Consider the following 57,671-nt stretch of genomic DNA (forward strand, 5'->3'; position numbering starts at 1 on the left):
CTAGGCATATCCTGACGCGAGAGGCCCGAAGGTCCCCCTCTTTGGCCCGAAGGCATTATGCGGTATTAGCCATCGTTTCCAATGGTTATCCCCCACATCAGGGCAATTTCCTAGGCATTACTCACCCGTCCGCCGCTCGACGCCGAAGTAGCAAGCTACTTCTCGTTTCCGCTCGACTTGCATGTGTTAGGCCTGCCGCCAGCGTTCAATCTGAGCCATGATCAAACTCTTCAATTAAAGTTTTTTGCATCCTAAGATGCGGCTCAATGAATACTGACTTCAAAACTAATATTCATTCGTCTATTCAAAATAAACAAAGAACATGTAATTCTAAAGCTATTACCATTCCAACAGAATGGTAATGAATTGACTGTGCCAAGTTCTAAGAACTTGTATTGGTCACTCAGTTCATTGATATCTTTTGTTTCGACTTAATTTACTTTCGCTTTAAAAAGCGAAACCAAACAGTACGAAACTAGTGATTATCATCAACGAGTGCCCACACAGATTGATAGGTCTAAATTGTTAAAGAGCTTCTCTTCTTAAGTTGCTAAGCTTCCCTTGAAGAGGCGGCTATTCTAGCGGGATAAACGAGAGTGTCAAACACTTTCTCAAATTTATCTTTTTAAGCTAGAAGCCTAACTGACATTGCGCTTGAACCCTTGTGGGCTCTGCCGTGTCAGTGAGGACGCATTATAGGGATCGGAATCACATTAGCAAGCGTAAATAAGCATTTTTCTTGTAAAAAAGGTCTGATTGGACAAAAAAAAACCGACCTAGATATCCCCCACAACCCGGACACATCTTGAGCACAACTTACACACAAAAAGCTGTGGATAACTAATCATCACTATCAAAAAAGTAGGAAATACGTGAGCGAGGGTTCAAATACTCACGGACTTTATCTGGCAGCTTATTTGGTGAAATAGCATTTACTATTTTCAGGTCTTTCCCTGCGAGCTCAATAATAGGAGCTTGAGTTCTTGGCACATTTGCATCATACATTAGAACATTAGGATAAAGGATGTTCTTTGAATTCACAGATATCACCAACCCAATCATGTCATTAGAAAGCTGAACCACAGTTCCTGGCGGAAAAACGCCCATGAACTTGATTAAAATGTTCAGATTTTCATTACTATAAAGGTGCTTACAGTTTTTATATAAATGAGATAAAGCTATATATGGGATTTTTTGCTCTGACGGTATATTAGGATGACAAAGATTATCAAATGCATTCGCGACAGCTACGATTTGCGCAAGCTCATCAATGCTATCCTCTTTTAATCCATTAGGATAACCAGAGCCATCATTCATTTCATGATGTTGATCGATGACCAATCTTGCACTTTCAGGGAAGTCATCTATATGGCTAGCTAAATCTAACCCATATTTGGTATGTAACTTTAAATAGTTCTTTTCAGGCTCAGTAAGCTGAGTTTGCTTTCTAAGAATTGCTGTTGGGATTTTAATTTTCCCCATGTCATGAAATAAAGCAGCAAAAGAAAGCTCTTTTATTTTTGCAGAATCATAACCTTTAGCTCTGCCAACCATCATAGAAATAACGGCAACGTTTAATGCATGAAAATAGATATCTTCAAATTCACTCTTTCCGTTCATCAAATGTAGAGTCACGCTATCATCAGAAAGCAACTTATCAACAATGTCTTCTATTAATAAGCTCGCTTCTCCCACTGCATCAGCTGGTCGATTACGAATTTTGACCATCACGGAACGCATTCTTGCCAAAGAGCGCTCGAACTCTTTTTCACAATTGATCACTCTTCGTCGGTAAGAGCTCAACTTTTCAATTCTTTTCTCTTTTTCCTTCCACATTTTTTGAGCTTCAAGATCGATCTCTTTATCAGAAGAGGATGAATTCTCAATCTTTTGATTTGGTGGAAGAGGCTTTGTATCGCTTTGGCTAGGATTTATATAGACATGCTGTATACCGAGGTGGCGTATAAGTTGGATTTGCTCTTGGTTTTTAACCTTAAAACTATTAAACAAAAACGGGTGTTCATTCCATTTAACTGGAAGGCGAATATGTAACCCCGGTTGAATACGATCCACTGTGATTTTTATACTTGCCACTATCTATACAACATCATTGAAAAATTCATTATCGACAATATTAGATGATCTAATTTTCAAAATCATCATTGTCTCACTTTTTAGCGGCATTCTTCCAAATAGGATCGAATCAATAAAAGTGATGTAAATAGTACTATGTATGGGAATTTATTCAGTGTGTTTAAGATGTGTGAAAAAGTTCGAAGATCCTAGATACAACAAAGCCCCGACTTTCGTCGAGGCTTTGTCATTTAAATATGGTACCGGTAGGCGGACTTGAACCGCCACGCCCGAAGGCAACGGATTTTGAATCCGTCGTGTATACCAATTTCACCATACCGGCATTATCTTGGGGCATTGCCCTTTCGATGTTTGGCATTATACGTAAGATGATTACCTGTGCAAGTGCAAAAGATTGAATTACAAATCGTTTGACGATATTTTCGCCATAAATGACGAAGCTGTGCGTAATCTCTCTTCCCTCTGAGCCTTCAAGACTATATTCTGACGCCAATATTTCAAAATAAGAAACGAGCAATGAGTACACAACATAATTTACCACCAGCCAGTTTAATGCGTCGATTAGGCGCTCTTCTTTATGATGCTTTAATTGTTATTGCTATCGAGATGATGGCTGCGGGCATCGTAATTGCAATCCTTGAAGCATTAGTTGCTGCTGGTCTATTGCATTACGGTACTTACACCGATGCAAGTGACCTACTCTCCACGCATCCTGTATGGAGCTATGTTTATACTATTTACCTAGTCAGTGTTTGGGTCTACTTTTTTGTGTTCTTTTGGACTCGTGCAGGTCAAACATTGGGGATGAGAGCATGGAAATTACGTTTACAAAATTCGGATAATAGCCCGATAACGACCACTCAAGCTTTAATAAGATTAGGAACTTCCGGCTTCGGTTTAGCAAATCTGGCGGTTCCATTTGATCCCCAGAAGCGAGGTTTCCAAGATATCTGGGCAAAAACTGAAGTTGTCGTGCTACCGAAAGCAAACTAAAGTTCAAAAAAATGGAAGACACGATGTCTTCCATTTTTATATCTATAGCTTTCTTCTGAGCAGTATTATCGAGATGGTCAAAAATACGATACTTGGAGCTATCGCACCAAACATTGGGGGGATGTTATAAACCAGACTTAACGGTCCGAAAAATTCACTTGATATATAGAAAGTAAAACCGGCGATAACACCCGATAGAATTCTGGCCCCCATGGTCACACTACGTAATGGACCAAAAATAAATGACAGAGCCATAAGCATCATAACCGCGATTGAAAATGGTTGCGTTATTTTCCGCCATAGCGCTAATTCATAACGAGATGAATCTTGCTCTGATTCTTTAAGGTAATTAACGTAATCATAAAGGCCACTCAACGACAACTCACCCGGTTTAACTGTCACCACAGCAAGCTTGTCTGGTGCTAATGATGTTTTCCAGCGATATTCAGGTAATTGTTGTTTGGAAATTTCGACTTCATTCATCATATTGGTAATCTGAACGTCTTTCATCAACCACGTATTATCTTTTAAATAGCTTACCGTTTCCGCTGAAATGATGGACTCTAACTGCTTGTCAGCATTAAATCGCCACATGTTTAAAGCCCATAACTTGTCATCATCGACTTTGCCTATAAAGATAAAATCATTGGCATCACGAGCCCAAACACCACTTCTAATAGAGACAATGCTTCCTCCAGAAACAGCAAAAGCACGCATTTCCCTAGCAATTTTTTGTGCTTGTGGTGCGCCCCACTGACCTAGTAGCATTACCGCCAACATCAAAGGAATCGCCGTTTTCAAAACAGAAGATCCAATGTTCAATTTTGAAAACCCAGCAGCTTGCATCACCACGAGTTCAGAGCTCGAAGCCATCATTCCAAGCCCAATTAAGGCCCCAAGCAGAGCCGCCATTGGGAAAAACATTTCAATGTCGCGTGGAATACTCAATATAACGAAGAACAACGCATCCAGTAGATCATAACTTCCTCTGCCGACTTTTCGCAGTTGATCTACATATTTGATAATTCCAGACAAACCAACGAAGGTCACTAACACCAAAGAAGTGGTTGCAATGATTGTTCTGCCTATATACAAATCAAGAATTTTAAACACAGTCTAGGCAAGCCTCTTCTTTCTTAAGATATCTTTAAATCGACGAACGGGAATGCTATCCATCAAATTGGCTCCCACAGCAACAATTAACAACCCGGCATTAATGGGCCACAATCCAATTGAAGCGGGAATACTTCCATCTTCTAAAGCAGATTTAGTCGCACTAATCGACAAGAAATACGCTAAATAGATCAAGATAGCAGGCCCCATTTTAGCAAATCGACCTTGACGAGGATTAACCGCAGAAAGTGGTACAACTAGCATGGTCAATAATGGTATACAAATAAATAAGGAAATACGCCATTGAAGCTCAGCTTTGGCACTCGGGTCTGGATGAGTAAGAAGCTCAAATGTTGGCAATGCTTCCCAATCTCGACCTTTGCGTTTCACTTCTCGCTGCCCTATTAGCCCATCATATTCTTCAAATTTCGTCACCATATAATCAAGCCTTGTCGGTACGCCTTCATATCGGACACCATCACTCATCGAGATGATCTGCCTTCCATCTGTCAGCTCTTTTACAACACCTGACGACGAAAACATAACGCTTGGTAAAATGGAATCTCTAGGCAATAACTGAGCAACAAAGACATTCGATAATGTACTATTTTTTATATCGTCAATAAACACGACCGACGAACCATCCGGAGTGCGCTGAAAATGTCCTTTCTTTAATAAATCGACACTGTTTTCCGCAGCGATTTGTTCCATTAACTGCGCTTCTTTATCCTGACTCCAAGGTGAAAGCCATAGCGAGTTAAATGCAGCGATACTGCCTGTAATCAATGCCAAATACAGTGCAGCTTGAATTAAAAACTTATTACCAATTCCTGTCGCGTTCATGACCACAATTTCACTTTCGGCGTACAAACGACCAAATGTCAGCAAGATCCCAATAAACAGACTAAGTGGGAGCATCAACAGCCCCATTGCTGGCATATTCAAACCAACAACCGAAAGAATAAGGCTCGCAGGAATATCGCCATCGGTAGCGTCGGCCAAAACGCTAATAAATTTTTGGCTTAGAAACACTAAAAACAGGACGAAAAAAATCGCAAACTGGCTCTTAAGTGTCTCGCGGATCAAATATCTAACAATAATCACGCTCAAATTACCTATACAAAACTTGTTTTTTTAATTGAATCACTATAATTTCCCGTTGAACCTTTTATTTTTTTAATTTTAGCTAAGTGTTAATTGGTTTATTTAGGGCCCTTTCGAATACAGGATCCAGCAAGTAAACTATCATTATCTAACATTTAGTTCGATTTGTCTTCAGGATGTAGGAGTACGCATGGAGTTCAGTGTAAAAAGTGGCAGCCCAGAGAAACAGCGCAGCGCATGTATCGTTGTTGGTGTGTTTGAACCACGTCGCCTTTCTCCAGTCGCTGAGCAGCTAGATAAAATCAGCGATGGCTATATTAGTTCACTACTTCGCCGTGGTGATCTCGAAGGAAAACCAGGTCAAATGCTGTTGTTGCATCAAGTACCAGGAGTTCTGTCTGAACGTGTACTTCTTGTCGGTTGCGGTAAAGAACGCGAGCTTGGTGAACGTCAATACAAAGAAATAATTCAAAAGACGATCAGCACGCTTAATGAGACAGGTTCTATGGAAGCTGTTTGTTTCCTTACAGAGTTGCACGTTAAAGGCCGTGATACCTACTGGAAAGTACGTCAAGCGGTTGAAGCAACTAAAGATGGTCTTTACACCTTCGATCAATTCAAAAGCAATAAGCCAGAAACTCGTCGCCCACTTCGCAAGTTAGTATTCAATGTACCGACTCGTCGTGAGTTAAATCTTGGTGAAAGAGCGATCACTCATGGCCTTGCTATTTCTTCAGGCGTAAAAGCGTCGAAAGATCTTGGCAACATGCCACCAAATATTGCGAATCCTGCTTACCTCGCTTCTCAAGCAAGACGCCTTGCAGATGATTTTGAAACGGTAACGACAAAAATCATCGGTGAAGAAGAGATGGAAAAACTGGGTATGACCTCATACCTAGCAGTTGGTCGAGGTTCTCGTAATGAATCTCTGATGTCAGTGATGGAATATAAAGGCGCAGCCGATCCAGATGCCAAACCAATTGTACTGATCGGAAAAGGCTTAACATTTGATTCAGGTGGTATTTCACTTAAACCAGGTGAAGCTATGGATGAAATGAAATACGACATGTGTGGCGCAGCGTCGGTATTCGGCACCATGAAAGCTCTCGCTAAATTGAACCTGCCAATCAACGTAGTTGGCGTTCTAGCGGGCTGTGAAAATATGCCAGGTAGCAATGCTTACCGTCCTGGTGACATCCTTACCACTATGTCAGGCCAAACCGTTGAAGTATTGAATACCGATGCTGAAGGACGTTTGGTTCTTTGTGATGCACTGACTTACGTTGAACGTTTCGAACCAGATTGTGTTGTCGATGTCGCGACACTAACAGGCGCATGTGTGATGGCGCTTGGTCACCATATTAGTGCTGTGCTTTCTAATCACAATCCACTGTCTCATGAGCTAGTGAATGCATCAGAGCAAGCAAGCGACCGAGCATGGCGTCTACCGATGACCGATGAGTACCATGAGCAACTATCAAGCCCATTTGCAGACATGGCAAACATTGGTGGTCGTCCTGGTGGCACCATTACTGCGGGTTGTTTCTTATCGAAATTTGCTAAGAAATACAACTGGGCACACATTGATAGCGCAGGTACTGCGTGGAAGTCAGGTGCTGCGAAAGGCTCAACGGGCCGTCCGGTCTCAATGCTTGTCCAATTCTTATTGAACCGAAGTGGCCAAGAAACTGAAGAGCAATCTTCAAAATAGTAAAAGGGCCTCAGGGCCCTTTTTTGTTGCTCGCATTATTGTGAGTTCAATCAGCTATACACTTATATAGATAAACGAGATAAAGAAAAAGTGAGTAAACACTATGCAAACAGCAACATTTTACATCGTAAGTGCTGATGGCCCCCAAGCTAATCAGGATGGTTTTGCACAATATTTGCTTTTTCTTACTCGTCATTTTGTTCAGCAAAATGCAAAAGTCTATTTGCACTGCAATGACAAAGAACATGCCGAACAAATAGCTGAACATTTTTGGCAAGTGCTACCCGAAAACTTCATGGCGCATAACCTAGTGGGTGAAGGCCCTAAATATGCAACCAATATTGAAATCGGTTATACCGGTGTAAAACACACTTGGAACCGTCAATTGGTAATAAATTTGGCTGATAATCAGACAACCTTTGCTCGAACCTTTGCTCAAGTGATAGACTTCGTTCCCTGTGATGAAAAAGCTAAGCAACTCGCTCGTGAAAGGTATAAAGTTTACCGTCAGGCAGGGTATCAATTGCAAACCATCGACATCGAATATCCATAGTCAAACATCATACCTAAATCGCTCTCAGTTATTTTTGAGGAGCTAAAGCGCTAAGAAGCATAAGCTCTGAGATTCAGTACATTCTGAGAAGCGTTAGTTATGAAGTTTGACCTGTTTTAAATAATCAAAGTATCCGTTAAGAGCACTATGGAAAAGACATATAACCCAACATCAATCGAACAAGCTCTGTATAAGACTTGGGAAGAGAAAGGCTACTTTAAGCCACACGGTGACACATCAAAAGAAGCTTACAGCATCATGATCCCGCCACCGAACGTCACTGGTAGCCTACATATGGGTCACGCGTTCCAAGATACGATCATGGATACTCTAATCCGTGCAGAGCGTATGAAAGGTAAAAATACGCTTTGGCAAGTGGGTACTGACCACGCAGGTATCGCAACTCAAATGGTTGTAGAGCGTAAGATCGCAGCTGAAGAAGGCAAAACAAAACACGACTACGGCCGTGAAGCTTTCATCGACAAGATCTGGGAATGGAAAGGCGAATCTGGTGGCACGATCACTAAGCAACTTCGTCGCCTAGGTGCATCTGTAGACTGGGACCGTGAACGTTTCACTATGGATGACGGCTTATCTGCTGCGACTCAAGAAGTCTTCGTTCGTCTATACGAAGAAGACCTAATCTACCGTGGTAAGCGTCTAGTAAACTGGGATCCTAAACTGCACACTGCGATTTCTGATCTTGAAGTTGAAAACAAAGACAAAAAAGGTTTCATGTGGCACTTCCGCTACCCTCTAGCGAACGGTGTTAAAACCGCGGATGGTAAAGACTACATCGTTGTCGCGACTACTCGTCCAGAAACCATGCTTGGTGACACTGGCGTAGCGGTAAACCCAGAAGATCCTCGCTACAAAGATCTTATCGGTAAAGAGATCCTACTTCCTGTTGTTAACCGTCTTATCCCTATCGTAGGCGATGAGCACGCTGACATGGAAAAGGGTACAGGTTGTGTGAAAATCACCCCTGCTCACGATTTTAACGATTACGAAGTTGGTAAGCGCAACAACCTACCAATGATCAACATCCTAACGTTCAACGCTGATATCCGTGATGCTGCTGAAGTATTCACAACCAACGGCGAAGAAAGCGATGTTTACTCAACAGACATCCCTGCTAAATACCAAGGCATGGAGCGCTTTGCTGCTCGTAAAGCTATCGTTGCTGAATTCGAAGAACTTGGTCTTCTTGAAGAGATCAAAGATCACGACCTAACCGTACCTTACGGCGACCGTGGTGGTGTAGTTATCGAACCAATGCTGACTGACCAATGGTACGTGCGTACAGCGCCGCTTGCAGAACCTGCAGTTAAAGCCGTTGAAGATGGTCAAATCCAATTCGTTCCTAAGCAATACGAAAACATGTACTTTGCGTGGATGCGTGACGTGCAAGACTGGTGTATCTCTCGTCAACTTTGGTGGGGTCACCGCATCCCAGCATGGTACGACAATGAAGGTAAAGTTTACGTAGGTCGCACTGAAGAAGAAGTTCGTGAAAAGAACAATCTAGCGCCTGTTGTTGTGCTTAAGCAAGACGACGACGTTCTCGATACTTGGTTCTCTTCTGCTCTTTGGACGTTCGGCACACAAGGCTGGCCTGAAAACACAGATGCACTGAAAACATTCCACCCATCAGAAGTACTAGTATCTGGTTTCGATATTATCTTCTTCTGGGTTGCTCGTATGATCATGATGACCATGCACTTCGTGAAAGACGAAGATGGCAAAGCACAAGTACCTTTCAAAACAGTTTACATGACCGGTCTTATCCGTGATGAAAACGGCGACAAGATGTCTAAGTCGAAGGGTAACGTACTTGACCCTATCGATATGATCGATGGCATCGACCTTGAATCGCTAGTTGAGAAGCGTTGTGGCAACATGATGCAACCTAAACTGGCTGCTAAGATCGAAAAAGCGACACGTAAAACCTTCGAAAACGGTATCGAACCGTACGGTACAGATGCGCTACGTTTCACTCTTGCGGCTATGGCTTCAACGGGCCGTGACATCAACTGGGACATGAAGCGTCTTGAAGGTTACCGTAACTTCTGTAACAAGCTATGGAACGCAAGCCGTTACGTACTGATGAATACAGAAGAGCACGATTGTGGCATGTCACTGTCTGTTGAAGACCGTGCAAACATGGAGTTCTCTCTAGCAGACAAATGGATTGAATCTCAGTTTGAAGTTGCAGCGAAAGAGTTTAACGCGCACCTAGAAAACTACCGTCTAGATATGGCAGCGAATACGCTTTACGAATTCATCTGGAACCAATTCTGTGACTGGTACTTAGAGCTAACGAAACCTGTTCTTTGGAAAGGCACTGAAGCTCAACAACAAGCGACTCGTTACACGCTTATCACGGTTCTTGAGAAGACTCTGCGTCTTGCACACCCTGTTCTACCTTACATCACTGAATCTATCTGGCAGAGCGTTAAGCCACTAGTAGATGGCGTTGAAGGTGAGACAATCATGACTCAAGCGCTTCCTCAGTTTAACGAAGATAACTTCAATGCTGAGATCGTAGAAGACATCGAATGGGTTAAGACTTTCATCACTGCTATCCGTAACTTACGTGCGGAATACGACATTGCACCTAGCAAAGGCTTGGAAGTAATGATCAAAGTAGCAGACGAGAAAGATGCTGCTCGTATCGAAGCAAACATGATCGTTCTGAACTCTCTTGCTAAGCTAGATGATATTAAAGTACTAGCAGACGGCGAAGCTACTCCGGCTTGTGCGACTAAACTGGTTGGCAAATCTGAGTTGATGATCCCAATGGCGGGTCTTATCAACAAAGATGCAGAGCTTGCTCGTCTGGATAAAGAAGTAGCGAAAACTCAAGGCGAAATCAAACGTATCGAAGGTAAACTAGGTAACGAAGGTTTCGTTGCTAAAGCACCAGAAGTCGTTATCGCTAAAGAGCGTGAAAAGCTAGAAGGTTACAAAGAGACTTTAGTGAAGTTAGAAGCACAAAAGCAAACTATTGCTGCGCTATAATTCACTATCTGATTAATCAATGAAGTATAAAGGGCAGATTTTTCTGCCCTTTTTATTTATCACAATAATTCAGCCCTACTCTTTTCTGAGCAGATTTCGCACCAAATCATTAATGTGCCCTTTTTAATGACTCAATTCGTTCATTCAACTCAGGATGGGAACTTAACCACGTAGGTAGCTCCATGTGTCCTTCTTTCCCTAGCAACTCAAACATATCTACCATCGCTTGATTTGAGCCGTACAGCCCAACCATTGCATCAGAGGCAAAAGCATCAGCTTCACGCTCCGCTTCTTGAGACAGCCCATTATTCGCGACAAACACTCCTAACCCCGTAAAATTATCGATCACACCTGAGCTTTCACCCGTCAATAGCGCCACCGCAGATGAGATCAAGCTAGAACGTACTAATGCTTTCATCACATGCTGATGCTTAATATGACCTAATTCATGCAATAGAATACTGTCTAGCTGCTTCTCCGTTTTCGTTAACCGCACTAAGTCATCCAAAACAACAATGGTTCCCCCACTGAGAGCAAAAGCATTTGCACCAAGATCTGAAGAACGAAAAACTAATTGTACTTCGTCATGAATATCCATCTGCTCAAGGTGAGAATGAAAACGTTGGCGAATATGAACCTGTTGCTGTTGTGAAAGAGTAGAGTGTTCAAACAATTGCTCATCCAAAGATTCCAGTACCTGTCTCTCAATCAATTGAGGAACTGAATCAGGCAAGTTAGCCACAATCTGATGGGTAAGCCAAGGGATGCCATGAGTAAAGATTGAGACAGTGAGGAGCACTAAAGCTAAACTACTCAGTAAAATAGCGGTGATGTTTTTCTCAAGCTTACCAATGAGGTTATTTCGTCCCTTACTTTGCAAATAATGATTCAACTCCTCATTACTACTCGCGATAAATTGCGAGCCATCAGGGAATCGAATCTTCGTCGGGGACGCTCCAACTCCATGCACAATATCTACACGGTTTAAATATGCGGAGATGCTCCTTTCCGGAAAGTTGAGAGTAACTTTATCGGGTTGAGAAACATCTAATGTCGCCTCGCAGCGTTCGGAGCTACGAGGCGGGTGTGCAACGCCTGATATCATTTAACCAATACCAAGGTCGATATTAAAGGCTTGGGAGATCTCATCTGAAATAGCGGAACTCACATCTGAAGCTTGATCATTGACCAGTAATAGGTCCAAATTCCCTTGAACATAAGTGTTCTCTGATAAGTAACTCATCGTTCGAACCATAACCCACGGCCTAGCTAAGCCAAGAGTAAATACTTGGAGTAAGAAGTTCGTTACCACCAATGAGATATAACTTGTAACGGTTAACGTCGACGAAAAGCTTAGTGCTGAATCCGCTTCACCTTCTTTACTATCAAGCACTAACTCTGAAAACGTATAATTTCTTATTGTCACTCGAATATAGGCAGCAATCGCCATGCTCATCACAATGAAACCAAAGTAGAAAATCACAGTCATTGAAACCAAGCTTCCACGATTAGCCACTTCGACAAACAAGTTGGGGTCATTAATAAGGTTAAAGCCGACAACACTAAAGAATGCCAAAGCGGCAACAACCGATATTAAAGTCCAAGCAATCATACCCTTTAAATACACTTTAAAATAAAAACTGTTTTGGTAGTCTGCTTTAAACTGACGATCACCATAGCAGTAACCATTCGAGAAATAATTAGCAATACCGACCAATGACCAAGATTGAAGATAAACATAAGCAGGTATCAATAATAGAATCGCAATACCACCAGCAATCATACTCGCTTTCATAGCAAATACGGTTACAGCAATCGCTGCGATGAAGCCAACCATAACAATGAGGCCGCGTCCAAGTATTGCCCAGTAAGCTCCTGAAGTCGTGCCTTGAAAGGAAAAATGAACATTGCGAAAGCTTGTCATTGCAGCATCGAAGCGAGCATTACTACGAGCTAATAATGGCAGAAGTGCAAAAAAACCAACCAATAGTACCAATGAAATTTGAGGCGCTAATTGATTGCTGACACCCCAAGCCACAACGCAGATCATTGCGATAATACGACCTTTCAATATTTGTATCGGTTTGCCGTGGTATTCAAAACTATCTCCACCAATCGCTGTATGTCCATAAAAGTATCGTTTATTACGAACCTTCGCCCATGCAGAATAAATACCCAGCGTAATGATTGATAATAAGATATTAACAATCCAAATCCCGAAATACTCTTTACCCTGACCACTAAAAGCAACCTGGGTTTCTAACTCATTCTTGTCCATTTTCTATAATTCCATCTGACAGTAGTAAAATTCATATACGTCTTTGCGCACATCTACCAAAGAAAATACAGAAACAGATAGTTTAAATCAATTTATAAATGACGACATATACGCACTTTTTATATATTTAAGTTATTGATTTATTAATCATTAATGATAAAAAGTGATACTCATTGACATGGTTGCGTACCGCAACTAAATTAAATTACAGTGCGCAACTACTTTAAGGTGATAATTATGAACCCAGCATCATTAAGAGATCTATCTCGCCAACTCGTCAGGCAATTAGGTATGCTAGAAACCCAGTGCGGAGAGGTATCGCTTACCCCCGTTCAAGCTCATGCTCTCATTGAATTAGAAAGATCACCTTGCAGCGTGAACCAAATGGCGAAGCTTTTAAATGTCGATAAATCCAATGCGAGTCGAACTCTTAACCGACTAAGCAAGTTAGGCTTCATCAAAAGTATCACCAACCCAAAAGATAAGCGTAGCCAAGTGACCACCCTAACTGAACAGGGGTTACATACATTGCAGCAATTACACCAGCAACAAGATCACCATTACCAGCAAGTGATTGACCAACTTCCAATCGAGCAATTAACTCAACTTGAAAGCGCCTTAACCATCTATAACCAAGCACTGCTTAATACAGAACGACAAAAAGGTTTAAAGGTGCGTCCTTTAATTCACACAGACAACTCGGCAATAGCTTCCGTTATCCGTAACGTTTCCGCTGAGTTCGGTTTAACTGAAGAGCAAGGCTATGCCGTTGGCGATCCGACTTTAGATTGCATGAGTGAAGTATACTGCGCGAGCAATGCACAATATTGGATAGTAGAAGCTGGAGAGACCGTCGTTGGTGGCGGCGGTGTTGCTCCTTTAATTGGAGAGGAAGGGGTTTGCGAACTACAAAAGATGTATTTCTTACCTCAAATCCGAGGCAAAGGTTTAGCGAAAACGCTTGTCACCAAAGCGCTAAACTTCGCTCAGAAACAAGGTTACAAGCACTGTTACCTAGAGACCACCGCAGAATTAAGTGCCGCAGTGGCACTTTATGAATCATTAGGTTTTGAGCATATTAAGCAAGCGATGGGGAATACTGGTCATGAGGTTTGTGAAATTCGAATGCTGAAAGTGTTATGAGCTAAGCAGATCCTTTGCTTTGACAAACGCTTCTATCAACCCCAAAAAACAAAGTCATTAGTACTAGAAGATGGAATCATCAGCACCTGAAAAAAGAGCCATCACGCAGATAACACAGGAAAATGAGTCACGCATAAATCTTGGCTCAATCCCACCTGAAGCTTCAACTCTTGCCCATCTAGTTTGATTTCAAGTTGATACATATCGTCAGAATTAGGGTTATTTAAATCGATGTATTTAGGGGCTTCAATCTGGAATAGAGCGCCCGCATGGTCGGCTCTGACATCAAGTGGAACATGGTAAGTCATACCATTAAATTTGATCGAAGCAGAAATGAGGCCCGAGGCGAATGTTTGATAGTAGACATCCACTTTAAATTCACAGCCGCCACCGTAATGCCAAATCTGCTCAGTGGTAATATGATCTAGGCGAACGTGTTTAATAAATTGTAAGTACGGCGCTTTCCAGATCCCGATACGACGATCAGAAGGCGTCACTTTCTGTTCACCTAAAGTGCATATATCCAATTTATCTTCTTCAAACAATAAATCTTCTTCTTGCTCTAAAAAGAGAACTTCAAAGCGATTTCTCCCTAACTGTAAGTAAGGTCGAATGTCTTTCTTATATACGTTTTGAGTGGCATCGCAATCAAACAGCGCCACGCCATTCAACCTAACCTCCGCAAAATAATCGACACCAGCCATTACAAGCTCAACCGCAGGAAACGAGAGCATAGTTTCGTCTACATCAATATCATGCATTAAGTGCCACTCTTGATCCGCGATCATCTCTTCTGTTAAATCACTAGGCAGTACCGCACTTAATGCGGATGGGAAAGTAATATCATTTTGAGGTACAGAGAGATCGGTCAATGGTGAGATTTGCCACCAGCCAGCCAGAGGTAATTGCATAATATAAATTGAGCTAGATCAAGTTTGTCTGCATTATAGAGAATGGGTAGATAGAATGACATCTCTTTTTGAGGAATAAAAAATGCCGACTCATAAGCCGGCATTTTAGTAAACAAAAGGATAATTAACGATTACTCTTCGTCATCTTCTTCGTCTTCATGGATAGCGTCCTCACCTTCATAGTAAGTACCCCAGCCATCATAAATAATGTCGAACTTCTCAGCTAAGTTAACCAACTTAACCACTTGCTCATCAATCACATCTGCTTTTAATACAGATTGCATCGTCGCATCACAACAAAGAAGCTTGTTGCCATCTTCATCTTCTGTCTCTTCTGCTTCAAGAACTTCGAAACCCATCTTGAATGCTTCAACAACTGCTTTTTCAAGTACTTCAAAGTTTTCAGCAAAAAGGTGATGCTCGATGTCATACAGCGCATCCGGATCACTACCGTCTTCAATTAAGGCTTCAATGATGTCGCGTGTATCTTCTTTTTGAATCTCAATTAAATCTTCAACTGATAGATATTCATCTTCGTGAGACATGTTTGTGCTCCAGAATGTGTGCTTATAAGGATCAAATATTATAGCGATGAAATATGTCATGGATCGAGCTTAAAAGCCACTATCAAACTCTCCTAGAACCGATCTTTTCTGGATCAGATTTAAATATTTAATGGCGAGTAAAAAAACGAACAAGGTACATACAGGAAATTAACATTTTTTATGCATAACGAAATTCAGAACAATATTTTTATGGCTTAAAATGAGAAGTGCTCAGTAAACCGCCTGTTTATTGTCCTTGATTGCATATAGTCAAAACCAGAAGAGTGCATAATAACGTAATACAATGATAAAAATGGCATCCGTAATGAATATAAATTCACAATCAAGCTACTGAGACCGCCACTTTTCTATATCTCTCATTGCATATTCACTCACAACATATTGTTAAGATCGAATGTTAGCTTTCAGTATCAAAATTCACCAACCCCCTATATATCAGAGCTAAGCATTACAATAAGCCCACTTCATCAGAATGTTTCACTTATGTTCAATTTGCATATTGCCGATAACCTTGCCATAACTACATACTGGACTAATAGTAAGGATACAAAATGAGTAAGTTGTACGTTGGCTCTGAAGTCGGTCAGTTAAGACGAGTATTACTAAATCGCCCGGAACGCGCCCTCACCCACTTAACCCCATCCAACTGTCATGAACTTCTTTTCGATGACGTATTAGCAGTTGAAGCTGCCGGGAAAGAGCATGATGTTTTCGCCAATACACTTCGAAATCAAGGAGTCGACGTTCTCCTATTGCATGATCTTTTAGTCGAAACTCTCGATGTATCTGAAGCAAGAGAGTGGCTTCTGAAGACCCAAATCTCTAATTTCCGTTATGGGCCAACGTTTGCTCGTGAGCTGCGTATCTACCTCGCAAGTATGGACAATGAACACTTAGCGACGATACTTCTTGGTGGACTAGCCTACTCTGAGTTGCCTATTCAATCCTCTTCAATGCTACCTAAAATGCATCGCCCACTCGACTTTGTGATTGAACCTTTGCCTAACCATCTCTTCACTCGCGATACATCTTGTTGGGTATATGGTGGCGTCTCCCTTAACCCTATGATGAAAGCAGCAAGACAACGTGAAACGAATCACTTGCGTGCTATCTATCGCTGGCACCCCACATTTGCAGGGCAGGACTTCATTAAGTATTTCGATGATGAACATTTGAACTACGATAATGCCAATATTGAAGGAGGCGATGTTCTGGTGATCGGTAATGGTGCCGTTCTGATCGGTATTTCAGAGCGAACCACTCCACAAGGCGTTGAAAATATGGCGCAGAACCTTTTCAAAACAGGCCAAGCGAGTGAAGTGATCGCTATTGATTTACCTAAACATCGCTCATGCATGCACTTAGATACCGTAATGACTCACATGGATATTGATACTTTTTCCGTTTACCCAGAAATCGTTCGTAAAGATCTGAATACGTGGCGTTTAACTCCTAAACAGAATGGAGAAATGAAAGCGGAAGAGTCGCATAGCTATATGAGCGCCATTGAGTCGGCTTTAGGGATTGATCAACTTAAGATCATCACGACTGGTGGGGACAGTTATGAAGCGGAGCGTGAGCAATGGAATGATGCCAATAATGTTCTCACAGTGAAACCAGGGGTCGTCATCGGTTATGAGCGTAATGTCTATACCAATGAAAAGTATGATAAAGCAGGAATCGAAGTGCTTACCATCCCTGGTAATGAATTAGGACGTGGTCGTGGTGGCGCTCGCTGTATGAGTTGCCCTATTGAGCGTGATGGCATTTAGTTTATCTACCTATGAAAACTAATCTCTAAACCTTAATCTCTAAAACCTCTATCGATACTTCTAAGGGCTGATTTTTTCAGCCCTTTTCTATTTTTGCGATAAATAATTATTCACAATTATGGCATTTATATGTATAAGTGTTTTCTACCCTATTCATTATCTTAAGGAATGAGACATGGCTTTCAATTTGCGCAACCGTAATTTCTTGAAACTGCTCGATTACACTCCTAAGGAGATCCAATTTCTACTGGATCTCTCGATGGATCTTAAAAAAGCGAAATATGCTGGCACTGAGCAGAAGCGTTTAAGCGGTAAAAATATCGCTCTGATTTTTGAGAAAGCTTCCACGCGAACTCGTTGTGCTTTTGAAGTTGCCGCATTTGATCAAGGCGCTCAAGTTTCTTACCTAGGTCCATCGGGTTCTCAGATCGGTCATAAAGAGTCAATGAAAGACACCGCTCGTGTATTGGGGCGCATGTATGATGGAATTGAGTACCGCGGGTTTGGGCAAGATATTGTTGAAGAGCTTGGTGAGTATGCTGGCGTTCCAGTTTGGAATGGCCTCACCAATGAGTTTCACCCGACTCAGATTCTAGCCGACTTCCTCACCATGCTTGAACATGGCCGCGGCAAGTTGCTCCATCAAACAACTTTTGCCTACCTTGGCGATGCTCGCAATAACATGGGCAACTCACTGTTGGTTGGCGCTGCAAAAATGGGGATGGACATCCGTTTAATCGCACCAAGATCATTTTGGCCTGACGAATCATTAGTTAAAGAGTGTCAGCAAATCGCCGAACTTACTGGAGCGACGATTACTCTGACAGAAGATGTAAAACAAGGCGTGGAAGGTTGTGACTTTCTCTATACCGATGTTTGGGTCTCAATGGGAGAATCAGAACAAGCATGGGATGAACGTGTTGCATTAATGACGCCCTATCAAATCAACATGGATGTCATTAAAGCGACTGGCAACCCTCAAGTGAAATTCATGCACTGTCTACCTGCATTTCATAATGATGAAACAACTGTCGGTAAAGAAGTCTCCGACAAGTACGCCATGAATGGTTTAGAAGTGACTGATGAAGTATTTGAATCAGACTACTCGATTGTTTTTGATCAGGCTGAAAACCGTATGCACACCATCAAGGCTGTCATGGTTGCAACCTTAGGGAACTAAGTCTCACGAATTTATAGTTTTCAAAAATTTAAAGCTCTCACGAATTGAAAGCTTTCTCGAATTTAAAGTTTTCACAAGCGTAATAGGTGGCGACTTTTGCGCTTTACCTCTTCGGGGTTTGAAGGCAAACTAACCACCTAGTTTCCCCTAACAATCGATGGAATATTATAATGACTAAAGTTCTTCATACAGAATCAGCTCCTGCAGCAATCGGTCCATACATTCAAGGTGTTGACCTAGGCAGTATGGTTCTGACTTCAGGCCAAATCCCTGTAGATCCAGCAACAGGCGAGGTTTCTGATGATATCGCAGTTCAAGCTCGTCAATCTTTAGACAATGTAAAAGCTGTCGTTGCAGCATCTGGCTTAACCGTATCAGACATCGTTAAGATGACGGTATTCGTAAAAGACTTAAATGATTTCAGTGCTGTAAATGAAGTTTACGGTAAGTTCTTTGACGAACACAACGTTGAACATTACCCAGCGCGCTCTTGCGTTGAAGTAGCTCGTTTGCCAAAAGATGTGGGTATCGAAATCGAAGCGATTGCCGTTCGTAAATAATTCCCTTCCGGGAGTTATACCAATCACAGTAAGTAGATAGTCATAAATAGCGCAGGAAAAATGCTTGAGAACAAGGCAGAAATTTTCGATAAATAGTTATTCTACAATCAAAATTTTTAACGCCGTTATCGAGTATTTTAACAGGCTAGGATGACCAGTTATTTACTACGATTGGTATTACAATACGATAGAAACAAGAAAGGGTTGAACTCACCAGTTCAACCCTTTTTTTCTGCTTAAGGTTATTCTTAATCTGTAACGGTTTGCTTTTTATTAAGCAGAGCAACTTCTTGATCTAAAGCCTCGAGTTTCTCTTTCATTTGCTCACGGCATGTATTCGCAAGCTCTCGAATATTACTCTTGTTATAACCTTCAACACTCACTGGAGGAAGCATTTCAACGATAACGTGACCGTTATTCCAACGGTTCAGTTTTACACCACCCGTGCTGCTGCATACAATCGGTACGATTGGCACTTCAGCGCCAACGGCAGCATGAAATGCACCGGTTTTAAATGGCAACAAACCACGTCCACGCGAACGAGTTCCTTCAGGGAACATCCAAATAGAAACGTCACTATTTTTAATGCTGTTAACTACTTGATCAATCGTACCTACCGCTTTGCTGCGGTTCGCACGGTCAATCAAAATGTTACCTGTTAACCAGTAAAGCTGACCAAATAGCGGCATCCAAACTAAGCTCTTTTTTCCTACCGTAACTACTTTTGGTGTCACCGCAGCAGAAACTGTAAACAGATCCCACGTATTTTGGTGGTTAGCGACGTAAACGTGCTGGCCACGAGTGTAGGCATCATCAGGAAGGCGCAGCTCCAATTTAATACCAAACACTTTAGACATATAGCCAAAGTAACGGCCAAATCTAAATACATGCTTTGGGTTGCGTGGGCTAAACAAGCAGTAACCACAACCAAACACAAACATGACGATAGCAAAAACAACAACCGCCAACAGGCGTAAAAGTGCAATCATTTTAGTTCTCCAAACAACGCCCATGTTCCATTCGTATAAAATGGAACAGGAAGAAATTAATTCAATAAAAAAGCCGAAACCCTAGGATTCCGGCTTTCTAAGCAAGCGATCAGTTAGCTTGACTCTCGAAAACGCTCAATATTGGCGCCAAGAGCCGAAAGCTTATCTTCGATCTTATCGTATCCACGATCAATATGATAAATACGATCAACAATCGTCTCACCATTGGCGATACAACCAGCAATCACTAAACTTGCAGAAGCTCGTAAATCGGTCGCCATCACTTGAGCACCACTGAGCGATTCAGTGTCACCACAAATAACCGTATTACCTTCGATTTCCGCTTTTGCTCCCATACGTTGCAGCTCAGGAACGTGCATAAAGCGATTTTCAAAGATCGTTTCCGTGATCATGCCATTGCCTTTCGCCATCATATTCAACAACGTAAATTGAGCTTGCATATCGGTAGGGAAACCAGGGTGAGGTGCAGTAACAATTTTGACAGACTTTAACTCACGATCGGTCATATCAAGGCTGATCCAGTCATCACCAGATTCAACGACCGCTCCCGCTTCTTCTAATTTTGCTAATACGGCTTCAAGTAAATGTGGGTGAGTATTTTTACATACTACCTTACCACCAGATACCGCAGCAGCAACAAGGAAGGTCCCTGTTTCAATACGGTCAGCAACAACTGAGTGCTTACCACCACCAAGGCGTTCAACCCCTTCAATGGTAATGGTATCAGTACCTGCACCAGACACTTTCGCGCCAATGGCATTTAAGAAATCAGCAGTATCTACAATTTCAGGTTCACGCGCTGCGTTGTCTAAAATTGTCGTACCTTCTGCTAAGGTCGCCGCGCACATAATAGTGATCGTTGCGCCAACACTGACTTTGTCCATGACAATGTGAGCGCCTTTTAAACGACCATCAACTTCAGCTTTAACGTAACCATCTTCAAGCGTAATCGTTGCACCTAATTGCTCTAAACCATGAATATGGAGATCCACAGGGCGAGCACCAATCGCACAACCACCAGGCAAAGAAACCTGACCTTGACCAAAACGAGCGACCAAAGGACCTAAAGCCCAAATAGAAGCACGCATCGTTTTCACTAAATCATATGGCGCACAATATTCATTGATTTGACTACCATCGACATGCACGCTGCCATTACGGCTCACTTTTGCACCTAAACGCTTAAGCAGTTCCATCGATGTATCGATATCACGAAGATGCGGCACGTTCGCCACTTCAACTGGCTCTTCCGCTAAGATAGATGCAAATAAAATAGGAAGTGCTGCGTTTTTAGCACCAGAGATAGTCACTTCACCTGTTAACGGTGAATCAGACCCAATAACTCGAAACTTTTCCATCAATAAACCTTACAGCGACATCAATTTCTTATCGCGATCCCACTCTTCTGGAGTAAACGCTTTGATTGAAAGTGCGTGAATGTCATTACGTTGAATATAATCCGTTAGCGGACCATAAATTAATTGCTGCTTCTTTACTCGGCTCATGCCATCGAAACAAGCATCAACTGCGATTACTTCAAAGTGACTGCCTTCGCCTTTCACTTTGATCTCTTGAAGGCCTAGTGCTTCTTCTAATAATTGTTGTACTTTTGTGCTGTCCACAAATCACCCCTGCCTAGTTTTGGATATGTTCAGCCATCAATGGCTGTATATTGCTCAATTGGAACAATGTGCGTAATTGTTCTGGCACGAAACCGAGCATTATATGACAATTTTGTTTTTTTGCATGCTCTATTAAGTGGATTAACATCACCATTCCAGACGAATCAATACGCTGAACTGACGATAAATCAACATTTACTTGAGTTTGAGCTATTTTCCAAGCTCGTAAATATTCCCATAACGCGGGGACTGTATCTCTATCTAAGTCACCACTTAGCGCAAATTTATCGTCGCTCAGTTGCTGCCATTGTGAGTGGGTCATTATTTAGCACTCTCAAAACGAATCGGTTGTTTCGCTAATCTTTCTAGCTCTTGAGCGACAGCGACAATCCCATCTTGACGAATTTTACCGTTCCACTCTGATTGCTTACTCGATAACAGGCTAATTCCTTCCGCGATCATATCAAATGCTTTCCACTCACCTGTTTTCTTATCTTTTCTTAGCTTGAATTCAAGTTTGATGTTCGGTCGAGGAGCATCGACAATATCAACTCTTACGCTTGCAATTCGTTGAGTCGGTTTGATTTTAGATTCGGGTGCAAACTCAATAACTTGATCCGTATATTGAGTCAGAACTTGCGCGTAAGACGCGACTAAATAACCACGAAACGCATCAATAAAGACTCTTACATCTTTCTTGTACCCTTTTGGATTCTCTTTTTTCGCCGCTTTTAAGTTAGGTCCAAGTAGTTTCAAAGCAGCATACTGCTCATTGACATACGGCATTAACTCTTCTTCTACAACCACTTTCAAATGTTCTGGGTCGTTTTGAATGATCGCCTGATCCGCTTTCAAACGAGAAAATGCTTGCTCAGCTACCTGCTTCATCATTGCGTATGGCTGAGTTTGATCAACCTCTTGGGCAAATATCGGTAATGAATACAAAAATGCGGAGGCAATTAATAAAATTCGTTTAAACATAGGCACCTACTATTTATCGTCAGAGTTACTTTCAGAATCAGAGCCGCCAACGCTATACAAAACTTGGCCGATTAAATCTTCTAAGACTAATGCTGATTTAGTGTCTTCAATAAAGTTACCTTCAACCAACATCTCTTCATCGTCAAAAACGAAGCCAGGAACAAGGCCAATATACTGCTCACCAATAAGACCTGACGTTAAAATTTGTGCACTAGAGGTATCCGGAAACGGGCCGTATTGGCTATCAATAGATAACGAAACTACGGGTAAGTAACTTTCCGTGTCTAAAGTAATGTCACTCACGCGCCCAATCACTACACCACCAACCTTCACTGGTGAACGAACTTTTAAGCTACCGATGTTATCAAATGCCGCTTTAAGGGTATAAGTATCACTTGAACCTAGACCTTTAACGTCAGCGACTTGAAAAATCATCACCAAGATTGCGCAAATTCCTGTAATGACAAAACTGCCAACCCATAATTCTAATTTTCGAGTTTGTTGCATGATTAATTCCCAAACATCAATGCTGTAAGTATAAAGTCTAGCCCCAATACTGCTAGAGATGAATGCACAACTGTGCGTGTTGTCGCTCGGCTGATCCCTTCCGATGTCGGAATCGCATCGTAGCCATTAAACAGTGCAATCCATGTAACCGTAATGGCGAATACCATACACTTAATCATGCTATTGCCGATATCTTGTCCTAACTCCACTGAAGATTGCATCGCAGACCAGAAACTACCGTGATCGATGCCTTTCCAATCAACACCAACCAGTTGACCGCCCCAAATACCAACGGCCATAAAAATCATCGCCAATAATGGCATTGAAATTAACCCTGCCCATAGACGAGGCGCGATCACTCGCTTAAGCGGGTCCACAGCCATCATTTCTAAGCTTGAAAGCTGTTCTGTTGCTTTCATGAGACCAATCTCCGCAGTTAATGCTGAGCCTGCTCGACCAGCAAACAGTAAAGCGGTAACCACTGGCCCAAGTTCACGTAGCAAAGAGAGAGCCACCATTTGGCCTAAGCTACCCTCCGCACCATAGTCAATTAAGATCACGTAGCCTTGTAAGCTAAGAACCATGCCGATAAATAGACCAGAAACCACAATAATCGCGAGTGACTGAACGCCAACATGATAGAGTTGCTTGATCAATAGAGGGAGATTTTGCATCGGTCGAGGTCGCCCTACCAATGCGCCAAATAACATAAGGCTCGCACGCCCCCAAGCTTCGCATATCGCTAAGGTTCGACGCCCTACTTTGGCAATGTAATTTGCAAACATTTAGAACAGATCCTTTTCTAAACTTTGTGCAGGGAAGCGGAATGGAACAGGACCATCGGCTTCACCTTGGAGAAATTGTTGGACCATAGGATCAGGGTTATTGCGTAACTCTTCAGGTGAACCACACGCTATAATCCGCCCATCAGCCAAGAGATAAACCCAATCCGCAATGCTCATTACTTCTGGAACATCATGAGAAACAACAATAGAGGTAAGCCCTAACGCATCGTTTAGGTTACGGATTAATTTGACGAGAACACCCATTGTAATCGGGTCTTGCCCGACAAAAGGTTCGTCATACATGATTAAATCAGGATCTAATGCAATCGAACGAGCTAAAGCCGCCCTTCTTGCCATCCCCCCTGATAGCTCACTTGGCATCAGTTCGGCTGCACCGCGTAAGCCAACGGCCTCAAGTTTGAGTAACACGATGGTTCGTAGTAACTCTTCACTTAATTCCGTATGTTCACGCAACGGAAACGCCACGTTATCAAACACATTTAAGTCCGTGAACAGCGCTCCAGATTGAAACAGCATGCTCATTTTTTTTCGTGCTTGATACAGTTTTCGACGGCTTAACTGAGGAATGTCATCACCATCAAACAATATTTGACCTTGTTCTGGTAACAACTGTCCGCCGATCAAACGCAAAAGCGTCGTTTTTCCGATCCCAGACGGCCCCATGATCGCCGTTATTTTACCTTCGGGAACATGTAAACTGATGTCATCGAAGATAAGACGATTTCCACGAGAAAAAGTTAAATTATGAATCGTTACAAGATCGGAACTAGGCATAGTATCTCTATATTGTTCGCTATCAAAAGTGGGTAGCTATCAAAAATCACCGATATTAATTAGTAATCATAAGCATTAAAAAATAGAATTAAAAGCACTGTTCGATTAAATTACGTAATAATGACAACTCACGTCATTTAGAGCCAAGATAATAAGTCTGACAATAAAACTCATTATTTTACAGATTAATAGCAATTTATCTTATCTTCATCTTCCCTTTTAGCAGCCAACAGGTCAAAATTAGCGGTTATCTAACTTTAATATTTGGGAATCATCATGCTTGAAGCCGTTGCGTTTCTTATTGTAGGTCTAATCTTTTTAGTTTGGAGTGCCGACAAATTAGTCTTTGGTGCAGCTGCACTTGCAAGAAACGTCGGGATCTCACCACTAGTGATTGGCATGACAATTCTAGCGATGGGCTCTTCCGCTCCAGAAATGATGGTTTCAGCAACCGCCGCTCTTGATGGAAAAACCGATACGGCGGTGGGTAATGTGCTTGGTTCTAATATAGCCAACATTGCCTTAATTCTCGGCATTACCGCACTGATAAAACCCATGTCGATCAGTTCAGGCGTCATTCGTCGTGAACTGCCGCTCATGATTGCAGTGACACTTTTGGCTGGTGCTCTTCTATGGGATAGCCACTTAGGTTTTCACGAAGGCATCTTACTGTTTGTTCTTTTCGCGACATTTTTAATTGCCATGCTACAGATCAGTCGCAATGAGAAAAAAAATGGCGACGCCTTCATCGAAGATCAAGAGTCAGAGATTCCAGAAGGTGTCAGTAACAAAAAAGCGGCGATGTGGGTCGTTATTGGTCTTATCGTTCTCCCATTATCTGCGGATATTTTGGTCGACAACGCTGTCGTTATTGCTAAATTTTTCGGTATGAGTGATTTGGTTATCGGCCTAACCATTATTGCGATTGGAACAAGCCTTCCAGAACTTGCTGCATCATTAGCAGGTGTCATGAAAGGCGAAGATGATATGGCCGTCGGTAATATTATTGGTTCCAACGTATTTAACATCCTTGCCGTGATGGGGATCCCTGGCGTGTTGAACCCGTCAATCCTCAGCGAGTACGCCATGGGCCGAGATTTTTGGGTCATGCTAGGCCTATCACTTCTTCTTGTTGTGATGGCGTTAGGAAAATCTCGCAGCATTAACCGTATTGAAGGTGGCATTCTGCTAGTCTGCTTCCTTACTTACCAAGGTTATTTATTTATGAACATGGCCGCTTAACCGTGTTTGCCATCGTTCCACGACGATAAAGTCTTTTAATTCGCTCAAGTTCCGGAGTTATTAATGCCTACTACATTTGACTATCGCAGTGTTGCAGAACAAGTGTTACAAACGGAAATTGCTGGTCTACAGCAGTTATCGCAATACTTTGATGACCAATTTTGCCAAGCGTGTGAGCAGATCTTACAAAACCAAGGCAAAGTCGTGGTTATGGGGATGGGTAAGTCTGGTCATGTCGGAAAGAAAATAGCCGCGACCCTGGCGAGCACAGGAACATCCTCTTTCTTTGTTCACCCGGGGGAAGCTGCACACGGTGATTTAGGTATGATATCACCAGGCGATATCGTCATTGCTATCTCAAATTCTGGCGAGTCATCTGAAATTCTGAGTCTTTTTCCTGTGTTAAAGCGCCTCAATATCCGCATCATTAGCATGACAGGCAAAGCCGAATCTAATATGGCGAAACTGGCGGATCTGCACTTACGAATTACAGTGCCGGAAGAAGCATGTCCATTAGGGTTAGCACCCACAACGAGCACCACAGCAACACTCGTGATGGGTGATGCGCTTGCTGTCGCCCTGCTTCAAGCAAGAGGGTTTACCGCTGAAGACTTCGCTCTTTCCCACCCTGGCGGTGCTCTAGGTCGTAAACTGCTGCTAAAATTAGAAGACATTATGCACACTGGTGATGAACTGCCAGTCGTAACACCTAACGCGTTAATCCGAGATGCCTTACTTGAAATTTCGCAAAAAGGATTAGGTATGACCGCCATTGTGGATGATAACGACCAAATGGTTGGAGTGTTCACTGATGGTGATTTACGCCGAACGTTGGACAAACGCATTGATATCCACAGCGCCACCATTGGCGAAGTGATGACACAGAACCCAACGGTTGCAGAACCCAATATGCTCGCGGTTGAAGGCCTGAACTTAATGCAAGATAAAAGCATTAGTGGCTTAATGCTATGCGACAATGGCAAACTTGTTGGTGCACTAAATATGCATGATCTATTGAAAGCTGGAGTGATGTAATGACTCAAATGACCGAAACATTATACGGCCCAGTCGCCACTGACATCATCAATATTGCAAAAGAGATCAAACTGCTTATCTGTGATGTCGATGGCGTATTTTCTGATGGTTTAGTCTACATGGGGAATAATGGCGAAGAGCTAAAAACCTTTCATACTCGTGATGGGTATGGCGTGAAATCATTAATGAATGCAGGCATTGAAATAGCCATCATTACAGGACGCCAATCTCAAATTGTCGAAAATAGAATGAAAGCGTTAGGTATCTCGCTGATTTACCAAGGGCAAGACGATAAAGTAAAAGCGTATCGTGATATTTGCGAAAAATTAAACATTGCGCCTGAACATACAGGCTATATTGGTGACGATCTTATCGATTGGCCAGTGATGGAACAGGTTGCGCTTAAAGTTTGTGTGGCAGACGGTCACCCTCTTCTTGTCCAACGCGCTAACTACGTCACTACCATTCATGGTGGGCGTGGTGCAGTTCGAGAAGTCTGTGATTTGATTTTGCACGCACGCGATGAGCTGGATACCCATAAAGGTTTAAGTATATGAGTTTGTCTCGTATTCTTTATATCTTACTGCTATTTATTGCCTCTTGGTCTACTTATTACCTTTTCGATAAGAGCCAAGGCACAACCGTTCAAGTTGCTCCTAACTTAGAACTTCCAATGTTCAGCGGTAAGAACTTAGAGAATATATCCTTCAATTCAGAAGGCGTTCGTAGCCACAGCATTACATCGACAAATTTAGACCACTACGCAAAAAGTGGTGAGACTATTTTTGAGAACCCAAAACTGTCTGTTTTCCGAGATGGAAAAACAGTGGAGTGGAAAATTACGGCTCGCCGAGCTGTTCTCGATGAAGAGCAAGTACTGACACTTTATGATAATGTGTCTGTAGAAAATTTATTGCCTGGCGCCAGCTTTAAAAGCATGTCGACAGATGAATTGCGTATTGAACTCGTGAGCCGAAATTTTCAAGCCAACAACAGTGTCTTGTTGATTGGTCCTCAGTTTAAAACTGAAGGACAAGCGATGAAAGGCAGTTTCGAACACAATAACGCCACCCTCTTTAACCATGTTCAAGGTAGATATGAAACTCTTACACCTTAGCTTATTAGCGTTTGCTTTCGCGGCACCAAATGCACTTGCGCTATCGTCAGATACCGACCAGCCAGTATACATTGACTCTGATAGCCAGCAGCTTGATATGAAAAGCAACCAAGTTACTTTTATTGGTGATGTGAAATTGAAACAAGGTAGCATCAGTATCAATGCCGATACCATCACCGTCACTCGAAATCCAGATGATGGTTCAATTAAGCAGATCAAAGCATTGGGTGCGCCAGCCTCTTTTTCTCAGTTAACCGATGATGGTAAAACCCTCTCAGGTGAAGCCGAGAAACTTAATTATCAATTATCATCTGATGAACTTCTGATGACCGGTGAAGCAACGCTCTCCCAAGATGGAAATGTCATCAAAGGCTCTTCCATTCAATACCAAATTAAGTCTCAAAAACTGGTTGCTGACAGTAACCAAGATGAACGCGTAACCACGGTATTACAGCCTTCAACTCAACAGCCGAATAAGTAACTATGTCTGTACTCAAAGCGGAAAATTTAGCCAAGAGCTATAAGAAACGAAAAGTGGTCACCGATGTTAGTCTTGAAGTCAATTCAGGGCAGATTGTTGGTTTATTGGGGCCAAATGGTGCAGGTAAAACCACCTCTTTTTATATGATTGTAGGTTTAGTTGCTCGTGATGAGGGCACCATCAGTATCGATGGTGAAGATATCAGTATTCTGCCAATGCACAGTCGATCTCGCTTAGGTATTGGTTACTTGCCTCAAGAAGCGTCGATTTTCCGTAAGTTGTCTGTAGAAGATAACATTATGGCCGTCCTACAAACTCGTAATGAACTGACGAGAGAAGAGCGACAAGATAAGCTTGAAGATCTTTTAGAAGAGTTTCACATTCAACATATCCGTCTTAGTAACGGTATGGCACTTTCTGGTGGTGAGCGCCGCCGAGTTGAAATCGCACGCGCCCTTGCTGCTAACCCACAGTTTATTTTACTTGATGAACCCTTTGCAGGTGTCGATCCCATCTCGGTGATTGATATTAAGAAAATCATTGTTCACTTGCGAGACCGTGGCTTAGGCGTACTCATAACCGATCATAACGTGAGAGAAACGCTTGATGTCTGTGAAAAGGCTTACATCGTTAGTCAAGGCCACTTAATTGCGGAAGGCACTCCTGAAGACGTCCTCAATAATGAGCAAGTAAAACAAGTTTATCTCGGTGAACAATTCCGTCTATGATTAAATAGAGAACGGAAAAAACTAGAATAATAAGGTAAACCATACTGAATGAAACCTTCACTACAACTTAAGCTAGGTCAACAGTTAGCAATGACACCTCAGTTACAACAAGCGATCCGTTTGTTGCAACTGTCGACATTGGATTTACAACAAGAGATCCAAGAAGCGCTAGAATCCAATCCACTTCTCGACATAGAAGAAGGAAATGATGAAAGTGCCGCTACTGATGACAAAAGCAGTAGTGAGGCGAACAACGCTTCAGAATCCTTAAACGCTGAGACCACCAACGCTGAACCCACAAGCGAACCTGAACTACCTGACAGTTCAGATCTCATAGAGAAGTCAGAAATCAGCAATGAACTCGAAATAGACACCACTTGGGAAGATGTTTACAGCGCGAATACGGGCAGCACAGGCATCGCTTTTGATGATGACATGCCCGTATATCAAGGTGAAACCACCCAAAGCCTACAAGATTACTTACTGTGGCAACTCGACTTAACCCCATTTAGTGACACAGATAGAACCATTGCTCTCGCGATTATTGATGCGATTGATGATTATGGCTACCTCACCACCTCTAGTGAAGATATTTTAGAGAGCTTTGATAATGAAGAGATAGAACTCGACGAAATTGAAGCGGTAAGGAAAAGAGTTCAGCAGTTTGACCCACTAGGCGTTGGCTCACTTAACCTTCAAGACTGTTTACTGTTACAACTTGCCACCTACCCTGAAGATACCCCTTGGCTCAATGAAGCCAAACTCGTATTGGCCAATCATATTGATCAACTCGGTAATCGTGACTATAAGTTGGTGATCAAAGAGACCAAGTTAAAAGAGGCGGAACTACGTGAAGTTCTGCACCTTATCCAGCAGTTAGATCCAAGGCCGGGAAGTAAAATCACCCCCGACGAAACCGAATATGTCGTGCCTGATGTCTCTGTCTTTAAAGATCACGGCAAATGGGTGGTAACCATTAACCCAGATAGCGTTCCTAAGCTAAAAGTTAATCAACAGTATGCGCAATTAGGCAAAGGCAATAGCCCAGATAGCCAATACATCCGAAGCAACTTACAAGAAGCGAAATGGTTAATTAAAAGCCTAGAAAGCAGAAACGAGACGCTGCTCAAAGTTGCAAGGTGCATAGTTGAACATCAACACGATTTCTTTGAATATGGTGAAGAAGCGATGAAACCTATGGTACTCAATGATGTAGCACTATCAGTAGAGATGCATGAATCCACCATATCTCGTGTCACCACACAAAAATTCATGCATACACCCAAAGGAATATTTGAGCTCAAATATTTCTTCTCTAGCCATGTGAGTACCGACAATGGTGGAGAATGTTCATCAACAGCAATACGTGCACTAATTAAAAAATTAGTTGCCGCAGAAAACACAGCAAAACCTCTGAGCGACAGCAAAATTGCGGCTCTACTGGCTGACCAAGGGATTCAGGTTGCTAGAAGGACGATAGCGAAGTACCGAGAATCATTAGGCATTGCCCCTTCAAGTCAGCGTAAACGCCTGCTTTAAGGCCAATAACTGAAAAGGAAAGTCTATGCAAATCACCATTAAAGGCCATCACGTTGATCTTACCGATTCAATGCAAGACTATGTTCAAACCAAGTTTCAAAAACTTGAGCGATTTTTTGATCACATCAATAATGTTCACGTAGTATTACGCGTAGAAAAAGTGACTCAAATTGCTGAAGCGACTCTCCATGTTAACCTTGGGGATATTCATGCTACCGCTGAAGATGAAAACATGTACGCCGCGATCGACTCACTTATTGATAAGCTCGTTCGCCAACTTAATAAACACAAAGAAAAGCTAAGTAGTCACTAACCATGCAATTAAGCGAAGTACTTTCATTGAACTGCACAAAAAGTGCAGTTCAATGTACTAGTAAAAAAAGAGCCCTAGAACTGATCAGTCAGATTGCGGCTGAATACACGGGCCAAAACTCCCACGAACTCTTTGAATGCATGCTCAGCCGTGAAAAAATGGGCAGTACTGGCATCGGAAATGGGATAGCCATTCCCCATGCTCGTATGTTTTCAAGTGACAAAGCCATCGCTGTCTTACTTCAGTGCCAAGAACCGATTGAGTTCGATGCCATTGATAACCGTCCTGTCGACCTTCTTTTTGCTCTTCTTGTTCCTGACGAACAGTGTAAAGAGCACCTAAAAACCCTCTCGTGTATGGCAGAACGTTTAAACGATAAACAGACATTAAAGCAGTTACGTAAAGCTCAAAGTGACGAAGAGCTATACAACATCATGACTCAAGCGTCTTCAACAAATAACGAACAGGATTCACCGTGCGTTTAATTGTAGTAAGTGGACAATCTGGAGCGGGAAAAAGCGTTGCATTACGAGTATTAGAAGACCTTGGTTATTACTGCGTTGATAACCTTCCAGTCAATTTACTCGATGCGTTTGTAACTTCAGTGCAGAGTGGCAAACAGAACGTTGCCGTAAGTATCGACATTCGAAACTTACCAAAAGAGCCCACTCTTGTTTCCGAAACGCTAGAAAGGTTGAAGCCTCACAATGACGTCAGCGTATTGTTTCTGGATGCCAATGAAGAGACATTATTAAAACGTTATAGTGAAACCCGTCGGATACACCCTCTGTCGCTCAATGATGATAAGCCATCCCTGATCCAAGCAATTCAGCGTGAGAAGGCGATACTCTCTCCCTTAAAAGAGCAAGCTGACTTAGTTTTAGATAGCACCAACCAGTCACTTTATGATTTAAGTGAAACGATACGAATGCGTATTGAAGGACGAGAACGCCAAGATTTAGTCATGGTATTTCAATCTTTTGGTTTTAAATATGGCTTACCTAGCGATGCAGACTATGTGTTTGATGTTCGCTTTTTACCGAACCCACACTGGGAACCTGATTTACGCCAATTTACCGGTTTAGATGCCCCCATAAAGTCGTTTTTAGAAAGCCATTCCGAAGTGATTGAACTCAAGCAACAGATCCAAAAGTTTATTGAGAACTGGTTACCTATGCTTGAGAAAAACAACCGCAGCTACCTCACGGTTGCGATTGGTTGTACCGGAGGAAAGCATCGCTCAGTCTATATCACCCAACAAATTGGGGAATATTTTTCAGAGTTAGGTCATCAAGTTCAAATTCGTCATGCCTCATTAGAAAAAAATAAATAGGGAATAGCATGAAACTCAGCAAGACGGTTCTTATTCAAAATAGACTAGGTTTACACGCTCGAGCTGCAGTAAAACTGGTTGAAGTAGCGCAAAGTTTTGATGCCATCATTACCGTTCATAATCACGAAGATAAAACCGCAACCGCTGACAGCGTAATGGGTTTATTGATGTTGGAGTCCGCCCAAGGACAAGACATAACCGTTCATAGTGAAGGCGGACAAGCTCAGCAAGCTCTTGATGCGGTATGTGAGTTGATTGAACATAAATTTGATGAAAGCGAATAATCTTTCACAGATCTTTCCTGCACTTATTATTGAATCTCAGCCATATCACCTCTATTTTTAAACAGACTTATCTTCGCTCGAACCAAAAGCCAATAAATTCTTGCAGAAACAAGTATTTTGAGGTGGTTTGAGCATAAAATTAAGTTACTATTCCAACCATTATCAGTTTAACGAGTTAGGAGGAAACCATGGCAGAGCAATTAGAATTCGACCAAGCTCACCAAACCCTCCAAGAAGTTAGTGAAGCGCTAGAAAATGGCCGTTTTGTTCATGTCCGTCGCCAACTTCAGGACATGGAACCCGAAGATATTGCTCACCTGCTGGAAGCTTCTCCACGTAAAGGTCGTGAAGTACTTTGGCAACTCACCGATCCTGAAGATTATGGTGAGATCCTTGATGAATTAAACGAAGATGTAAAAGATGGCCTCGTATCCAAAATGGCCCCAGAGACGCTTGCAGAAGCAACTGAAGGCATGGATACTGATGATGTCGCTTACGTACTTCGTAGCTTACCGGATAAAGTGTCAAAAGAAGTACTGTCGCAAATGGACAGTGCTGATCGTGCTCGTGTAGAAACCGCTCTATCTTATCCAGAAGATACCGCGGGTGGGATCATGAACACCGACGTAATCACGATTCGTGCTGACGTCGATGTGGATGTGGTATTACGTTATCTACGTATGAAGGGTGAATTACCCGAAGCCACGGATGCTCTCTACGTCATCGATGATGAAATGCGTTTAATTGGCCACTTATCATTAGTTTCACTGCTGACAACTCAACCCGATGTACCTGTTACTGAGGTGATGGATGATGCAGATGAAGCGATCTCGGTTGATGCCAGTGACTCAGATGTCGCCAGCCTGTTTGAACGACGTAACTGGGTATCGGCTCCTGTCGTTGATGAAAACCAACACCTCGTTGGCCGTATCACCATCGATGATGTGGTTGATATTATCCGTGAAGATGCCGAACACTCGATGATGAGTATGGCGGGTATGGATGATGACGAAGATACCTTTGCTCCTGTCGTAAAATCAGCACGACGTCGTAGTGTATGGCTTGGTGCAAATGTCCTTGCCGCCCTTGCTGCTGCGTCTGTTTCCAACATGTTTGAAGCAACCCTAGACCAAATGGCCGCCATTGCGGTATTAATGACCATTGTTCCATCAATGGGTGGTGTTGCCGGGAATCAAACCGTTGCACTAGTGATTCGCGGTTTAGCACTCGGTCATATCGGCGACAGTAACAAACGAGAACTCCTTTTTAAAGAAGCCGCCATTGGCTTTTTAAACGGCATTCTTTGGGCGCTGATCATCGGTGGGATTGTCGTAGCTTGGAAAGGAAATTGGATGCTTGGCGGTATTATTTCAGCCGCGATGATGACGAACTTGCTCATGGCAGGAATTGCGGGCGTGACGATTCCAATTTTCCTCAAGAAAATGAATATCGACCCAGCACTTGCCGGCGGTATGGCGCTCACAACCGTCACCGATGTGGTCGGTCTATCGGTATTCTTAGGGTTAGCCACAATACTTATCTAAGCGCAGTCAATATTTCGATATGATGCGACTGAAATAAGATACCAATCAAAAAAAAAGGGGTTAATGCACATGCATCAACCCCTTTTTTTAATCTTCACTCACTCACGAGAGTCGTGTTACTCACCCGCAATTTTTAATGATTCGAGTAGAATAGAACCCGTTTGGATTTGAGATCGTGTCTCCACATCATTACCCACTGCGACAATCTGCTTGAACATATCTTTCAGGTTACCCGCAATCGTAATTTCAGACACAGGGAACTGAAGCTCACCATTTTCAACCCAGAAACCTGCTGCGCCACGAGAGTAATCACCAGTAACGGTATTCACACCTTGGCCCATAACTTCAGTAACGAACAAACCAGTGCCTAACTCTTTTAGCATCTGCTCAAAGTTTTGACCTGTCGATTTCACAAACCAGTTATGGATGCCACCAGCATGACCCGTTGGCGTCATATCCATTTTACGCGCAGCGTAGCTCGTCAATAAGTAAGTTGAAAGCACGCCATCAGTAATAATATCGAGATCTTGAGTAAATACACCTTCGCTATCGAAAGGGCTTGAAGCTAAACCTCTTAATACATGCGGTTTCTCACATACATTAAACCAATCCGGTAATATCTCTTTACCTAAGTGATCCAGTAAGAATGACGCTTTGCGATATAGACTGCCGCCACTGATCGCGCCAACAAGGTGCCCCATTAAGCCTGTCGCTACATCGGCAGCAAACATCACTGGGTATTGACCTGTTGACAGCTTTTTCGCATCTAATCGGCTGACCGTCTTTTCAGCGGCTTCTTGGCCTACTCTCTCAGGCGTCCACAAATCATCGCGGTGACGAGCAAGGGTATAACTGTAATCTCGCTCCATCTCACCATTTTTGCCTTCGCCAATCACACAACAACTAGTGCTGTGACGACTTGAAGCGTAGCTTGCTAATAATCCGTGACTATTACCATAAACCTTCACACCGTAATGGCTATCGTAGCTAGCACCATCGCTTTGCTTAATTTTGTCACTGTAAGCAAGAGCTTGGCGTTCCGCTGCAATGGCAATTTCCGCCGCCGCATCAGGGTTTGGTTCATCAGGGTGAAACAGATCCAAATCTGGGATCTCTTTCACCATCATTTCTTTAGGTGCAGGGCCTGCAAAAGGGTCTTCTGAAGTGTACTGAGCAATATCAAGTGCAGCTGCAACCGTCTGTTGAATCGCTTTTTCGCTAAGATCGGATGTAGACGCACTGCCTTTACGTTGACCTCGATAAACCGTGATCCCTAGCGCACCATCACTATTAAACTCAACATTCTCGATTTCACACATACGAGTCGAAACACTAAGTCCAGTACTCTTAGTAATCGCGACTTCTGCAGCATCTGCACTGACTGCTGCCATATCCAAAGCTTTTGCTACTGCGGCTTCTAACTCAACGCGTTGTTGAGCGACTTGCTGTCTTACATCCATATTCAATCTAACTATTTGCTATCAATATTGATTAGGATAACAAGAATTTCGCTTTCTCCCCACGATTCTTGCTAAAATAGGGATATATTCGTTTGAGATAGTGATATAGGCATACAAACATGGCACGTAAAAACCAAAAAGCGCCTTGGGAACCAGAAGAAGAGATCATCTGGGTCAGCAAAACCGAGATGAAGGAAGACATGGAAGCACTGCAAGTTTTAGGTGAAGAGTTAATCTCGCTAAAACCATCAGTACTGGCTAAATTTCCACTGACGGAAGATCTTGCTGAAGCAATCAAGGACGCGCAACGCTTTAAAAATGAAGCTCGACGTCGCCAGCTACAATATATTGGCAAGTTGATGCGTTTCGTCGATCCTGAACCCATTCAAGCAGCGCTCGATAAAGTACGTAACAAGCACTCACAAGCGACGGCAACATTGCACAAGCTTGAGCAGACTCGTGATCGTATTATTGAGAACGGTGATAGTGCAATCGCAGAGGTGATGGAAACTTACCCATCAGCGGATCGCCAACGTCTGCGCCAGCTTGCTCGTCAAGCCAACAAAGAGAAGGCTGCGAAAAAAGCACCGAAATCTTCACGTGAAATCTTCCAAGTTCTCAAAGAGCTACACGAAGGCAATGAAGATTAATACGCTTTCACTTTAGTGGGCGATCAATAAATGGCTGACAGGTTCAGCCATTTTTTATGCCTGAAACATAATGTGAAGAAAGAGCACATCGACTCAATAAAGGCGAATAAGTAAAATGAAAGGCAGGTTACTACTCCCCCGCTTTCACAAAATCACTCAACATATTGTTGTCATGGGTTGCCTTAAGATTTTCAATAGACTCACACAGCATCACCTTACCTTGAGCTAAAAATGCAAAATGGCTGGCAATGGCTTTGGCATCACTAATATGGTGAGTCACCATCACAACCGTAATCTCTCTTTCTGCGGCAAGTCGTTTAACAAGATTGAGCATTTCAGCACGAAGAATCGGGTCCAGCGCTGAAAACGGTTCATCTAACAACCAAACTCGATGAGGCTGTACAAAACAACGCGCCAGTGCGACACGTTGTCTCTGCCCTCCCGATAAGTGCTCAGGTAAGCGATCTAACATGTCAGCGACACCAACTTGCAGGGCGGCATCATTCACTTGCTTCACTTGATCTGCGGTCAATTTAAGCCCCGGATGAAGCCCTAGGCCAATATTTTCTCGAACGGACAAGTGAGCAAACAAGTTATGTTCTTGAAATAACATCGCAAGTGGTCGCAAGTAAGGCTCTTGTCCCAGAACAGACGACCCATCAACACGAATATCCCCATCGGTTGGGTCAATAAAACCAGCAACCAAACTGAGTAACGTTGATTTACCAGCACCACTTGGCCCCATCAGCGCCACAATAGAACCTTGCTTCGCAATTAGGTCAAATTCAAATCCTTCATGATGGTAGTCATATTGGACATTTGAAAGCTGAATCATAAATATTCCTTAACCGCCTGTGGACGGGAGTTTTTCGCCTTAGGCGTCACTTGAAATGCACGTTCAATGATGGAGAAGCACGCCACGCACAGCAGTAATAAACTCAAAGCAACCACAGCAGCAGCCTCCATTTGATAACTGCCTAATAACTGAAAAAGGTAGAGAGGTAAGGTTCTAAATTCTTGGCTACCAAAAAGAGCTATCGCACTTAAATCGCCAACAGACAGCATAAAACTCAGCGCAAATGCATTAGCGATAGGCTTGCGTAATGCTCGCCACTCCACAAGACGAAAACGTGAGAACCCACTCATTCCAAGACTTGGGCATAATAATTGGTACTGCTGCGCAATATGCAGCATAGGCTGAGATAGAGTTTTAATCACGTATGGCAACGCCATTAAACTGTTCACACCAATAACAATCATCGGAGCAATGCTGAAAACATCCGTGATATTACGCAGCAGTAAAAATAGCCCCGTACTAATGACTAACCCTGGCGTCACGAGAATAATCGTCCCGACCAGTTCGATACCATCGGCTTTCAAGCTTTGAGAACGCAATCGCCACGCTCGACTCGTCAATAGGATGGCCATCCCCGAGATCAATGACAACCCGCTGGCTAAGATGGCGATCTTAAGGGAAGAGAACATGGCTAGCCAAAAGCTCATATCGCTCAACACCGACAACGCTTTCACATTCATGCCACTGAGTACCACCATCAATAATGGAGGTAATACGAGCATTGAGACACCCATGATCCAAAAGCCATCCCAGCATTTAGCCGCCATCGAATCTCGAGTCATAAAGGTATTGCGACTGACCTGTCCATTGGATACCGATATTGGTTTTGATAAGCGTTGAATCGACATCGATAACACTCCACATAACAGCATTTGCCATACCGCCAGCAGCGCACCAGATTGCAAATCAAAATCAAACTTAATCGCTTGGTAGATAGCCAGTTCGATAGTGGTGGATTTGGGGCCGCCGCCTAGAGCCATCACCGTTGCAAAGCTAGTAAAACAGAGCATGAACACTAAGCCACACACATGAGGAAGTTGCTGTCGTAATCTAGGCCATTCAACCCACTTAAATTTATCCCAATGACTCATTCCAAGGTGAGCACATAGCTTGTGTTGCTCGGCTGGAACCGCATCTAAAGATTGTAATAATAAACGGCTAGCATAAGGTAGGTTAAAGAAAACATGCGCCAGTAAAATGCCATTTAGGCCGTAAATAGAAAACGGTAATTGATGTTCAAACCACGCAAATAAGCTGGCAAGTAAACCACTATTTCCATAGATCGCCAATAAGCCAAATACCCCCACCAGCACTGGTAACACCAATGTTGACGCGAATAATTTGAGTAATAATGAACGACCAAAAAACTGGCGACGAAACAGAGCGTGCGCCACAGGAATAGCAAAACCGACACTCAGTAACGTTGAGAGCCCGGCTTGATAAAAGCTAAATTTGGTCACATGACGATAATAGGGATCAGACCAAACACTAGAAAGCTCTAGCGAAGGCGCATACTGAAAAAGTGCAGCCAGAGCACAAAGAACAAAGGTCGCGATAACTATCGCGACCCATAATCCAACTTTAGGAACTGAATTCATTAATTCTATTGACTAATTAGTATTAAAAAGTGAGCGCATGTTGCCATTCACGGATCCAAGGCTTACGCATTTCAGCCACCTCTTCTGCACTGAAGCTTAATGCTTGCTTTGGTAAAGAAAGTGTTTCAAACCCTTTTGGCAAGGCGACATTTGTAACTGGGTACATCCAGTTCCCGGTAGGCATGACCGATTGGAAGTCATCACTTAAAATGAAATTCATGAACTCATTCGCCAGCTTTTCATTGTTCGAGCCCTTCACTTTTGCCGCGACTTCAACTTGAGTGTAATGCCCTTCTGCAAAATCCGCTGTCGCATACTTCGTCTCATTTTCAGCAATAATATGGTAAGCCGGAGAGGTCGTATAAGAGAGCACTAAATCAGACTCACCCTCTAAGAACATCGAGTAAGCTTCAGACCAACCTTTCGTTACTGTGACCGTTTTCTTAGCCAATTTTTTCCATGCATCACTCGCACTGTCGCCATAAACAGACTTCATCCACAGCATCAAACCTTGGCCCGGAGTTGAAGTTCGCGGGTCTTGATAAATCACTTTCAAGTCATCACGTTGCTCCACCAGCTCTTTCAAGCTTTTCGGTGGATTGGCCAATTTCTCAGTGTTGTATACAAAGGCAAAGTAACCGAAGTCATAAGGAACAAACGTCGTATCTGTCCAACCTTTTGGCAAAGCAACAGAAGAGGTATCAACGTGATGCTCAGTCAATAAACCGGTTTTCTTCGCTTCTACCATTAAGTTGTTGTCCAAACCCAATACGATATCCGCTTTGGTATTTGAGCCTTCAAGACGCAGACGATTTAAGATCGACACTCCATCATCAAGCGCGACAAAATTCACGTCACAACCACACTTTGATTCAAATGCTTTCTCAACAGCCGGGCCCGGGCCCCACTCTGATGCAAAAGAGTCATAAGTATAAATAGTCAGTGTGTTATCAGCGGCAGACGCCGAAAAAGAGATGATGGTAGCAAGTGCTACTGCGGTTAGAGTGGTTTTCACTGTTCGCTTTCCTTGTAGTAGGTACGACACAGGACTTGAGGGAGGAATACGAAAAGGTTGCTCCAAACTCAATTCCTACGCCGGCATTATCCGGTTCAGGTTTACGGGTCCCAAGCAGATGCTTGATCTCAGCTGATCATCCACAAAATGAATGACTGGCCCCCCGATGAGTAAGTCGAATTGTAATGGTAATTAGATCAATAAGCCATAAGGATCAAGATTCAAGCTTCACAACTCGCTGATCATAACCCCAACGAGGCACTAAACCTTGTTCAATACCAAGATGATCAAGCACTCGTGCCACCATGAAATCGATGAGATCTTCAATGGTTTTAGGTTGATGATAAAAACCTGGAGCCGCAGGCATGATAGTGACACCCATGGTCGAAAGCTTATGCATATTTTCTAAATGCAGAGTTGAAAATGGGGTTTCACGCACCACCAACAACAGTTGCCCACGCTCTTTCATCACCACATCTGCTGCTCTTTCTATCAGATTATCAGACATGCCATGTGCAATCGCGGCCACGCTTCCTGCTGAACAAGGGCATACCACCATTTTTTTAGGTGCCGCAGAACCCGATGCAACTGGAGAGAACCAGTCATCTTTGCCACATACGGTTAGCTTTTCCGCATCGCAATTCAAATGCTTTACTAGCGCTGTTTTTGCAGCATCAGGTCCACTAGGAAGCTTGAGATCGTGCTCTGTCGCCATAACCACTCGCGCAGCCGAAGAGATCAATAAATAGACGTGATAATCCGCCGCAAGTAAACACTCTAGCAATCTTAATCCGTAAGGCGCACCAGACGCGCCAGTGAATGCAAGGGTGATGGTTTTCGAGTCACAAGGTGCCATAACTATCCCATACTAAACTCATATGGATCAGCCAAAAGCGAATCCATGAGTAAATTTAATGATGGCGAAGAATACTCGCCTACGGCTATTTCATCAATAAGAGTGTCATTCCTACTCTACCAATCATAGCTACTTAACAAATGCTGCTTAACAAATGCTACTTAACAAATAGGAGCAGACGAATTAAACAGACAATGCAGCAATCAACTTGTCGTGTATCCCTTCAAAGCCACCATTACTCATCACTAGAATTTGATCGCCCGGCTTAGCTTCAGCGGCAATTTTAGCCACAAACTCCGACATCTCAGCACTAGTAAAAGCAGGTTGAGTGCACTGCTCAGCAACATCTTGAACCGACCACGCGATATTATCCGGTTGATATAGATAAACGGAATCCGCTTTCGCTAACGAGGCGGCGAGTGTTTCTTTGTGTACGCCTCGCTTCATGGTTGCTGAACGTGGCTCTAATACCGCAATAATTTTACTGTCACCCACTTTGTTACGCAGGCCGCCCAACGTCAGTTCAATCGCGGTTGGGTGGTGTGCAAAATCGTCATATACGGTGACTCCATTGATCTCCCCTTTTAGCTCTAAACGGCGTTTAGTATTGATAAACTTGGCCAAAGATTCGCACGCAAGATCAGGGGTAACGCCGACATGTCTCGCCGCGGCAATCGCCATTAGGGCATTATCGACATTATGATCGCCAACAAGATCCCACTTAACACGGCCGGCTAACTCGCCTTGGAAAAGCACATTAAATTCCGATCCGTCGTTAACGATTTTCTCGGCTTGCCACTCTCCGCCTAGGCCACTGCTCTCTTGTTCGCTCCAGCAACCACGATCAAGTACGTCATGAATCGCAGCATCTTGTTTTGGTGAGAAAATACGTCCATTGCTCGGAACGGTTCTCACTAAGTGGTGGAATTGACGCTTGATCGCCTCTAGATCATCAAAAATATCCGCATGATCAAACTCTAAGTTATTCATCACTAAGGTTCTTGGGTGGTAGTGGACAAACTTAGAGCGCTTATCAAAAAAGGCACTGTCGTACTCATCCGCTTCAACCACAAAAAACATGCTTTCGCCTAAGCGAGCTGATTGATCAAAGTTACCTAATACACCACCGACTAAAAAACCCGGAGCGTAACCACAATCTTCTAAAATCCACGCCAACATGCTCGACGTGGTCGTTTTTCCGTGCGTACCTGAGACAGCCAATACCCAACGATCATGCAATAAGAACTCTTGTAACCATTGAGGCCCAGAGGTGTACCTTAAGTTGTTGTCTAATACATATTCGACACAAGGATTACCACGGCTCATCGCATTACCGATCACCACTAAATCTGGACGGGGCTCCAATTGAGCAGGGTCAAACCCTTCGATTATTTCCACACCTTGAGATTCGAGCAAAGTGCTCATTGGAGGATAAACATTGGCATCGCAACCAGTGACCTTGTGGCCTAATTGACGGGCTAAAATGGCAGCGCCACCCATGAAGGTACCGCAAATACCCAAGATATGAATATGCATAATTCTCTTCCAAAAATAGACAAAACGAAACTAACTCATTTCTTACCATGAATAGACGGGGAAAAGCGAGATTGTTTGCAAAACTTCTGAGCTCGACATTTGAAGTGAGATCTGTGTCGGTTACTTCATTACCATTAATAAGATCCAACATTTACACTATTTGTTAGATGCTTAGGTCGTAAAGTCCATCAAGAGGCAATCGCTTACGCATCGAAAAAAATCCCCCACATGATTCAGAGAACGTTAAGGAAATAACATGTCTGATTTACGCACCCTTGGTGAGTTTATTGTTGCAAAGCAAGCTGACTTCCCCCACGCAAGCGGTGATCTTTCGTCTCTTTTATCTTCAATTCGTCTTGCTGCTAAAATTGTAAACCGCGAAATTAATAAAGCAGGATTAGTTGATAGTATTACTGGTGCTGTCGGCACTGAAAACGTCCAAGGTGAAGAGCAACAAAAACTCGATCTTTACGCGAACGATAAATTTAAAGCGGCGCTAGAAGCCCGCGATCAAGTTTGTGGTGTCGCCAGTGAAGAAGAAGATGAAGCGGTTGCTTTTAATAAAGAACTAAACAAAAACGCTAAATACGTCGTATTGATGGATCCGCTAGACGGCTCTTCAAATATTGATGTGAACGTATCTGTTGGAACTATTTTCTCGATTTATCGCCGAGTATCTCCAATCGGAACACCACCGACTCAAGAAGATTTCTTACAGCCAGGCAACAAACAAGTGGCTGCAGGTTACGTCATTTACGGTTCATCAACCATGTTGGTTTACACCACAGGTAAAGGCGTAAATGGTTTCACTTACGATCCATCGCTAGGCACTTTCTGTCTATCTCATGAAAACATGATGATCCCAGATAATGGTAAGATCTATTCGATCAATGAAGGCAACTATATTCGCTTCCCAACAGGCGTTAAAAAATATATTAAGTTTTGCCAAGAAGATGTGCCAGAAGATGGTCGCCCATACACCTCTCGCTACATTGGTTCATTAGTCGCAGACTTTCACCGCAACCTGCTTAAGGGCGGAATTTACATGTACCCAAGCACACAAAGCCATCCGAAAGGTAAGCTACGTTTGCTGTATGAGTGTAACCCTATCGCTTTCATCATGGAGCAAGCAGGCGGTCTAGCATCTGATGGCGTTAACCGCATCATGGATCTAAAACCAACAGAACTGCATGAACGTGTGCCCTTCTTTGTTGGCTCTCCAAGCATGGTTAACAAAGTTGAAGAGTTTCTTGAGTTAAACCAAGACTAACTTTTGATGGATTTATCTTCTGTCAGTCTCAACGAAAAGTAGACGTCAAAGCGCTGATTAATTCAGCGCTTTTTTATTTAAAGAGAAAGGCAAAATTAAAGAGGAAAACAGCCAATCAGTTTTCACTTAACGCAAGCACCAATCTCCTGATCCTATCGGTTTACGCAGCTGGCGAGTATCTTGATAGAGGTAGGTCCATGCCAACCCAAAAGGTGTATTGATTGATACTCTTCGATACTCAATAGGGATATCTTCTAAACGATCAAGCTGCTCTAAAATGTCATCGTTAATCGCATAAACCTCACCGACGATACTTTGCTTTCCTTCAATAATTGCGGGGTATCGCCCCAAGTCAAACAGGGCGAAGTTTGGTGGCGTTGTAAAATTTCCGATAAATTCGGCATCATCTAGATAGAAATGGTTCGATTCATTTTTACGTAATGTGCCGTAAACAAAAACGAGATGCGTCATACCCATACCACTTTATTACTTAATTAAATTCAAACTGATAAAGAAGATCCACTGCGCTATCAAGCCCAGAAACGGCTTCGACATATAAATCCTGCATCAAACGATAACGCACAGTAAATTCACCAAGCGAGTTAAAAATACCCACGCCATATTTCACTTGGAGACCCGGTAAAATATAACCACTTACTGTCACTTGTGAGTCATCACCTGAGCCTGCGGTATCCAGCTGTAAATCTTGTACACCAAAGGCTTCGCCAAGCTCGCCTACGATCTGGCCACTCTTCGCTAAACTTAAACCAATTAACGTCGTGGTCATGGCGTTACCTCCAGATTCTCCATCAATGTTTTGTCCACGCAGCAGGTATGACAAGGCATTAGCTTGAGGCATTGCTGGATCTGAAAAAATCTCAACAACGGGTTCACTGGCAGGCCCAGAGACTTTCACACCCGCAGTCACTTTATCCTGCGTATTATCTGGGTTACGGATCGCTTTAATCGATACATAAGGCTCATCAACCGGACCATTCATCAAAATTTTGCCCTGTTTAATCAATAAGTCTTGCCCAAAAGATCGGTAAGACCCGTTGGCTATATTGATCTCACCAGTCACAAATGGACCTTTATCTTTTTGTGCCACATTAAGTTGACCGATCAAACCGCCTTCAAGTCCAAATGCGGAGAGTAGAAAATCATCACCTATCGAAATATTGATGTCCGTTTCAACATCAAAAGGAATAGGGGTAGCTTCATCGACTGGTTGTAGATCTTTATTCAAAATTACCTGATCTTTTGATATACCCACCGCACTTTGTGGCAACTCTTCTACAACAATTCGTCCCCAAGGTAGAGCAATGCTTCCTGTGATCTTCGCTAACTTCGGGCTCACATCAATCGTCATATCCGGTACTAATTTAATCTTCACCATAGGCGGCATATCGACCTTCAACTGCTCGGCAAATACTCGAATATTGGTATGCCAATCTTTTAAATCTTGCCAGTCTCCAGTACCTGCGATATTTAAGTCGCCATCAGGGGTAATAATATCGGCATCTAACTTGGCTTGGTAACCCATGAAATCAATGGCAAGGCGACCTGAATTGACATCGATAGGCGACACATCCCCTTTTAATACCATGTCATCAACGATGAGTTTTCCCTTCACTTGCGGATGCATTAATGGCCCGCTCAGTGCAAGGTTCGTTTCTAGATTCGCTTTCAATAAACTATAGTCACCGACCAGTGGTTGAAGGAAATCAAGATTAAAGGTAGATAAATTAAGCTCGGCATCCACAAGCTTATCTTCCGCTTGAACATCTGGTAGCGCTAAATGACCGGAAATATCACCATTATCCGTCATATCCAATAACCACTTAGCTTGCAGTTGGTTATCCTTTAGTGCCATTTGTAAACCTATTGAATCCCAACCGACCACGATCGGTTGCTCTAACGTTTGAGTCACTTGACCTTTTGGCATCTCCACTTCGACAGTCAATTCTGGTGCTTTCTCTGGAGCCCATTTCGCCCAGGCAGTGGCATTCACCTTCCCATCAACCTCTGTTTTTTCTGGGATAAATTGCTTTACTTGCTCAAAATCAAACTGTTGAATAGCTAAACTCGCCTCACCCGATTCCCCAGCTTGCATATCTTTCGTTAAGCAGACTTTCGATTTTGATTGTGTCCAACAATGCGCTTGCACAGAAGCTTGTTTATTGTCGATATCAAACCCTAACTTCACGGCATGGTCGAGCTCCCACGGCCCTTGTTCGCTACTCACGAGAACCCTTTGTAACACCCCACTCCATTCCATTTTCGGCTTATCGTTAAATGAACCCGAAAGTGCCAAGCTGGTAGAGACAATATTTGAAGCCACATCGAGCACGAGTTGGTGAGCATCCTGAGTCCCCGAAAGATCCAACTTAACGCTATCGACAAGCTTATCTTCATAGGAAAGATGACGGGCAAGCAATTGGATGTCTGCTTTCGGCTGCGGTAATGGTTTTACACGACCAGATAGAGATAAATGTTGTAAGCCCATCTGTTGTTGCCACTGAACATTATCGACATTGATATCCAATTCAATTTCAGGCTCTTTTAGCGCGCCACGTAGTTTCAAATCACCTTGCATGTTGCCACTGAGTTCAGGAAGCGATTTAGCAAAACTGGGGAAGTTTAACTGAACATCCATCTGCCAGTTTTTATCTAACAAGCCTTTTGCGTTAATCGAGTTAGGGCCATGAGATAACGCCAACCCATCAGTTTGTACTTTGAACGCTCCTTTTCCTGTCACATCCGATGCTTTCAACTGCCCGACAATGTTGAGTGGATAATCTCGTAAAACTCCGTCGACATTCAAACTCGGTAACTCTACCTTCCAACCGCCCTCAGCCGTTAAAGAACCTGAGGTAGCCAACTTACCGCTTATAACCCCTTCCGCCTCTTTCCATTGCAAACCTGGCTTGATGTCACTAAAGCTCAAATCCGCTTTCCAATTGATGGGTGATGTCCAATTTGCCATCACTTTACCACCCAGTTCACCGCCGAGTGTTTTGATCGCAATCGAATCAAGATCAATCTGGCTTAGAGTTCCTTTGCCATTGAGGTTAACCTTCATTTCGGGAATGTCTTTGCCAGAGATTTGAGTATCAAGCAGTAAAGAATAGCCCTCTAAAGAACCTTGCGTTTTAAGCTGATCTATCGTCACTTGGTAGTCGCTTTTTCCAGATAGCGGCCACTGAGCTTTCCCCTCAGAAAGTCGAAGATCAAAAGGTAACGTTGATTCAAGTGGCTTAATGTCACCAGACAATAGCGCATCAATCACACCAGAAAACTGACTCGAAAAGGTCAGTTCTCCTACACTTCCTGAGGCATCTAAAGAGAGTTTCTGCCCTTTGAGTTCAGTCTCTTTAAGTAGAGCATCCAGAGTTAAATTCAATGGGTAATCTTCTTTTAACTCCACTTCTGCCTGTGCACTCGCTTTAATTTGCGGCATATCGAGTTCAAGAGTGTTGAGGACGACCGAGTACTCACCTGCTTTTGCTTCCAGCCCCAGATGGGTGACATTGAGTGGCGAGTCTTGGATCAAGGTAAAACTAGAAAGATCAAACCGTTTGAGATCCACTTTCAGTGGGATCCAAACTTCTGGCAGTTTGATCGCTGTTTTGTCCGCTTCAGATTTTACCTTTTCAGCACTCTCCGCCTTAGGCTCGACAGGGTTGTCTTCATGCCCTTTTGCTAATTGAACATTAATCGTCTCAAGGCGAGTGCGACCTATCGAGAGTCTGTCTCCCTGCATCGACAGGCTCGTCGAGAAGTGTTGCCAATCCACTTGATTGCCTAAAATATTCAGATCAATATCAAGCAATTCAATACGCTTAATGTTAATTGGCAGAGGAACGGCAATGGATGTTAACGGCTCTTTCGAAGGCTCTTCCGATGACGAGGGAAGCAATTCAGACAAATTCAGCGATAACCCTTGAAGTGCTATTTCATCAATACATAGTGAAGGGTCAAAAAAGCATTGCGCCTTTACTGCTAAAGTCAGTTGCTGTAATTGAGCGTCGATATGCAAGCTATCATCAACAAAACGGACATTATTAAGACTGAACCTCGGAAACAAAGATCCCTCAGTTGATTCAACACTGAGTTGAGGTAACGCTTTTTGTGCCCCCCAAACGGTGAGTTTTAGCCCTGAATTGGTAAACAGTAATATGGCAATAAAAAGAGTGAGTAACAGCAGTAGACTCAATGCGCTCATCGAAAGCCATTTTGTCCACTTAAACATCACCTTAATCATAACTCGGGCCCTAAGGTAAAGTGAACTTGGAATTCGTCACCGGGCGTTTCATCCAATCCCCATGCGAAATCAAGACGAACTGGGCCAACAGGAGAAACCCATCTAACCCCGACACCCACACCTGTTTTCCAATCTGGTGTATTGTTGAAAGCATCACCGTAATCAACAAACGTCGCTGCCCACCAATTCCCCACCACTCGGTATTGGTACTCTAAGGTGCTGGTCGCAATATATTTCGCCCCGGTTAAAGCATTGCTTTCATCTTTTGGAGAGATAGATTCATACTTATAGCCACGCAAATTATTGTCTCCACCAGCAAAGAAACGCAATGAAGGCGATAGTGAATCAAACTCATCCGCAAAGTTACCTCCCCCTTCTAAACGAAGTAAGCCTCGGTGGTTTTCACCTACCCCGCGGATCCAAGACGTACGCCCTTGCAACCTAAAGACACGAGTTTCCGATAACAGTTGATCATCGCCATATTCAAAAGTAATACTCTGTTTATCGCCCCACATCGGCATCACTCCGCCTCGGCTACGACTGCGCGAAAACGACATGCCAGATAGCAAGAATCGCCCAACATCATCTTGCAAACCTTGCTCATAATTTTCAATCAAGTAACGGACAAATAGCGTTCTGTGCCAACCATTATCCAGCAGCCAATGCCTTTCGACTGCCAAATTCGATTCTAAACTTACCGTATCTCGAGTATCGACATTTTTCATTCCATATTGGATGCGATAGTAATCATGAAGCACGTCTTCAAGTGGAATTTTATAGCCTGCTGTAATGGTTTGTTCAGGCACAGACAAAGACAAACTGCTATCAAAACTATGTCCGTAACGATTAACCCACGGTTTTTTCCAGTTCAATGTTCCGCGGACACCGACATCAGTTGAATAACCAATACCCGTTTCAATTTGATTTTTAGCTTGTGGGGCTAACGACACCTTCATGGGTAAATCTCGACCTTTACCTAACGAGGTGAGATCCGGTTCGACAAAGACAGATGAAAACCAATCGGTGTTCGATAAGGATTGATTAAATGCGCCGACTTTAGACACTAAGTAAGGCTCTCCCGTCTCATAAGGCTGTAGCGATTGAACTCGCACCTCTTCTATCTGACTGCCATTAATCTGAGTAGAACCAAAGTGATAGCGAATACCACTTTCATAATGAAGTTTTACGTAGGCGCGATTTAATTCCGGCACCACCTCTAAGCGACTTACCTTATAATCCGCATCGAAGTAGCCTTTCTGCAAAGCCAGATTTCGTATGCTTGATTTAAGGCCATCATAATCACCATGGTTTAATACCGCACCCAGCTTTAACTTTGAATTCGCAACCAAGGCCAAAAAATCAGGGTCATTTTCCGCTTCTCCTGAAATCACGATATCGTTACTAAAAATGGTGACGGGCTCTCCCAACGCTACCGTCGCGATGAGCTTTTTATCCCCTTTAGGCACGGTAAAATTGATAGTTGAATGGTAGTAACCCAAAGCATTTAAGGCATCACGAACACTGGTTTCAATGCGAGATTGAAAGCGCAACGAAATGGAGTAGTCCTCTTCTGGAATTGAAGATAAATACGCATCGACATTATCTTCTAATGCACCTTTTAAACCTTTAATTTCTAAAGAGACATTCGCCATTGCACTCGTTGAGAGAATCAAAAGGCTAATCAATACTAGTAATGTTTTTCTTATCATGCTTAATTGGATGAACCACGTTAATGAAAAGTAAAATCAATTAACTAAAATAATAACGCTAAATTCTCTTTAAGTCTGTAATAAAACAGAGGGTTCTTCGGTCTGTTTCTATAAATAAAACCTCTATTTTTCTCTCCAGATTTCATTCTACTGACATAAAATTGAACAAAAGGATGCCGTAATGTTCTCAAAAACAGCCCTGATCAACGTAAACGATGCGCTTCCCGGACGCTCTCAAGCAATGCCGATCACTGAAGCGCATTTTGTTAATCACTCAGCACTGGATGCTCCGTTAGCGCCAGAGCAACAACAAATTCTATTCGGTATGGGTTGTTTCTGGGGAGCGGAACGACTGTTTTGGTCTCTCGATGGCATCGTTTCAACGTCTGTTGGTTACGCTGGGGGCTACACTCCGAATCCTACTTATGATGAAGTCTGCTCAGGGCTAACTGGGCATACCGAGGTAGTACGCGTTGTCTTTGATACCACTAAAACGCACTTAGAGGATATTTTAGAGCACTTTTGGGAACGCCATGACCCGACTCAAGGCATGCGCCAAGGTAATGACTCTGGCACTCAGTATCGCTCCGCCATTTACTGCTTTAGTGAAGAGCAACTCAATATAGCAAATGCCTCCAAGCTGCGTTATCAAGAGGCGTTAAATCACCAAGGCCAGCCGCACATAACCACTGAAATATTACCTGCGGGTCAGTACTATTTTGCAGAAAGCTATCACCAACAATATTTGGCAAAGAACCCTGAAGGATATTGTGGTTTAGGTGGCACAGGTGTGTGCTTTCCTGCTTAAGCGCTCCATCATAGTCAATAATGGATACATGAAAGAAACCGCATAAAAATGGGATCTATATCAGATAGCACTGGCTTTATTCTCTGAAAAGAATCAAGTCGCTATCAATTATTCGTCATGTTACAAAAATGTGTTTTATACTTGCCGAGCAAATACATAAACGGAAAAAAAATAATGAACAAAAAGACTCTCCTAACTCTAATACTTGCTTGCTCACCTATGCTTACATCGGCGCATAACCTCACAGTAGGAAAAACGGTTCCTGACATTGCCGTCAGCTCTTATGGCGAAATCGTCCTAAATGGCGATGACACGGCTTACCAAGCTTGGAACAACGAACAACTGCTCGGCAAAGTTCGTGTGATCCATGCCATTGCAGGGCGCAGCAGTTCAAAAAAAATGAATTCACCGTTAATGGCCGCCTTAACAGCAGCCAAATTCCCAACCGATAGCTACCAAACCACCACCATTATCAACCAAGATGATGCCATTTGGGGGACAGGATCATTTGTGAAATCATCAGCGGAAGAGAGTAAACAAGAGTTTCCATGGTCTTCAATGGTGCTGGATGAGAATGGCAGTGTTGCAAATGCTTGGGAGTTAGCAGAAGAGAGCTCAGCCATTATTGTGCAAGATAAGCAGGGCAAGATTTTATTCGCCCATGAAGGTGCATTAGATGATACTCAGATCCAACAGGTATTAGGTCTCATTAAAGCCAGTTTGTAATAACGAATAGTAAAAATAGGTTTCCATTTAAGGATATTGTTATAGTATAACAATATCCTTTTTCCATCTCGTACTTGAACTATGTGGTTACGTCGACAGTCAATGAGTAAGCTAACGACCGTAGTAGCAATTTTGCTAACGCTATGGCTTAACGTTGCATTTGCGGCACACCAAGTTGATCTAGACTCTTCACACCACCAGCACCATCAATGCGAGTTGTTTTCCGTTGCCCAGCAAGGGTTATCACATTCTTCACCACTCATTTTCACACCTCTTACACCTTTCCTCTTCCCTAATACAGAAGATGTGAGATCGACGGCTCGACTCTATTTTCCCTACCTTGCACGTTCTCCTCCGTCACTAAAATAGTTATTCCTATACCGCTATGCATTTCACGATCACATCCATGACTTAATTTTAAGAGCTCGGTTTTAAGTACTGAGTTTTAAGGGCTTGGTTTTAAGGGCTTGGTTTTAAGATCTTGGTTTTAGATACGTATCGGCATGGCGATGATCAATATTTTCACTATTTTAAGTTATTAAAGGGCACATCATGCAACAGCAAACAAAATGGACAACACTCGCAGGTCTTATCGCACTCTCTTTACAGGTTTCTTCAGCGCACGCAGAAGATGATTTTCGTGATCACGAAGCGCATGTCCATGGTCATGTAGAGCTAAATATCGCCCAAGATGGTCAAGAACTTTTATTTGAAATATCCGCTCCGGGCGCCGATGTCGTTGGATTTGAACACCCACCAGAAACCGATGCAGAGAAGCAGGCTCTTGTAAAAGCCGTAGCTCTACTAGAACAACCACAACAGCTTATTTCTCTCTCAGGTAATGCAAGCTGTGAACTGGAATTCAAATCGGTAAAACACACGCTATCAGATAGTCACCATGACGAGCATGATGACGCAGAACATCACGACGAACATGAACATCATCAAGACAAACATGATGACGCAGAACACCACGATAAACATGACGATCATCATGACAAACATGATGATGCAGAACACCATGATGAGCATGATCACGATTCAGAAGCTCATGGTCAACACGGTTCATTTACCGTTGAATACCACTATCAATGCGGCGACATCACTAAGTTAACTGAATTCCAAACCTCTTGGTTCAATGCATTTCCAAGTACAGAGTCGATTGAAGTGAATTTGCTCACTGACACTAAGCAGACGGCACTAGAACTCTCACCAAAGAACACCAAGTTTAACTTTTAATTAGCTAGCCAAGTAAGTAGGTGCTTACTTGGCTATCTCTTTATGTTGATTTTACTATCAAGTGGGGAGCTCAATGATAGAGAATAATCACTCAAACCAACCGACGCAGAGTGTGGTAAAACTAAGAGATGTCAGCTTTCGCTGGAAGGAGGAAATGGAACCGACGTTACTCATTCCATCTCTAGAGATCCAATCCAAAGAGCACCTTTTTATTAAGGGCCCGAGTGGATGCGGTAAGTCGACACTATTAGGGTTAATGACGGGTATAAATACAGCTCAAGAAGGTGAAGTCTCCATTTTAGACACCGACTTAAGCACGTTGAAACCGAGTTTGCGAGATCATTTTAGAGCGGAGCATATTGGTTATATATTTCAACAGTTCAACTTACTGCCTTACTTATCGGTTCTCGATAATGTCATTCTTCCTTGTCAATTTTCCACTCTCCGTAAGCAGAGAGTCCAAGGTGATATCAAGCAAGCAGCAGAACAGTTACTCAAAAGATTACACCTACCTAGCACGTTAATTCATAAACCAGTAACCGAACTGAGCATTGGACAACAACAACGGGTTGCGGCAGCTAGAGCTTTGATTGGTAACCCTGAAATTATCATCGCAGATGAACCGACTTCCGCTCTTGATCATGATAATCGTAGCGCTTTCATCACCGTTCTAATGGAAGAAGTTGAACGAGCAAATTCAACACTGATATTTGTCAGCCACGATCCAACCTTAGAGCCACTATTTCAACGTTCAATTAACTTGAAAACCATCAACAAAGCGGGATTAGATTCATGAAAACAACCGCACACCTAGCATGGAAGAGCGTCTTAAACCGCAAAACGACGGCTATCCTTACCATTTTAACCGTTGCGATTTCAGTCGTGTTGTTAATGGGTGTTGAGCGAGTCAGAACTCAAGCGAAAAGCAGTTTTGCTAACACCATTTCAGGCACCGACCTTATCGTAGGTGGTCGCTCTGGACAGGTAAATTTGCTGCTCTATTCTGTATTTAGGATCGGCAACGCGACCAATAATATTGATTGGAAAAGTTATCAAGAGTTTAGCCAGCACCGCTCTGTCGATTGGGCGATTCCCATTTCATTAGGCGATTCTCATAAAGGGTTTCGAGTCATGGGGACCAACCATAGCTATTTTGAGCATTTTAAATATGGTAGTAAGCAACCACTTACTTTTAGCCAAGGTGCTGAATTTAAATCATTATTCGAAACTGTGATTGGTTCAGATGTCGCTAAATCTCTTGGTTATCAAATCGGGACAGAGATCATCTTAGCTCATGGCATCAGCGACGTTGGATTTAGTCGCCATGATAACCTTCCTTTTAAAGTGGTCGGTATCCTTGCACCCACAGGCACCCCAGTCGACAAAACGGTGCATGTTTCACTTCCAGCCATTGAAGCCATCCATGTCGGATGGGAGTCAGGAGCCAATTTAGGTAACAACCCAACCGCTGCGCAATTAGAGGCTCACCAACTCAAGCTTCAACCACAACAGATCACGGCCATGCTGCTTGGGCTGAAGTCAAAAATTCAGATTTTTTCGCTCCAAAGACAAATCAATACTTATCGTAAAGAGCCACTCAGCGCCATCATGCCCGGTATTGCTCTGCATGAATTGTGGGGAATGATGTCGGTAGCAGAACAAGCGTTAATGATTGTTTCAGGATTTGTGGTTGTTGCCGGTTTACTCGGCATGCTAAGCAGCTTACTGACCAGCTTACAAGAAAGACGCCGAGAAATGGCCATTCTCAGAGCTATGGGGGCAAGGCCAAAACATGTATTTGCTCTACTGATAAGTGAAGCAAGTGTATTAACTTTCGTGGGTATTACCACTGGTGTCATCACTCTGTATGCCCTGCTTGCCGTCATCGGCCCAATTATCCAGCAGCACTATGGCATCAACATCGCACTTAATGGAATAAGCCATCATGAATGGTTGCTACTCGGATTAGTCCAAACGGCTGGTTTAGTTATCGGCTTCATTCCCGCTTTTCGTGCTTATAAACAATCTCTCAGTGATGGCATGACCATACGAATTTAAATAGATAAGGTAAACAATAATGAGAAAAACCCTACTAATACTGCTCTGCTTTTTAGGGGTAACCAGCCCTAGCTTTGCAAACTCTAAGGTTGAAAGCCAAAACGTTGAGATGCCGAGTAGTGATGAAGTCTTGACCCTAGATTGGATAGATCTGATCCCCAAGAGCGAGCGTAACAAATTTGATGAGTTTGGAATGCCAACCGTAGATCATTCAAGCACAACAATGAGCCAATCAAAACTCGGAGCGGTGAGAACAGAATTAAATGGCAGCAAGGTGAAGATACCCGGATTTGTGATTCCGCTAGAAGGTGATGAAAATAAGGTCACGGAGTTCTTACTTGTGCCCTATTTTGGTGCTTGCATCCATGTTCCACCACCACCACCGAACCAAATTATTTATGTAAAATTCCCTAAAGGGGCTCCCGTTCAAGACCTATGGGATGTAATTTATCTAGAAGGGACATTAAAAACTAAAACGATGAACCATGACTTGGCTGAAACTGGATACTTAATTGAGGGTACGTCAATAGAAGCGTATGACGACATGTAATATTTTTAACAAATGATCAACCAGTAAAAAAGACTAGTCTAAACAATATATTTAGATAAATAGACTAATACAGCGACGTACACTATCAGCAATAGTGTTATCGACAGCTGTTTCTTCCATTTATTCTGTTTAAATTGCATCATAAGACCTCACTTTGACGATAACAATTTTAACAAGTTATTATCATTTGTGATAGTCAAATTTTCTTAGTTCAGATCTCACCTTAAAGGGTTTGACTAGCACCAAACCCTTTAAAGCGGTACATTTTATCTAGGTGCATACACATCCTTGAAACGGTATCCAATATGGCAGAGACAAACAAACCAATCGTTATTGAGCATGAATCAAATACTCAAAGCTCTACGCATCAAGAAAAAAAGTCATACATAAAAGATAGTGCAAGTCGAGTTATGAACATTGCACAAAGCTATAGCTTAGATGCGATGCTGCAAAAAGATGCACCAGAAAAAAAACTGATTGAACGCGCACTCGTCCGAGAGAAGAAGCGTAAAGAACAGCGGCAAAAGAACCTAGAACAGATCCTAAAAATTACCCACGCATCATGTAAAGATGAAACCGCAGGAGAGCCGGATCAAGATTGGTTGTATCGCTTCTTCGACATGGCTCAAGATATTCATAACACGTCAATGCAAAGACTCTGGGCACAGGTACTCAAAAGAGAAGTGACCAACCCAGGTTCAACGTCGATGAAGGCATTGAAAATACTCAAGGACATGACCCCGAAAGAGGCGCAAAACTTACAAAGAGCCGCTTCATTGGCCTGCAGTTTTGGGAGTGATAATAGCCGAAAACTACTGCTCGGGTATAAGTCGCATGCGGGGATCTTCAGCTTTGGTAAACGAGATACCACCAGCACCATTAATTTAGGTAGCTTCCAAATTCCCTACTCCAGTCTATTGCTATTGATTGAGCTTGGGCTACTACTTGGTACCGAATTGGAATCTGGGGAGATCGAGTTTGATCCAGCACTTAGCTTGACCTATCAAGGTAAACAGATCAGTTTGCAGCCGCTAGGTAAAGGGGTGAAGCTTGTCTATTACCGCTTCAGCCCGACGGGTAATGAATTATGCAAGCTGCTAGGTAATAAACCCAATATGCAGTATTACGATCAACTGGTGGGGCTGCTTAGTCAAAAATTTACCGTTCAAACCGAGGTAAAAAGCACCGTTCACCACACCGTTTAAGATCAAACTCGAACTTATATGAATTAAGGGCGACATAACATCGCCCCTAATTCACCTTATGAGATCACCGCGCGATCCTTTAGCGCCTGAATACAAAGTTCAACAAGTTGCTCAACCGATAGTTCCCCAGCAGGAAGATCGATCTCAGGCTTCAATGGCGCTTCATACACAGAATCAATACCAGTAAAGTTGGCAATTTGCCCTGCTCTCGCCTTTTTGTATAAACCTTTTGGGTCCCTTTGTTCGCACACTTCGAGTGGTACGTTAACAAATACTTCCAAAAACTCCCCCTCAGGTAATAAATCTCGCACTAACTGCCGCTCAGCACGATGAGGCGAAATAAACGCAGAAAGCACAATCAATCCAGCATCGGCCATCAGTTTAGCGAGCTCTCCAATACGACGAATATTTTCACGGCGGTCTTGATCAGAAAAGCCCAGATCGCCACACAAACCATGGCGGACATTATCCCCATCGAGTAAATAGGTGTGGTGACCTAACTGAGCCAGTTTTGACTCTAAAGCACCTGCGACGGTTGATTTCCCAGCGCCAGATAACCCCGTAAACCAAAGTACTACCGGTTTCTGATGCTTCAATTTAGCTCTGAACGCTTTATCAACCGAGTGTTGATGCCAAACGATATTTTCATCTTTATTTACTGTTAGTGGCGCTGTTGATGTTGTCATAGTCAATCCTTGTCAAGTACCAAAACAGCCCATTCCTTCCATGCTTTGGTACTGTTTAAATATATTCAAAATGGGAAAAAGTAAGGGATCAGGCTTAAAACCAATCCAGAGTAAACGATAGAAATCGGCACTCCAATTCGTAGATAATCTTTCATTTGATAATTGCCCACGCTATAGACCAATAAATTGGTTTGATAGCCATAAGGGGAGATAAAACTGGCGCTGGCACCAAACAACACCGCCATAATAAATGGCATGGGATCGACGCCATATCCTATCGCCATACTGTAGCCAATAGGAAAAGAGAGAGCGGCAGCGGCGTTATTGGTTACGAGCTCCGTTAAAATCAAAGTCACAAAGTAAGTCGCCACTAAAGCACCAAATACCCCCCAACCATTGAATGCCTCCATGAACATTTCCCCCATTCGCATAGAGAGACCAGAGGAAATCATCAACTGGGCAATAGAAAGAGCCGAGCCAACAATAACGACAATATCAATGGGAAATCGTCGACGAATCTCACCTACCTGAATAATACCCATCACAATCATCGCCAGTAGGTACAGCGATAACCCTTTGATAATCGGAACATAACCCAATAGCGAACAACCAATCACGGCAGCGAAACCTAGCAATACGAGTGTTGACTTGCTTTGATCCAATTTTGCACTCGAATCTAAATCATTAATCAATACAAATTCACGTCGATGGGCTTGTCTCTCCGATTCAAAGCGTTTTCCGGGAACTAAAACTAAGGTATCCCCAGCGGTTAACGTGATATTGCCTAGCCCACCTTCTAGCCGTTCATGTCCGCGTCTAATTGCCACAACTACTGCATCAAACCTATCTCTAAAATGACTAGTTTTTAAT

Annotated in this window: 56 protein-coding genes, 1 tRNA gene, 1 rRNA gene and 1 riboswitch (1 of these 59 running past the window's edge); of the genes, 30 read left to right on the forward strand and 28 right to left on the reverse strand. The window is 43.0% G+C overall.

Annotated features, from left to right (window positions below; translation table 11 throughout):
* The 3 genes from L4C39_RS16685 to L4C39_RS16695 all read right to left on the reverse strand — a co-directional run.
* Positions 1-237 (reverse strand): 16S ribosomal RNA (locus tag L4C39_RS16685); the annotation flags it as partial.
* Between the two features lie 603 nt (positions 238-840).
* Positions 841-2,094, reverse strand: a complete 1,254-nt coding sequence (locus tag L4C39_RS16690; protein ID WP_113795542.1) for a cyclic di-GMP phosphodiesterase — start codon at positions 2,092-2,094, stop codon at positions 841-843.
* A gap of 237 nt (positions 2,095-2,331) precedes the next feature.
* Positions 2,332-2,416: transfer RNA gene (locus tag L4C39_RS16695), tRNA-Leu, on the reverse strand.
* Between the two features lie 194 nt (positions 2,417-2,610).
* On the opposite strand from L4C39_RS16695, the gene L4C39_RS16700 reads away from it, so the two are divergent.
* Complete coding sequence (locus tag L4C39_RS16700; protein ID WP_113795540.1) at positions 2,611-3,087, forward strand: RDD family protein; 477 nt, start codon at positions 2,611-2,613, stop codon at positions 3,085-3,087.
* A 42-nt stretch (positions 3,088-3,129) separates the two neighbouring features.
* Here the strand turns inward: L4C39_RS16700 and lptG are convergent, their stop codons facing one another.
* Both lptG and lptF read right to left on the reverse strand, forming a co-directional pair.
* The gene (lptG, locus tag L4C39_RS16705) at positions 3,130-4,200 is read right to left on the reverse strand and encodes an LPS export ABC transporter permease LptG (protein ID WP_429747029.1); all 1,071 of its coding nucleotides are present in this window, start codon (positions 4,198-4,200) and stop codon (positions 3,130-3,132) included.
* Positions 4,201-4,203: 3 nt separating this feature from the next.
* Positions 4,204-5,304 carry an LPS export ABC transporter permease LptF gene (gene lptF / locus L4C39_RS16710; protein ID WP_017051826.1) on the reverse strand — a complete coding sequence of 367 codons (1,101 nt, stop codon included), beginning with the start codon at positions 5,302-5,304 and terminating at the stop codon, positions 4,204-4,206.
* 190 nt (positions 5,305-5,494) lie between these two features.
* Here lptF and pepA point away from each other — a divergent pair, with 190 nt between their 5' ends.
* The 3 genes from pepA (at position 5,495) to L4C39_RS16725 (ending at position 10,589) form a co-directional block, all read left to right on the forward strand.
* Positions 5,495-7,015 carry a leucyl aminopeptidase gene (pepA, locus tag L4C39_RS16715; protein ID WP_017051827.1) on the forward strand — a complete coding sequence of 507 codons (1,521 nt, stop codon included), beginning with the start codon at positions 5,495-5,497 and terminating at the stop codon, positions 7,013-7,015.
* Between the two features lie 103 nt (positions 7,016-7,118).
* Positions 7,119-7,568: a DNA polymerase III subunit chi gene (locus L4C39_RS16720; RefSeq protein WP_017051828.1), complete on the forward strand. Its 450-nt coding sequence runs from the start codon at positions 7,119-7,121 to the stop codon at positions 7,566-7,568.
* Between the two features lie 147 nt (positions 7,569-7,715).
* On the forward strand, positions 7,716-10,589 hold the full coding sequence (locus L4C39_RS16725; RefSeq protein ID WP_429747032.1) for a valine--tRNA ligase: 2,874 nt from the start codon (positions 7,716-7,718) through the stop codon (positions 10,587-10,589).
* Positions 10,590-10,698: 109 nt separating this feature from the next.
* On the opposite strand, the gene L4C39_RS16730 is transcribed toward L4C39_RS16725, so the two are convergent.
* The gene (locus tag L4C39_RS16730; RefSeq protein WP_429747034.1) at positions 10,699-11,694 is read right to left on the reverse strand and encodes a M48 family metallopeptidase; all 996 of its coding nucleotides are present in this window, start codon (positions 11,692-11,694) and stop codon (positions 10,699-10,701) included.
* Entirely contained in the window at positions 11,695-12,867 is a 1,173-nt protein-coding gene (locus L4C39_RS16735) for a YjgN family protein (RefSeq protein ID WP_429747036.1), read from the reverse strand.
* A 237-nt stretch (positions 12,868-13,104) separates the two neighbouring features.
* On the opposite strand from L4C39_RS16735, the gene L4C39_RS16740 reads away from it, so the two are divergent.
* Positions 13,105-14,010, forward strand: a complete 906-nt coding sequence (locus L4C39_RS16740; RefSeq protein ID WP_429747038.1) for a bifunctional helix-turn-helix transcriptional regulator/GNAT family N-acetyltransferase — start codon at positions 13,105-13,107, stop codon at positions 14,008-14,010.
* 101 nt (positions 14,011-14,111) lie between these two features.
* Here L4C39_RS16740 and L4C39_RS16745 read toward each other — a convergent pair whose 3' ends face one another.
* Both L4C39_RS16745 and rraB read right to left on the reverse strand, forming a co-directional pair.
* Entirely contained in the window at positions 14,112-14,921 is an 810-nt protein-coding gene (locus tag L4C39_RS16745; protein WP_113795528.1) for a glycosyl hydrolase 2 galactose-binding domain-containing protein, read from the reverse strand.
* A 131-nt stretch (positions 14,922-15,052) separates the two neighbouring features.
* Positions 15,053-15,466: a ribonuclease E inhibitor RraB gene (gene rraB, locus L4C39_RS16750; protein ID WP_171757143.1), complete on the reverse strand. Its 414-nt coding sequence runs from the start codon at positions 15,464-15,466 to the stop codon at positions 15,053-15,055.
* Between the two features lie 572 nt (positions 15,467-16,038).
* Here rraB and arcA point away from each other — a divergent pair.
* The 3 genes from arcA (at position 16,039) to L4C39_RS16765 (ending at position 18,999) form a co-directional block, all read left to right on the forward strand.
* Entirely contained in the window at positions 16,039-17,259 is a 1,221-nt protein-coding gene (arcA, locus tag L4C39_RS16755; RefSeq protein ID WP_429747041.1) for an arginine deiminase, read from the forward strand.
* 175 nt (positions 17,260-17,434) lie between these two features.
* A complete protein-coding gene (gene argF, locus L4C39_RS16760; RefSeq protein ID WP_136994921.1) occupies positions 17,435-18,439 on the forward strand; it encodes an ornithine carbamoyltransferase in 1,005 nt (334 codons plus the stop codon).
* 170 nt (positions 18,440-18,609) lie between these two features.
* Positions 18,610-18,999: a RidA family protein gene (locus tag L4C39_RS16765; RefSeq protein WP_429747043.1), complete on the forward strand. Its 390-nt coding sequence runs from the start codon at positions 18,610-18,612 to the stop codon at positions 18,997-18,999.
* A 248-nt stretch (positions 19,000-19,247) separates the two neighbouring features.
* On the opposite strand, the gene L4C39_RS16770 is transcribed toward L4C39_RS16765, so the two are convergent.
* The 8 genes from L4C39_RS16770 to mlaF all read right to left on the reverse strand — a co-directional run bounded on the left by L4C39_RS16770 (position 19,248) and on the right by mlaF (position 24,699).
* The gene (locus tag L4C39_RS16770; RefSeq protein ID WP_113795522.1) at positions 19,248-19,988 is read right to left on the reverse strand and encodes a 1-acylglycerol-3-phosphate O-acyltransferase; all 741 of its coding nucleotides are present in this window, start codon (positions 19,986-19,988) and stop codon (positions 19,248-19,250) included.
* A 113-nt stretch (positions 19,989-20,101) separates the two neighbouring features.
* Positions 20,102-21,367 carry a UDP-N-acetylglucosamine 1-carboxyvinyltransferase gene (gene murA, locus L4C39_RS16775; protein WP_429747045.1) on the reverse strand — a complete coding sequence of 422 codons (1,266 nt, stop codon included), beginning with the start codon at positions 21,365-21,367 and terminating at the stop codon, positions 20,102-20,104.
* A 9-nt stretch (positions 21,368-21,376) separates the two neighbouring features.
* Positions 21,377-21,631, reverse strand: coding sequence for a BolA family iron metabolism protein IbaG (gene ibaG / locus L4C39_RS16780; RefSeq protein WP_017052146.1), 255 nt, complete (start codon positions 21,629-21,631; stop codon positions 21,377-21,379).
* A gap of 13 nt (positions 21,632-21,644) precedes the next feature.
* Complete coding sequence (locus L4C39_RS16785; RefSeq protein ID WP_136994918.1) at positions 21,645-21,953, reverse strand: STAS domain-containing protein; 309 nt, start codon at positions 21,951-21,953, stop codon at positions 21,645-21,647.
* Entirely contained in the window at positions 21,953-22,612 is a 660-nt protein-coding gene (locus L4C39_RS16790; protein ID WP_371712302.1) for an ABC transporter substrate-binding protein, read from the reverse strand. Before L4C39_RS16790 ends, L4C39_RS16785 begins: the two co-directional genes overlap by 1 nt.
* Before the next feature lie 9 nt (positions 22,613-22,621).
* Positions 22,622-23,119, reverse strand: a complete 498-nt coding sequence (mlaD, locus tag L4C39_RS16795; protein WP_113795518.1) for an outer membrane lipid asymmetry maintenance protein MlaD — start codon at positions 23,117-23,119, stop codon at positions 22,622-22,624.
* A gap of 2 nt (positions 23,120-23,121) precedes the next feature.
* Entirely contained in the window at positions 23,122-23,904 is a 783-nt protein-coding gene (gene mlaE, locus L4C39_RS16800) for a lipid asymmetry maintenance ABC transporter permease subunit MlaE (protein ID WP_017052142.1), read from the reverse strand.
* Positions 23,905-24,699 (reverse strand): phospholipid ABC transporter ATP-binding protein MlaF, encoded by a 795-nt coding sequence (mlaF, locus tag L4C39_RS16805; RefSeq protein ID WP_429747049.1) that lies wholly within the window; start codon positions 24,697-24,699, stop codon positions 23,905-23,907.
* Between the two features lie 276 nt (positions 24,700-24,975).
* Here mlaF and L4C39_RS16810 point away from each other — a divergent pair, with 276 nt between their 5' ends.
* The 12 genes from L4C39_RS16810 to mgtE all read left to right on the forward strand — a co-directional run bounded on the left by L4C39_RS16810 (position 24,976) and on the right by mgtE (position 34,315).
* A complete protein-coding gene (locus L4C39_RS16810; protein WP_429747051.1) occupies positions 24,976-25,941 on the forward strand; it encodes a calcium/sodium antiporter in 966 nt (321 codons plus the stop codon).
* Between the two features lie 63 nt (positions 25,942-26,004).
* Positions 26,005-26,976 (forward strand): arabinose-5-phosphate isomerase KdsD, encoded by a 972-nt coding sequence (kdsD, locus tag L4C39_RS16815; RefSeq protein ID WP_017051728.1) that lies wholly within the window; start codon positions 26,005-26,007, stop codon positions 26,974-26,976.
* Positions 26,976-27,533, forward strand: coding sequence for a 3-deoxy-manno-octulosonate-8-phosphatase KdsC (gene kdsC / locus L4C39_RS16820; protein WP_017051729.1), 558 nt, complete (start codon positions 26,976-26,978; stop codon positions 27,531-27,533). The genes kdsD and kdsC overlap by 1 nt, the downstream gene beginning before the upstream one ends.
* Positions 27,530-28,093 carry an LPS export ABC transporter periplasmic protein LptC gene (gene lptC, locus L4C39_RS16825; RefSeq protein ID WP_017051730.1) on the forward strand — a complete coding sequence of 188 codons (564 nt, stop codon included), beginning with the start codon at positions 27,530-27,532 and terminating at the stop codon, positions 28,091-28,093. Before kdsC ends, lptC begins: the two co-directional genes overlap by 4 nt.
* Positions 28,074-28,574, forward strand: a complete 501-nt coding sequence (gene lptA / locus L4C39_RS16830; protein ID WP_429747054.1) for a lipopolysaccharide transport periplasmic protein LptA — start codon at positions 28,074-28,076, stop codon at positions 28,572-28,574. Before lptC ends, lptA begins: the two co-directional genes overlap by 20 nt.
* Positions 28,575-28,576: 2 nt before the next feature.
* Positions 28,577-29,302 carry an LPS export ABC transporter ATP-binding protein gene (lptB, locus tag L4C39_RS16835; protein ID WP_017051732.1) on the forward strand — a complete coding sequence of 242 codons (726 nt, stop codon included), beginning with the start codon at positions 28,577-28,579 and terminating at the stop codon, positions 29,300-29,302.
* A gap of 48 nt (positions 29,303-29,350) precedes the next feature.
* Positions 29,351-30,841, forward strand: coding sequence for an RNA polymerase factor sigma-54 (locus L4C39_RS16840; protein ID WP_017051733.1), 1,491 nt, complete (start codon positions 29,351-29,353; stop codon positions 30,839-30,841).
* A 25-nt stretch (positions 30,842-30,866) separates the two neighbouring features.
* Entirely contained in the window at positions 30,867-31,154 is a 288-nt protein-coding gene (gene hpf, locus L4C39_RS16845) for a ribosome hibernation promoting factor (protein WP_429747057.1), read from the forward strand.
* A 2-nt stretch (positions 31,155-31,156) separates the two neighbouring features.
* Entirely contained in the window at positions 31,157-31,639 is a 483-nt protein-coding gene (ptsN, locus tag L4C39_RS16850; RefSeq protein WP_113795510.1) for a PTS IIA-like nitrogen regulatory protein PtsN, read from the forward strand.
* Complete coding sequence (gene rapZ, locus L4C39_RS16855; protein WP_017051736.1) at positions 31,630-32,487, forward strand: RNase adapter RapZ; 858 nt, start codon at positions 31,630-31,632, stop codon at positions 32,485-32,487. Before ptsN ends, rapZ begins: the two co-directional genes overlap by 10 nt.
* Before the next feature lie 8 nt (positions 32,488-32,495).
* Positions 32,496-32,771 carry an HPr family phosphocarrier protein gene (locus L4C39_RS16860; protein ID WP_429747059.1) on the forward strand — a complete coding sequence of 92 codons (276 nt, stop codon included), beginning with the start codon at positions 32,496-32,498 and terminating at the stop codon, positions 32,769-32,771.
* 188 nt (positions 32,772-32,959) lie between these two features.
* Positions 32,960-34,315, forward strand: a complete 1,356-nt coding sequence (mgtE, locus tag L4C39_RS16865; protein ID WP_113795506.1) for a magnesium transporter — start codon at positions 32,960-32,962, stop codon at positions 34,313-34,315.
* Between the two features lie 116 nt (positions 34,316-34,431).
* Here mgtE and pmbA read toward each other — a convergent pair whose 3' ends face one another.
* On the reverse strand, positions 34,432-35,775 hold the full coding sequence (gene pmbA, locus L4C39_RS16870; protein ID WP_429747061.1) for a metalloprotease PmbA: 1,344 nt from the start codon (positions 35,773-35,775) through the stop codon (positions 34,432-34,434).
* A gap of 119 nt (positions 35,776-35,894) precedes the next feature.
* Between pmbA and yjgA the strand changes: the two genes are divergently transcribed.
* On the forward strand, positions 35,895-36,425 hold the full coding sequence (gene yjgA, locus L4C39_RS16875; protein WP_429747063.1) for a ribosome biogenesis factor YjgA: 531 nt from the start codon (positions 35,895-35,897) through the stop codon (positions 36,423-36,425).
* A gap of 130 nt (positions 36,426-36,555) precedes the next feature.
* On the opposite strand, the gene thiQ is transcribed toward yjgA, so the two are convergent.
* The 5 genes from thiQ to mpl all read right to left on the reverse strand — a co-directional run bounded on the left by thiQ (position 36,556) and on the right by mpl (position 42,286).
* Positions 36,556-37,260 (reverse strand): thiamine ABC transporter ATP-binding protein, encoded by a 705-nt coding sequence (thiQ, locus tag L4C39_RS16880; RefSeq protein ID WP_429747065.1) that lies wholly within the window; start codon positions 37,258-37,260, stop codon positions 36,556-36,558.
* On the reverse strand, positions 37,257-38,879 hold the full coding sequence (gene thiP / locus L4C39_RS16885) for a thiamine/thiamine pyrophosphate ABC transporter permease ThiP (RefSeq protein WP_017051476.1): 1,623 nt from the start codon (positions 38,877-38,879) through the stop codon (positions 37,257-37,259). The genes thiQ and thiP overlap by 4 nt, the downstream gene beginning before the upstream one ends.
* 22 nt (positions 38,880-38,901) lie before the next feature.
* The gene (thiB, locus tag L4C39_RS16890) at positions 38,902-39,894 is read right to left on the reverse strand and encodes a thiamine ABC transporter substrate binding subunit (protein WP_429747067.1); all 993 of its coding nucleotides are present in this window, start codon (positions 39,892-39,894) and stop codon (positions 38,902-38,904) included.
* A gap of 55 nt (positions 39,895-39,949) precedes the next feature.
* Positions 39,950-40,070: riboswitch (TPP riboswitch) on the reverse strand.
* A 38-nt stretch (positions 40,071-40,108) separates the two neighbouring features.
* On the reverse strand, positions 40,109-40,750 hold the full coding sequence (locus tag L4C39_RS16895; RefSeq protein ID WP_429747069.1) for a flavin prenyltransferase UbiX: 642 nt from the start codon (positions 40,748-40,750) through the stop codon (positions 40,109-40,111).
* A 183-nt stretch (positions 40,751-40,933) separates the two neighbouring features.
* Entirely contained in the window at positions 40,934-42,286 is a 1,353-nt protein-coding gene (gene mpl / locus L4C39_RS16900) for a UDP-N-acetylmuramate:L-alanyl-gamma-D-glutamyl-meso-diaminopimelate ligase (protein WP_113795497.1), read from the reverse strand.
* A gap of 256 nt (positions 42,287-42,542) precedes the next feature.
* On the opposite strand from mpl, the gene fbp reads away from it, so the two are divergent.
* Entirely contained in the window at positions 42,543-43,556 is a 1,014-nt protein-coding gene (fbp, locus tag L4C39_RS16905; RefSeq protein WP_017051472.1) for a class 1 fructose-bisphosphatase, read from the forward strand.
* 126 nt (positions 43,557-43,682) lie between these two features.
* On the opposite strand, the gene L4C39_RS16910 is transcribed toward fbp, so the two are convergent.
* The 3 genes from L4C39_RS16910 to tamA are packed head-to-tail and all read right to left on the reverse strand — an operon-like array spanning position 43,683 to position 49,529.
* Positions 43,683-44,027 (reverse strand): gamma-glutamylcyclotransferase family protein, encoded by a 345-nt coding sequence (locus tag L4C39_RS16910; RefSeq protein WP_429747071.1) that lies wholly within the window; start codon positions 44,025-44,027, stop codon positions 43,683-43,685.
* A gap of 19 nt (positions 44,028-44,046) precedes the next feature.
* Positions 44,047-47,820, reverse strand: coding sequence for an autotransporter assembly complex protein TamB (gene tamB, locus L4C39_RS16915; protein ID WP_429747073.1), 3,774 nt, complete (start codon positions 47,818-47,820; stop codon positions 44,047-44,049).
* Positions 47,817-49,529 (reverse strand): autotransporter assembly complex protein TamA, encoded by a 1,713-nt coding sequence (gene tamA, locus L4C39_RS16920; RefSeq protein ID WP_371712312.1) that lies wholly within the window; start codon positions 49,527-49,529, stop codon positions 47,817-47,819. The genes tamB and tamA overlap by 4 nt, the downstream gene beginning before the upstream one ends.
* A gap of 181 nt (positions 49,530-49,710) precedes the next feature.
* Between tamA and msrA the strand changes: the two genes are divergently transcribed.
* The 8 genes from msrA (at position 49,711) to L4C39_RS16960 (ending at position 56,115) form a co-directional block, all read left to right on the forward strand.
* Entirely contained in the window at positions 49,711-50,337 is a 627-nt protein-coding gene (gene msrA / locus L4C39_RS16925; RefSeq protein ID WP_113795494.1) for a peptide-methionine (S)-S-oxide reductase MsrA, read from the forward strand.
* Positions 50,338-50,511: 174 nt separating this feature from the next.
* Entirely contained in the window at positions 50,512-51,063 is a 552-nt protein-coding gene (locus tag L4C39_RS16930) for a YtfJ family protein (protein ID WP_429747076.1), read from the forward strand.
* A 102-nt stretch (positions 51,064-51,165) separates the two neighbouring features.
* A complete protein-coding gene (locus L4C39_RS16935; RefSeq protein WP_429747078.1) occupies positions 51,166-51,432 on the forward strand; it encodes a DUF2607 family protein in 267 nt (88 codons plus the stop codon).
* A gap of 183 nt (positions 51,433-51,615) precedes the next feature.
* Positions 51,616-52,302 (forward strand): zinc uptake protein ZrgA, encoded by a 687-nt coding sequence (gene zrgA, locus L4C39_RS16940; RefSeq protein ID WP_429747080.1) that lies wholly within the window; start codon positions 51,616-51,618, stop codon positions 52,300-52,302.
* Positions 52,303-52,375: 73 nt separating this feature from the next.
* Positions 52,376-53,098: an ABC transporter ATP-binding protein gene (locus L4C39_RS16945; RefSeq protein ID WP_113795490.1), complete on the forward strand. Its 723-nt coding sequence runs from the start codon at positions 52,376-52,378 to the stop codon at positions 53,096-53,098.
* Positions 53,095-54,360 (forward strand): ABC transporter permease, encoded by a 1,266-nt coding sequence (locus L4C39_RS16950; RefSeq protein WP_017051463.1) that lies wholly within the window; start codon positions 53,095-53,097, stop codon positions 54,358-54,360. Before L4C39_RS16945 ends, L4C39_RS16950 begins: the two co-directional genes overlap by 4 nt.
* Before the next feature lie 109 nt (positions 54,361-54,469).
* Positions 54,470-54,910: a DUF3299 domain-containing protein gene (locus tag L4C39_RS16955; RefSeq protein ID WP_429747114.1), complete on the forward strand. Its 441-nt coding sequence runs from the start codon at positions 54,470-54,472 to the stop codon at positions 54,908-54,910.
* A 305-nt stretch (positions 54,911-55,215) separates the two neighbouring features.
* Positions 55,216-56,115, forward strand: a complete 900-nt coding sequence (locus L4C39_RS16960; RefSeq protein ID WP_017051461.1) for a TIGR03899 family protein — start codon at positions 55,216-55,218, stop codon at positions 56,113-56,115.
* A 56-nt stretch (positions 56,116-56,171) separates the two neighbouring features.
* On the opposite strand, the gene cysC is transcribed toward L4C39_RS16960, so the two are convergent.
* Entirely contained in the window at positions 56,172-56,801 is a 630-nt protein-coding gene (cysC, locus tag L4C39_RS16965) for an adenylyl-sulfate kinase (protein WP_429747083.1), read from the reverse strand.
* A 65-nt stretch (positions 56,802-56,866) separates the two neighbouring features.
* Positions 56,867-57,671, reverse strand: partial view of an SLC13 family permease gene (locus L4C39_RS16970; protein ID WP_429747085.1) — the 3' end only. It continues 920 nt past the right edge of the window; only the last 805 of its 1,725 coding nucleotides appear in the window; its start codon lies off the right edge, out of view; its stop codon occupies positions 56,867-56,869.

The organism is Vibrio clamense (assembly GCF_050337905.1).
Lineage (GTDB): Bacteria > Pseudomonadota > Gammaproteobacteria > Enterobacterales > Vibrionaceae > Vibrio > Vibrio cortegadensis.

Bases quoted from the DNA above. Each gene is read 5' to 3' on its own strand.
- argF (WP_136994921.1), top strand. From the start codon at position 17,435: ATGGCTTTCAATTTGCGCAACCGTAATTTCTTGAAACTGCTCGATTAC.
- L4C39_RS16735 (WP_429747036.1), bottom strand. From the start codon at position 12,867: ATGGACAAGAATGAGTTAGAAACCCAGGTTGCTTTTAGTGGTCAGGGT.
- lptC (WP_017051730.1), top strand. From the start codon at position 27,530: ATGAGTTTGTCTCGTATTCTTTATATCTTACTGCTATTTATTGCCTCT.
- tamB (WP_429747073.1), bottom strand. From the start codon at position 47,820: ATGATTAAGGTGATGTTTAAGTGGACAAAATGGCTTTCGATGAGCGCA.
- cysC (WP_429747083.1), bottom strand. From the start codon at position 56,801: ATGACAACATCAACAGCGCCACTAACAGTAAATAAAGATGAAAATATC.
- L4C39_RS16790 (WP_371712302.1), bottom strand. From the start codon at position 22,612: ATGTTTAAACGAATTTTATTAATTGCCTCCGCATTTTTGTATTCATTA.
- L4C39_RS16740 (WP_429747038.1), top strand. From the start codon at position 13,105: ATGAACCCAGCATCATTAAGAGATCTATCTCGCCAACTCGTCAGGCAA.
- mlaF (WP_429747049.1), bottom strand. From the start codon at position 24,699: ATGCCTAGTTCCGATCTTGTAACGATTCATAATTTAACTTTTTCTCGT.
- pmbA (WP_429747061.1), bottom strand. From the start codon at position 35,775: ATGGATGTAAGACAGCAAGTCGCTCAACAACGCGTTGAGTTAGAAGCC.
- thiQ (WP_429747065.1), bottom strand. From the start codon at position 37,260: ATGATTCAGCTTTCAAATGTCCAATATGACTACCATCATGAAGGATTT.
- thiP (WP_017051476.1), bottom strand. From the start codon at position 38,879: ATGAATTCAGTTCCTAAAGTTGGATTATGGGTCGCGATAGTTATCGCG.
- L4C39_RS16935 (WP_429747078.1), top strand. From the start codon at position 51,166: ATGAGTAAGCTAACGACCGTAGTAGCAATTTTGCTAACGCTATGGCTT.
- L4C39_RS16950 (WP_017051463.1), top strand. From the start codon at position 53,095: ATGAAAACAACCGCACACCTAGCATGGAAGAGCGTCTTAAACCGCAAA.
- zrgA (WP_429747080.1), top strand. From the start codon at position 51,616: ATGCAACAGCAAACAAAATGGACAACACTCGCAGGTCTTATCGCACTC.
- L4C39_RS16745 (WP_113795528.1), bottom strand. From the start codon at position 14,921: ATGCAATTACCTCTGGCTGGCTGGTGGCAAATCTCACCATTGACCGAT.
- L4C39_RS16960 (WP_017051461.1), top strand. From the start codon at position 55,216: ATGGCAGAGACAAACAAACCAATCGTTATTGAGCATGAATCAAATACT.
- mgtE (WP_113795506.1), top strand. From the start codon at position 32,960: ATGGCAGAGCAATTAGAATTCGACCAAGCTCACCAAACCCTCCAAGAA.
- kdsC (WP_017051729.1), top strand. From the start codon at position 26,976: ATGACTCAAATGACCGAAACATTATACGGCCCAGTCGCCACTGACATC.
- L4C39_RS16930 (WP_429747076.1), top strand. From the start codon at position 50,512: ATGAACAAAAAGACTCTCCTAACTCTAATACTTGCTTGCTCACCTATG.
- L4C39_RS16910 (WP_429747071.1), bottom strand. From the start codon at position 44,027: ATGACGCATCTCGTTTTTGTTTACGGCACATTACGTAAAAATGAATCG.
- fbp (WP_017051472.1), top strand. From the start codon at position 42,543: ATGTCTGATTTACGCACCCTTGGTGAGTTTATTGTTGCAAAGCAAGCT.
- L4C39_RS16730 (WP_429747034.1), bottom strand. From the start codon at position 11,694: ATGATATCAGGCGTTGCACACCCGCCTCGTAGCTCCGAACGCTGCGAG.
- mlaD (WP_113795518.1), bottom strand. From the start codon at position 23,119: ATGCAACAAACTCGAAAATTAGAATTATGGGTTGGCAGTTTTGTCATT.
- ptsN (WP_113795510.1), top strand. From the start codon at position 31,157: ATGCAATTAAGCGAAGTACTTTCATTGAACTGCACAAAAAGTGCAGTT.
- tamA (WP_371712312.1), bottom strand. From the start codon at position 49,529: ATGATAAGAAAAACATTACTAGTATTGATTAGCCTTTTGATTCTCTCA.
- pepA (WP_017051827.1), top strand. From the start codon at position 5,495: ATGGAGTTCAGTGTAAAAAGTGGCAGCCCAGAGAAACAGCGCAGCGCA.
- L4C39_RS16945 (WP_113795490.1), top strand. From the start codon at position 52,376: ATGATAGAGAATAATCACTCAAACCAACCGACGCAGAGTGTGGTAAAA.
- kdsD (WP_017051728.1), top strand. From the start codon at position 26,005: ATGCCTACTACATTTGACTATCGCAGTGTTGCAGAACAAGTGTTACAA.
- L4C39_RS16895 (WP_429747069.1), bottom strand. From the start codon at position 40,750: ATGGCACCTTGTGACTCGAAAACCATCACCCTTGCATTCACTGGCGCG.
- L4C39_RS16725 (WP_429747032.1), top strand. From the start codon at position 7,716: ATGGAAAAGACATATAACCCAACATCAATCGAACAAGCTCTGTATAAG.
- L4C39_RS16785 (WP_136994918.1), bottom strand. From the start codon at position 21,953: ATGACCCACTCACAATGGCAGCAACTGAGCGACGATAAATTTGCGCTA.
- lptB (WP_017051732.1), top strand. From the start codon at position 28,577: ATGTCTGTACTCAAAGCGGAAAATTTAGCCAAGAGCTATAAGAAACGA.
- L4C39_RS16700 (WP_113795540.1), top strand. From the start codon at position 2,611: ATGAGTACACAACATAATTTACCACCAGCCAGTTTAATGCGTCGATTA.
- mlaE (WP_017052142.1), bottom strand. From the start codon at position 23,904: ATGTTTGCAAATTACATTGCCAAAGTAGGGCGTCGAACCTTAGCGATA.
- msrA (WP_113795494.1), top strand. From the start codon at position 49,711: ATGTTCTCAAAAACAGCCCTGATCAACGTAAACGATGCGCTTCCCGGA.
- L4C39_RS16770 (WP_113795522.1), bottom strand. From the start codon at position 19,988: ATGATTGCACTTTTACGCCTGTTGGCGGTTGTTGTTTTTGCTATCGTC.
- murA (WP_429747045.1), bottom strand. From the start codon at position 21,367: ATGGAAAAGTTTCGAGTTATTGGGTCTGATTCACCGTTAACAGGTGAA.
- L4C39_RS16955 (WP_429747114.1), top strand. From the start codon at position 54,470: ATGCCGAGTAGTGATGAAGTCTTGACCCTAGATTGGATAGATCTGATC.
- yjgA (WP_429747063.1), top strand. From the start codon at position 35,895: ATGGCACGTAAAAACCAAAAAGCGCCTTGGGAACCAGAAGAAGAGATC.
- L4C39_RS16840 (WP_017051733.1), top strand. From the start codon at position 29,351: ATGAAACCTTCACTACAACTTAAGCTAGGTCAACAGTTAGCAATGACA.
- L4C39_RS16720 (WP_017051828.1), top strand. From the start codon at position 7,119: ATGCAAACAGCAACATTTTACATCGTAAGTGCTGATGGCCCCCAAGCT.
- lptA (WP_429747054.1), top strand. From the start codon at position 28,074: ATGAAACTCTTACACCTTAGCTTATTAGCGTTTGCTTTCGCGGCACCA.
- hpf (WP_429747057.1), top strand. From the start codon at position 30,867: ATGCAAATCACCATTAAAGGCCATCACGTTGATCTTACCGATTCAATG.
- L4C39_RS16765 (WP_429747043.1), top strand. From the start codon at position 18,610: ATGACTAAAGTTCTTCATACAGAATCAGCTCCTGCAGCAATCGGTCCA.
- arcA (WP_429747041.1), top strand. From the start codon at position 16,039: ATGAGTAAGTTGTACGTTGGCTCTGAAGTCGGTCAGTTAAGACGAGTA.
- L4C39_RS16810 (WP_429747051.1), top strand. From the start codon at position 24,976: ATGCTTGAAGCCGTTGCGTTTCTTATTGTAGGTCTAATCTTTTTAGTT.
- mpl (WP_113795497.1), bottom strand. From the start codon at position 42,286: ATGCATATTCATATCTTGGGTATTTGCGGTACCTTCATGGGTGGCGCT.
- L4C39_RS16860 (WP_429747059.1), top strand. From the start codon at position 32,496: ATGAAACTCAGCAAGACGGTTCTTATTCAAAATAGACTAGGTTTACAC.
- rraB (WP_171757143.1), bottom strand. From the start codon at position 15,466: ATGTCTCACGAAGATGAATATCTATCAGTTGAAGATTTAATTGAGATT.